At 69.3% G+C, this 56,805-nt stretch carries 50 protein-coding genes (2 of these 50 running past the window's edge); 24 read left to right on the forward strand and 26 right to left on the reverse strand.

Annotated features, from left to right (window positions below; translation table 11 throughout):
* The 3 genes in view from cobN to P7A99_RS09485 are tightly spaced (each overlapping or abutting the next) and all read left to right on the forward strand, a layout consistent with a single transcriptional unit that may run on beyond the window.
* On the forward strand, positions 1–582 hold the final stretch of the coding sequence (cobN, locus tag P7A99_RS09475; RefSeq protein WP_277793637.1) for a cobaltochelatase subunit CobN. It extends 3,321 nt beyond the left edge of the window; the window shows 582 of its 3,903 coding nt (coding positions 3,322–3,903); the start codon falls outside the window, past its left edge; it ends in the stop codon at positions 580–582.
* Positions 569–1,039, forward strand: coding sequence for a MotA/TolQ/ExbB proton channel family protein (locus P7A99_RS09480; RefSeq protein ID WP_277793638.1), 471 nt, complete (start codon positions 569–571; stop codon positions 1,037–1,039). Before cobN ends, P7A99_RS09480 begins: the two co-directional genes overlap by 14 nt.
* A complete protein-coding gene (locus tag P7A99_RS09485) occupies positions 1,039–1,344 on the forward strand; it encodes a DUF2149 domain-containing protein (RefSeq protein ID WP_277793639.1) in 306 nt (101 codons plus the stop codon). The genes P7A99_RS09480 and P7A99_RS09485 overlap by 1 nt, the downstream gene beginning before the upstream one ends.
* Position 1,345: 1 nt before the next feature.
* Here P7A99_RS09485 and P7A99_RS09490 read toward each other — a convergent pair whose 3' ends face one another.
* From P7A99_RS09490 to P7A99_RS09530, 9 genes are all read right to left on the reverse strand, one after another.
* Entirely contained in the window at positions 1,346–3,217 is a 1,872-nt protein-coding gene (locus tag P7A99_RS09490; protein ID WP_277793640.1) for an alpha/beta hydrolase family protein, read from the reverse strand.
* 44 nt (positions 3,218–3,261) lie between these two features.
* Positions 3,262–3,858 carry a hypothetical protein gene (locus P7A99_RS09495; RefSeq protein ID WP_277793641.1) on the reverse strand — a complete coding sequence of 199 codons (597 nt, stop codon included), beginning with the start codon at positions 3,856–3,858 and terminating at the stop codon, positions 3,262–3,264.
* Positions 3,859–4,054: 196 nt separating this feature from the next.
* Positions 4,055–6,160 (reverse strand): peptidase domain-containing ABC transporter, encoded by a 2,106-nt coding sequence (locus tag P7A99_RS09500; protein WP_277793642.1) that lies wholly within the window; start codon positions 6,158–6,160, stop codon positions 4,055–4,057.
* Positions 6,157–7,464 carry an HlyD family secretion protein gene (locus P7A99_RS09505; protein ID WP_277793643.1) on the reverse strand — a complete coding sequence of 436 codons (1,308 nt, stop codon included), beginning with the start codon at positions 7,462–7,464 and terminating at the stop codon, positions 6,157–6,159. The genes P7A99_RS09500 and P7A99_RS09505 overlap by 4 nt, the downstream gene beginning before the upstream one ends.
* 572 nt (positions 7,465–8,036) lie before the next feature.
* Complete coding sequence (locus P7A99_RS09510) at positions 8,037–9,476, reverse strand: TolC family protein (RefSeq protein WP_277793644.1); 1,440 nt, start codon at positions 9,474–9,476, stop codon at positions 8,037–8,039.
* Positions 9,476–10,540, reverse strand: coding sequence for an efflux RND transporter periplasmic adaptor subunit (locus tag P7A99_RS09515; protein WP_277793645.1), 1,065 nt, complete (start codon positions 10,538–10,540; stop codon positions 9,476–9,478). Before P7A99_RS09515 ends, P7A99_RS09510 begins: the two co-directional genes overlap by 1 nt.
* A complete protein-coding gene (locus P7A99_RS09520) occupies positions 10,524–12,221 on the reverse strand; it encodes an ABC transporter transmembrane domain-containing protein (RefSeq protein ID WP_277793646.1) in 1,698 nt (565 codons plus the stop codon). The genes P7A99_RS09515 and P7A99_RS09520 overlap by 17 nt, the downstream gene beginning before the upstream one ends.
* 247 nt (positions 12,222–12,468) lie before the next feature.
* Entirely contained in the window at positions 12,469–13,098 is a 630-nt protein-coding gene (locus P7A99_RS09525) for a pyridoxamine 5'-phosphate oxidase family protein (protein WP_277793647.1), read from the reverse strand.
* Positions 13,099–13,130: 32 nt separating this feature from the next.
* Entirely contained in the window at positions 13,131–13,562 is a 432-nt protein-coding gene (locus tag P7A99_RS09530) for an OsmC family protein (protein ID WP_277793648.1), read from the reverse strand.
* A 133-nt stretch (positions 13,563–13,695) separates the two neighbouring features.
* On the opposite strand from P7A99_RS09530, the gene P7A99_RS09535 reads away from it, so the two are divergent.
* Positions 13,696–14,178, forward strand: coding sequence for a hypothetical protein (locus P7A99_RS09535; protein ID WP_277793649.1), 483 nt, complete (start codon positions 13,696–13,698; stop codon positions 14,176–14,178).
* Between the two features lie 20 nt (positions 14,179–14,198).
* Here P7A99_RS09535 and P7A99_RS09540 read toward each other — a convergent pair whose 3' ends face one another.
* Entirely contained in the window at positions 14,199–15,098 is a 900-nt protein-coding gene (locus P7A99_RS09540; RefSeq protein WP_277793650.1) for an SDR family oxidoreductase, read from the reverse strand.
* A gap of 134 nt (positions 15,099–15,232) precedes the next feature.
* Between P7A99_RS09540 and P7A99_RS09545 the strand changes: the two genes are divergently transcribed.
* A complete protein-coding gene (locus P7A99_RS09545) occupies positions 15,233–15,412 on the forward strand; it encodes a DUF3008 family protein (protein WP_277793651.1) in 180 nt (59 codons plus the stop codon).
* 89 nt (positions 15,413–15,501) lie between these two features.
* Here the strand turns inward: P7A99_RS09545 and P7A99_RS09550 are convergent, their stop codons facing one another.
* Positions 15,502–16,038: a hemerythrin domain-containing protein gene (locus P7A99_RS09550; protein WP_277793652.1), complete on the reverse strand. Its 537-nt coding sequence runs from the start codon at positions 16,036–16,038 to the stop codon at positions 15,502–15,504.
* Positions 16,039–16,277: 239 nt separating this feature from the next.
* Between P7A99_RS09550 and P7A99_RS09555 the strand changes: the two genes are divergently transcribed.
* The 5 genes from P7A99_RS09555 to P7A99_RS09575 all read left to right on the forward strand — a co-directional run bounded on the left by P7A99_RS09555 (position 16,278) and on the right by P7A99_RS09575 (position 20,925).
* Entirely contained in the window at positions 16,278–16,568 is a 291-nt protein-coding gene (locus P7A99_RS09555) for a hypothetical protein (protein ID WP_277793653.1), read from the forward strand.
* Positions 16,569–16,633: 65 nt separating this feature from the next.
* A complete protein-coding gene (locus tag P7A99_RS09560; RefSeq protein WP_277793654.1) occupies positions 16,634–16,855 on the forward strand; it encodes a hypothetical protein in 222 nt (73 codons plus the stop codon).
* Positions 16,856–17,076: 221 nt separating this feature from the next.
* Positions 17,077–19,374 (forward strand): hybrid sensor histidine kinase/response regulator, encoded by a 2,298-nt coding sequence (locus P7A99_RS09565; RefSeq protein ID WP_277793655.1) that lies wholly within the window; start codon positions 17,077–17,079, stop codon positions 19,372–19,374.
* 171 nt (positions 19,375–19,545) lie between these two features.
* Complete coding sequence (locus P7A99_RS09570) at positions 19,546–20,154, forward strand: TMEM175 family protein (protein ID WP_277793656.1); 609 nt, start codon at positions 19,546–19,548, stop codon at positions 20,152–20,154.
* A gap of 30 nt (positions 20,155–20,184) precedes the next feature.
* Complete coding sequence (locus P7A99_RS09575; protein WP_277793657.1) at positions 20,185–20,925, forward strand: 3-oxoacyl-ACP reductase family protein; 741 nt, start codon at positions 20,185–20,187, stop codon at positions 20,923–20,925.
* Positions 20,926–20,991: 66 nt separating this feature from the next.
* Here the strand turns inward: P7A99_RS09575 and P7A99_RS09580 are convergent, their stop codons facing one another.
* Complete coding sequence (locus P7A99_RS09580; RefSeq protein WP_277793658.1) at positions 20,992–21,411, reverse strand: hypothetical protein; 420 nt, start codon at positions 21,409–21,411, stop codon at positions 20,992–20,994.
* Positions 21,412–21,559: 148 nt separating this feature from the next.
* A complete protein-coding gene (locus P7A99_RS09585; RefSeq protein ID WP_277793659.1) occupies positions 21,560–22,027 on the reverse strand; it encodes a carboxymuconolactone decarboxylase family protein in 468 nt (155 codons plus the stop codon).
* A gap of 386 nt (positions 22,028–22,413) precedes the next feature.
* Between P7A99_RS09585 and P7A99_RS09590 the strand changes: the two genes are divergently transcribed.
* Together P7A99_RS09590 and P7A99_RS09595 are read left to right on the forward strand one after the other, a co-directional pair.
* Positions 22,414–23,181, forward strand: a complete 768-nt coding sequence (locus tag P7A99_RS09590; protein WP_277793660.1) for an SDR family oxidoreductase — start codon at positions 22,414–22,416, stop codon at positions 23,179–23,181.
* A gap of 84 nt (positions 23,182–23,265) precedes the next feature.
* Positions 23,266–24,789 (forward strand): FAD-dependent oxidoreductase, encoded by a 1,524-nt coding sequence (locus P7A99_RS09595; protein ID WP_277793661.1) that lies wholly within the window; start codon positions 23,266–23,268, stop codon positions 24,787–24,789.
* Between the two features lie 59 nt (positions 24,790–24,848).
* Here the strand turns inward: P7A99_RS09595 and P7A99_RS09600 are convergent, their stop codons facing one another.
* From P7A99_RS09600 to P7A99_RS09630, 7 genes are all read right to left on the reverse strand, one after another.
* Positions 24,849–25,607 carry an SDR family oxidoreductase gene (locus P7A99_RS09600; RefSeq protein ID WP_277793662.1) on the reverse strand — a complete coding sequence of 253 codons (759 nt, stop codon included), beginning with the start codon at positions 25,605–25,607 and terminating at the stop codon, positions 24,849–24,851.
* 5 nt (positions 25,608–25,612) lie between these two features.
* The gene (locus P7A99_RS09605) at positions 25,613–26,398 is read right to left on the reverse strand and encodes an SDR family oxidoreductase (protein WP_277793663.1); all 786 of its coding nucleotides are present in this window, start codon (positions 26,396–26,398) and stop codon (positions 25,613–25,615) included.
* 121 nt (positions 26,399–26,519) lie between these two features.
* Positions 26,520–27,110 carry a glutathione S-transferase N-terminal domain-containing protein gene (locus tag P7A99_RS09610; RefSeq protein ID WP_277793664.1) on the reverse strand — a complete coding sequence of 197 codons (591 nt, stop codon included), beginning with the start codon at positions 27,108–27,110 and terminating at the stop codon, positions 26,520–26,522.
* A 132-nt stretch (positions 27,111–27,242) separates the two neighbouring features.
* A complete protein-coding gene (locus P7A99_RS09615; RefSeq protein WP_277793665.1) occupies positions 27,243–27,614 on the reverse strand; it encodes a response regulator transcription factor in 372 nt (123 codons plus the stop codon).
* An 83-nt stretch (positions 27,615–27,697) separates the two neighbouring features.
* Positions 27,698–28,453, reverse strand: a complete 756-nt coding sequence (locus P7A99_RS09620) for a response regulator transcription factor (RefSeq protein WP_277793666.1) — start codon at positions 28,451–28,453, stop codon at positions 27,698–27,700.
* Positions 28,446–29,063 carry an RrF2 family transcriptional regulator gene (locus tag P7A99_RS09625; protein WP_277793667.1) on the reverse strand — a complete coding sequence of 206 codons (618 nt, stop codon included), beginning with the start codon at positions 29,061–29,063 and terminating at the stop codon, positions 28,446–28,448. The genes P7A99_RS09620 and P7A99_RS09625 overlap by 8 nt, the downstream gene beginning before the upstream one ends.
* A 134-nt stretch (positions 29,064–29,197) precedes the next feature.
* Positions 29,198–29,605: a DUF427 domain-containing protein gene (locus tag P7A99_RS09630; RefSeq protein WP_277793668.1), complete on the reverse strand. Its 408-nt coding sequence runs from the start codon at positions 29,603–29,605 to the stop codon at positions 29,198–29,200.
* A gap of 440 nt (positions 29,606–30,045) precedes the next feature.
* Here P7A99_RS09630 and P7A99_RS09635 point away from each other — a divergent pair, with 440 nt between their 5' ends.
* Both P7A99_RS09635 and P7A99_RS09640 read left to right on the forward strand, forming a co-directional pair.
* On the forward strand, positions 30,046–31,059 hold the full coding sequence (locus P7A99_RS09635; protein WP_277793669.1) for an alpha/beta hydrolase: 1,014 nt from the start codon (positions 30,046–30,048) through the stop codon (positions 31,057–31,059).
* A 261-nt stretch (positions 31,060–31,320) separates the two neighbouring features.
* A complete protein-coding gene (locus tag P7A99_RS09640; protein ID WP_277793670.1) occupies positions 31,321–33,303 on the forward strand; it encodes an ATP-binding protein in 1,983 nt (660 codons plus the stop codon).
* Here the strand turns inward: P7A99_RS09640 and P7A99_RS09645 are convergent.
* On the reverse strand, positions 33,300–33,827 hold the full coding sequence (locus P7A99_RS09645; protein WP_277793671.1) for a helix-turn-helix domain-containing protein: 528 nt from the start codon (positions 33,825–33,827) through the stop codon (positions 33,300–33,302). The genes P7A99_RS09640 and P7A99_RS09645 overlap by 4 nt on opposite strands.
* Before the next feature lie 178 nt (positions 33,828–34,005).
* Positions 34,006–34,908 carry a LysR family transcriptional regulator gene (locus P7A99_RS09650; RefSeq protein ID WP_277793672.1) on the reverse strand — a complete coding sequence of 301 codons (903 nt, stop codon included), beginning with the start codon at positions 34,906–34,908 and terminating at the stop codon, positions 34,006–34,008.
* Between the two features lie 108 nt (positions 34,909–35,016).
* Here P7A99_RS09650 and P7A99_RS09655 point away from each other — a divergent pair, with 108 nt between their 5' ends.
* From P7A99_RS09655 to P7A99_RS09670, 4 genes are all read left to right on the forward strand, one after another.
* The gene (locus tag P7A99_RS09655) at positions 35,017–35,766 is read left to right on the forward strand and encodes an SDR family NAD(P)-dependent oxidoreductase (protein ID WP_277793673.1); all 750 of its coding nucleotides are present in this window, start codon (positions 35,017–35,019) and stop codon (positions 35,764–35,766) included.
* 29 nt (positions 35,767–35,795) lie between these two features.
* Entirely contained in the window at positions 35,796–36,260 is a 465-nt protein-coding gene (locus P7A99_RS09660; protein ID WP_277793674.1) for a hypothetical protein, read from the forward strand.
* 96 nt (positions 36,261–36,356) lie between these two features.
* Positions 36,357–37,145, forward strand: a complete 789-nt coding sequence (locus P7A99_RS09665; protein ID WP_277793675.1) for an alpha/beta fold hydrolase — start codon at positions 36,357–36,359, stop codon at positions 37,143–37,145.
* A gap of 68 nt (positions 37,146–37,213) precedes the next feature.
* Positions 37,214–38,104, forward strand: a complete 891-nt coding sequence (locus tag P7A99_RS09670; protein WP_277793676.1) for a hypothetical protein — start codon at positions 37,214–37,216, stop codon at positions 38,102–38,104.
* Here P7A99_RS09670 and P7A99_RS09675 read toward each other — a convergent pair.
* Both P7A99_RS09675 and P7A99_RS09680 read right to left on the reverse strand, forming a co-directional pair.
* Positions 38,101–38,736 carry a response regulator gene (locus P7A99_RS09675; protein ID WP_277793677.1) on the reverse strand — a complete coding sequence of 212 codons (636 nt, stop codon included), beginning with the start codon at positions 38,734–38,736 and terminating at the stop codon, positions 38,101–38,103. The genes P7A99_RS09670 and P7A99_RS09675 overlap by 4 nt on opposite strands.
* Positions 38,729–41,764, reverse strand: coding sequence for a sensor histidine kinase (locus P7A99_RS09680; RefSeq protein ID WP_277793678.1), 3,036 nt, complete (start codon positions 41,762–41,764; stop codon positions 38,729–38,731). Before P7A99_RS09680 ends, P7A99_RS09675 begins: the two co-directional genes overlap by 8 nt.
* A gap of 219 nt (positions 41,765–41,983) precedes the next feature.
* Here P7A99_RS09680 and P7A99_RS09685 point away from each other — a divergent pair, with 219 nt between their 5' ends.
* The 4 genes from P7A99_RS09685 (at position 41,984) to P7A99_RS09700 (ending at position 49,836) form a co-directional block, all read left to right on the forward strand.
* Complete coding sequence (locus P7A99_RS09685) at positions 41,984–42,997, forward strand: AraC family transcriptional regulator (protein ID WP_277793679.1); 1,014 nt, start codon at positions 41,984–41,986, stop codon at positions 42,995–42,997.
* Between the two features lie 249 nt (positions 42,998–43,246).
* On the forward strand, positions 43,247–47,884 hold the full coding sequence (locus P7A99_RS09690) for an autotransporter domain-containing protein (protein WP_277793680.1): 4,638 nt from the start codon (positions 43,247–43,249) through the stop codon (positions 47,882–47,884).
* A 181-nt stretch (positions 47,885–48,065) separates the two neighbouring features.
* Positions 48,066–49,097: a tRNA dihydrouridine(20/20a) synthase DusA gene (gene dusA, locus P7A99_RS09695; RefSeq protein ID WP_277793681.1), complete on the forward strand. Its 1,032-nt coding sequence runs from the start codon at positions 48,066–48,068 to the stop codon at positions 49,095–49,097.
* Between the two features lie 67 nt (positions 49,098–49,164).
* Positions 49,165–49,836, forward strand: coding sequence for a hypothetical protein (locus P7A99_RS09700; RefSeq protein WP_277793682.1), 672 nt, complete (start codon positions 49,165–49,167; stop codon positions 49,834–49,836).
* Between the two features lie 113 nt (positions 49,837–49,949).
* Here the strand turns inward: P7A99_RS09700 and ybaK are convergent, their stop codons facing one another.
* A complete protein-coding gene (gene ybaK / locus P7A99_RS09705) occupies positions 49,950–50,423 on the reverse strand; it encodes a Cys-tRNA(Pro) deacylase (protein WP_277793683.1) in 474 nt (157 codons plus the stop codon).
* A 91-nt stretch (positions 50,424–50,514) separates the two neighbouring features.
* Between ybaK and P7A99_RS09710 the strand changes: the two genes are divergently transcribed.
* Together P7A99_RS09710 and P7A99_RS09715 are read left to right on the forward strand one after the other, a co-directional pair.
* Complete coding sequence (locus P7A99_RS09710; protein ID WP_277793684.1) at positions 50,515–51,660, forward strand: pyridoxal phosphate-dependent aminotransferase; 1,146 nt, start codon at positions 50,515–50,517, stop codon at positions 51,658–51,660.
* A gap of 114 nt (positions 51,661–51,774) precedes the next feature.
* Positions 51,775–54,537: a Tat pathway signal sequence domain protein gene (locus P7A99_RS09715; RefSeq protein WP_277793685.1), complete on the forward strand. Its 2,763-nt coding sequence runs from the start codon at positions 51,775–51,777 to the stop codon at positions 54,535–54,537.
* A 1,140-nt stretch (positions 54,538–55,677) separates the two neighbouring features.
* Here P7A99_RS09715 and P7A99_RS09720 read toward each other — a convergent pair.
* Positions 55,678–56,805 carry the 3' portion of an ATP-binding protein gene (locus tag P7A99_RS09720; protein ID WP_277793686.1) on the reverse strand. The gene runs 933 nt beyond the window's last position, so the window shows 1,128 of its 2,061 coding nt (coding positions 934–2,061); the start codon falls outside the window, past its right edge; it ends in the stop codon at positions 55,678–55,680.

A 56,805-nucleotide genomic window follows, 5' to 3' on the forward strand; every position in this document is an offset into this window, starting at 1 on the left:
CTGGACATGGCCAACAACCTCTTCGGCTGGCAGGCCATGGACCGCTCGATGGTCCGCGCCGACCAGTGGCAGGCGATCCACGACACCTTCGTCATGGACCAGCGCCGGTTGGGCGTGAACGCCTGGTTCGAGGCCGACAATCCCACCGCCCAGGCCCAGGTGATCGAACGCATGGCCGAGGCCGTGCGCAAGGGCTACTGGCGCCCCGACGCCAAGACCCTGCGCGAAATGGCCCAGCGCTGGCGCGAGCTGAAGGGCACGGGCGCACAGACCGGCGCCGCCGAGACCGCCGCCGTGCTGGAGGCCGCCCTGCCGGGCTTCGGCCGCAGCGGCCGTGCGCCAGTCGCTGCCGCTCCATCGTCCTCAGCGGCTGGGGCCTCGCCCGCCGAGCCAGTGCAAGCCAAGGCCGAGCCGACGGTCCGCGGGCGCGTCCTCGAGAAGGTCGCACCACCTGCCAAGGCGCAGCCCCGTCCCGCGTCAGCCCTGCTTGGCCTGCTGGCTCTGCTCGCCTGCCTGGTGCTCGGCGCCGGCCGTCAATTCATCCAAGACCCTCGACTGGAGACCCGTCATGCAAACTCTTGAGGCCGGTCTCTTCGACCTCGCCCGTCTGTTCCTGATCCCGGCCCTCGTGCTGATCGTGCTGGCGCTGGCCTACGCCTTCGTCGCCCTGGGCGGCTTCCTGGTCGAGGCGGCCCAGCGGCGCGCCGGCCGCCACCGCTCGGCCCTGGCCGCGCACCATGCCCGCACGGGCGCGGCGACCGACGACCTGGAGCTCTGGATCATGAAGCGCCTGGAGTGGCTGCGGGTCACGGCCCGCAGCGCTCCTCTGATCGGACTGGTGGCCACCATGATCCCGATGGGGCCGGCGCTGCTGGCTCTGGGCGAGGGCGACGGCGCCTCGATCGGCAAGAACCTGGTGGTGGCCTTCTCGGGCGTGGTGCTCGCCCTGATCGCCGCCAGCATCGCCCACTTCGTGCTCACCGTCCGCCGCCGCTGGCTGCTGGAGGACCTGCGGGCTATCGAGCGGGGCGCGGCCTGATGCGCTTTCTGGAAGACGACGAGGCCGACGACCCGATCCTGTCGGTCGTCAATCTGATCGACCTGTTCGTGGTGGTGATCGCCATCCTGATGATCCTGATCGTCCGCAACCCCCTGAACCCCTTCAACGGCGAGAAGGTAGTGGTGGTGCGCAACCCCGGCGCGGCCGACATGAGCATGGTGGTCAAGGACGGCCGGGAGCTGACCCGCTACGAATCCAGCGGCGCGATCGGCGAGGGCAAGGGGACCAAGGCCGGGGTCACCTACCGCCTGCCGGACGGCAAGATGGTCTACGTGCCCGAATAGCCTAGTTCAGGGCCGCGTCCGTCGTGCAGATCGAAGGTTTCCGGGCCAGCGCGTCGTCGATCCAGGCCGACAGCAGCCGTTTGGCCTCAGCCTCTCGAGCGGGCGACCACGCGCCGACGGTGTGGCCGTCGTCCCGGGATGTCACCTGGGTGACGCAGCCGCCATGCGCGCGCATGGCGTCCACCCACCGCCGCGTGACGCCCGGATAGGCCTGGGCGTCCTTGCCGCCCGCGAAGCTGATGACCGGGATGGCCGAGGCGGTGGTGACGGGGGGAAGCCCCGAACTGCCCGTGCTGCAGCCGCCCTCGGTCTTCGGGCCATGGCCGAACAGGTGAATCGTGTGGCTTCGCGCGGGGTTCTGGCCGCGATCGCAGTCGTACGATCGCTGGGCGGGGGTAAGGTCGATGAGGCCGCTGTCGAGAACGACGAAGTCGAGGCCGGGGGCGCCCAGCTGCGCGGCCGCCGCGCCGGCCAGGCCGCCGGCGCTGACGCCGTACGCGCCGACGGCCGAGTAACCGCCGTCCCCGCGCGCCCGGGCCAGGGCCGTGACGAGGTCCTCGCGCAGGGATTCCGCCATCGGCGCCTTCAGCGCGTGGAAGAAGGGCTGTCCATATCCGGGCGAGCCGCGATAATCGACGTCGAGTACGTCCAGGCCCTGGTCAAGGAAGTAGCGCGTCCAGGCATGGGTGTTGCCCGTCATGTTCTCGACGGGACCGCCGTGGAGGGTGACGACCAGGGCGCGCGCGGGACGGCCGCTCGCGGCCCGCGAATAGAGCCGGGCCCGCAGGGCGCGCTCGCCCGAGCCCAGCAGCACCGGCCGGGAGACGGTCTCGTGGCGTGGCGTCGGTTCGCCTCCCGGCGTGGCGGCCGGGCGGGCCTCGCCGGTGATCAATGAGACCAGGAAGATCGCGTCGCCGCCGTCCACCGAGGTGAAGCCGACGGCGGCCATGTCCATCGACCGGGTCAGGGAAACATGGCGCAGTTCCAGGTTCGGCCTTGCCTGCCGCTGGTCGGCGACGAAGCGAGCCAGCCGTTCGGCGGGCGCCTCAGGGCCTCGCAGGCGAAAGACGCCGTCGGCCGTGTAGCCGATCGCCGCTCCCGTGCCGCCGGCAGGGTAGGCGACCTTCATCGGACCGGTCAGCCCTTCGGGCCAGTCGCTGGTCTCCACGCCCTTGCGGCCGATACGGACGATCTGGCCGCGCGGGCCGAGAACGCCTGAAGAGATCTCGACGGCGCCGGTGACGGTGTCCAGGCGCTGGTCGTATAGCGGCTTCTGGGCGGGCGCCTTCTCATAGACGGTGGCGGGAATGGTCCAGACCGGCCCGTTTGGAAGGCGAAGCTCACGGTCGGGGGAGAGGATCCGCCAGGCGGCGGCCACGCCGTCGGTCGACAGCTGCACATTGCCGTCGGTCAGGGGAGCGCCGAAATCGGCCTCGGCTTCGACCAAGGCCTGCTGGATGGCCTTGGGGGAGAGGCGCTGGTTGAACTCGGGGGTGATCACCTCGGGCAGCGACACGGACTGGCCCGCGCTGACCTGGTCGAGGGTCCAGCCCTCGTCGGTCCTGGTCAGGCGGCGCCAGGGCCCGGCGCCCAGCAGCGCGGCTCGCTCGTCCAGAGTCCAGGTGATGCTGCTCAGCCGGCTTGCGGACTTGAACTGATATGGGCGGCAGGCCGGGACGGACGAATGCGCCGGACAGGCCAGGTCGATCATCGACAGTTCGGCGCGGCTGGCCCCTTTGCCGCCCGGGTGATTGTCGCGTGCAACGGCGAGATAGCGGCCCTCGGGCGAGATCGAGAGCAGCGAGATCGGACCGGCCGACTTGTCGTCCGCCTGGGCGGCCCAGCCGGGCGCGACCGAAAAGGCGATCGCCATGATGGCGATCGCCCCCTTCGTCGCGAAATGTCGCGACGAACTCATCAGCCGTCCGACCGGCCGAGGTTCACGCGGCGGTCGTAGTCGCCGTCGAGATCGGTATCGAGGTAGGCATAGTAGTCGGCGTCGTCGTTGATCGTCAGTTCGATGTCGTTGTTTCCGTCGCCATCGAGATCGATCCCGCCGAGCGAGGACTGGTCGTCGCCGATCTCGTCGGTGTCGGCGATCTGCTGGCCGACCTCGGACAGCTCGTTGCCGTCAAGAGCCTCGCTCAGCTTCTCGCCGGCGTCCGAAGCCTCGCCGGGGGCGGATTGCGCCGTGAACATCTGGGCTTCCTGCAAGCCTTGGGCGGCCTTGTTCAGGTCGAGGTTCCCGGACAGTTCCTGGCCGCCGACGGTGACGGTGATCCGCAGGGAGCCGAGGTCCTCAGGCTCTTCGGATTCGTCCTCGGGGCCCACGCCGTCGTCGTAGCTGTCGTCGGGATCTTCGTAGTCGATGTCGCCGTCGTCATCGTCGCCGTCGTCCGACGGCGGGGTGACCACGACCTCTTCGACCTCGTTGTCCTCTTCTTCGCTTTCGTCGTCGCTGCCCGTGCCGCCGGCGATCAGCAAGAGTTCTTCGTCGAGCAATTCGCGCATCATCTATTCCATCTGGAAGTTGTGCGGACGATTCCGCTCGCTCTAACTGCGCAGATTCGAGAGTAGCTAGAAGTAGTGTTTTCGGTAAATATTCAATTGATTCACAAGTCCGCGTTTCATGTAAGCGAAATTGTCTCGCACCGAATGGTGCAAGATTGAATCTATACCTAGTAGTTGTGAGTGTTGGTGGTTTTTCTATCTATGCTGTTTCGTGCTGAGGCTTCTGGGTGTTGCGCTTGATCTCCTGCAGGTCGGTCGACAGGCGCAGGATGCGGTCGGCGGCCGCGATGGTTTCGGGGCGGTGGGCGACGATGATCCGGGTCATGCTCAGGGCCTTGAGCTCGGCGTTGATCGATCGCTCGCGCTTGAGGTCAAGGTGCGAGGTCGCCTCGTCGAGGATCAGCACCTGCGGCTCCTTGTAGAGCGCGCGGGCCAGCAGCACGCGCTGCTTCTGGCCGCCGGACAGGGAGGACCCCATGTCGCCGACCAGGGTCTCGGCGCGCATGGGCATGGCTCGGACCTCCTCCTCGATCGCCGCCAGGCCCAGGCACCGCCAGACCCGCTCCATGTCGATGTGCTCGTCGAAGAAGGCGACGTTCTCGGCGATCGATCCTGGCAGCAGGTCGTCGTCCTGCATCACCACGCCGAAGGCCTGGCGCACCGCCTTGGCGCCCCATGAGGACAGCGGCAGGCCGTCCAGGCGGACATCGCCGACGGTCGGCGGGTAGAGGCCGCAAAGGACTTTCAGCAGCGTCGACTTGCCCGCGCCCGACAGGCCGACGATCGCCACCATCTCGCCGGGCCTGATCTGGGCGTTCAGCCCCTTGAGCACCCAGGGATCCCGCGGACCGTAGCGGTACATCAGCCCGTCGATGTCCAGTCGGCCGCGCACCGGCGGCAGGCCGTCTGGCGCGCGATCCAGTCCCGGCTCCCGCGCTCGCAGCGCAATGTCGGCCAGGCGCTCGGTGTGCACGTCGAGCAGGCGCCAGTTGATCATCTGGTCGAAGAGGCTCGTCGCCCGCGCCATGAACTGGCTGCGATAGGCGATGAAGGCGTAGAGCGTCCCGACGGTGGTCTCGCCCGCTGTTACCGCGCGCACGCCCAGATAGATGATCAGTATGCCGCCCAGGGCCTCGAAGGCTCTCTGGGCGGTGGCGAACAGCGAGCTCGTCAGGGCGCTGTTCTGGCTCGCGCGGACGGAGTCGGCCAACTTGTTGGCCCAGTCGGCCTCGCGCTTGCTCTCGCCGCCCATCAGCTTGATGGTCTGCATGGCGCGCAGGGTCTCCAGGCGCTTGCCCTGTTCGGCGACCGACGCCAGAAGCGCCTCGGCCCCGAGCCGCCGGCTGAGCGGAAGGCCGCACAGACGCACGACGACGTAGACCAGCAGCCCGCCGCCCGTCACCGCCGCCAGCATCGGGGCGTAGAGGGTCATCAGCACCAGCGTGGTGAGCGCCAGCCCCCCGTCGATCACCGCGCCGACGAGGCCGCCGGAAATCAGCGCCTTGACCGGATCGAGCGCCTGGAAGCGGCTCTGCACGTCGGCCAGCTTGCGCCGCTGGAACCAGGGCAGGGGCAGGCGGATCATGTGGTGGAAGAGCCGCTGGCTCATGTCCCAGGCCAGCAGGGAGGAGACGCTCTGCAGCGCCACCGCTCGCAGCGCCTCGGCGCCGGCGTTGAACACGGCGAAGACGGCGAAGCCGATCGCCAGCCCCGACAGCAGCTCGATGTCGCCCTTGGCGGCCGCCTCGTCGATGGCGATCTGCATGTAGAACGGGCTGGCCAGCACATAGACCTGAAGCAGGATCGACAGGATCAGCACCTGGGCCATGCCGGCGCGGATGTCGCCGGTCCAGCGCATCAGGCTGAACAGGCGCAGCGACGAGCGCTTGGCGCGCTTCTGGAAGTTGGGGGCGGGGGCCAGTTCCAGCGCCACGCCCGTGAAGGCGCGGGCCGCTTCGGTCGTGGAGACGGTGCGGTGTCCGCGCGCCGGATCGAAGATCCTGACGCCCGAGCGCGTGACGCGTTCGAGGACCACGAAATGGTTGAGCCCCCAGTGGAGAATGGAGGGGCTCTTGAGGTCGGAAAGCTCTTCCAGCTCGCAGCGGATCGCGCGCGCCGACAGGCCGATGTCGTTGGCGATGTCGATCAGGCCGCGCGCGGTCATGCCGCGGGTCGACACCGAGTATCGCTGCCTGAGCCAGGTCAGGTCGATCTCGGAGCCGGCCATGGAGGCGGCCATGCCCAGGCAGGCCAGTCCGCATTCGGCGGCCTCGGTCTGGCGGTTGCGGACGGCGGCGCGGCTCATGCCTCGTTCCTCCGCCGGGCGGCCAGGAGCGGCTCGAGCAGCCATTCCAGGAACGAGCGCGATTCCAGGATCAGGTCGGCGCTGACGCGTCCGCCGGGCGCCAGGCGCCAGCTCTGGCCGTAGGCGCTGACCGTCTGCCGGTCGAGCGCCACGGTGATGCGATAGAGGCCCTCCTTGGTCTCGATCGGCACCGGCAGGTCGGCGGGATTGGTCGGTGCGTCGGCGCGCTTGAGGACGTGGCCGTGGCCGACGCCGAAGCGCTGGTAGGGAAAGGCTTCGTACATCAGGCGAACCCGGTCGCCGGGCTTGATGAAGCCGACGGCCTTGGACGGCGCCCACAGTTCGGCCTGCAGGTTCGCGCCGTCGGGAAGCATGATCGCCAGCGGCTGGGACGGGGAGGCGGCGGCGCCCAGCCTAGCCTGGAGGGCTGCGATCCGGCCGGCCTGAGGAGCGGTGACGACGATTTCCCGCTCGGCGGCGTATCCCGCCTGCTTTTCGCGCAGTTGGGCGTCGGCGCCGCGGAACTCGGCCTGGGCGAGCTGGGCCTCGGCCTCGATGCGGCGTTGTTGGGCGTCCAGAGCCTTCAGCGAGGTGTCGGCGGCGTCCAGCTCCTGCTCCAGCAGGATTTGGTCCTGATCGGCGTCGAGCCAGGCTTCTTCCTTCTGGCGCAACTGGAGTTCGGACACGAAGCCCTTGTCGCGCAGCGGTCGGGCCGCCTCGAAGGACGCCTGATTGAGGGCGACGCGACGCTTCTGGAGATCGATGTTGCGTTGCAGGCGAGCCCGCTGCGCCGTGAGGCCGGCGCGCTTGGCGCTGATCTCCTCCAGTTGCCGCTCGATTGCGACGCCGGATGCCTTCGCCCTGTCCTGAAGGGATCGGGCCTGCGCCATCGAGGCGTCCGACAGAATGGCCCCCAGGCGTTCGCCGCCCTCGATCAGCGGGTCGAGCGTCAGGGTGGCGATGGGCGCCCCCGCGGCGACCTTGTCACCCTCGGCGACATGCAGGCGACTGATCACCGCCGATCTCGGGGTCGTGACGCGAATGGCGCCCGCCCTCGGTTCCAGGACCCCGCTCACGGTCTCTTTGCGGGTGTAGGTGTTGGTGGCCAGAAAGGCGCCGACGACGATGAAGGTCAGGCTCAGAAAGCCCGTCAGAGTCCAGATGGTGAGCCGGTGCAGCCTCACGGGCGCGCCATAGGCGTCTTGCAGCGCGGCCAGCGCTTCGGGGCGGATCAGTGGTGAGTGCTGCGTGTGATCGACGTGCGCCTGGCCGGGCTGGTCGCGGGTGGCGGTGGGCTCGAGCATGGGGCTCAGCCCTCGTGTGCGAGCTGGATGGCGTGAGGCGGTCGCGTGCGGGCGGAGCCGGGGTGGAAAGGGCCTTCGATCGACACGCTTACGCAGCTCCACAAACACAATTTGAGCGAGAAGCAACCTCTTAAACAATGCCTGGCCGAGCTGGGCCGTGGTGGCAAGTGGAGATTTTATGAATTGGCGATCAGCTTGGAATCTCGGAATTGAAAATAGTAGTTTAATTCAATTATTTAATTCAAAATCGGCTGTGATTTAGATTGAATATTACAAAGTTATTTCAAATAGCGGAAAGTATGGCGCCTTTTTACTAGGCGTTGGCGTGGGCGCCTGAATATTTTCAGGGCGCTTATCGCGTGCCTGGCTTGCTTTCCACGTTCTCCCCTGGGCGCCGGCGCCCTGGACTGGCCACGCCCGCGCAAACGCGAAGGGGGCCTCCTGTGGCTGACGACGCAGGCTGCATTTTCCTCACCAACAATTTTCGGATGAGCGAAATTCAGGCGTCGCGCTGGAGCCTCTTCCTGCGGCCGTCGAAGGGGGAGGGAAGCGTCTCGAGTCTGGAAACGGCCTCAGTCCAGGCCCAGGGCGGCATGGTCCACGGTCGCCGCGGCGAGTTCGGCGCGGGCCAGGGCGATGCGGGCTTGAGCCTCGATCAGCCGGACGGCCGCGTCGGTCGCGGTTTCCTCGCGTTGGTTGACCAGGAAGAAGTCGCTGGAGCCCAGTTCGAACCGGCGTCGCTCGGCGCTCGCCAGGCGGTCGGCCAGGTCGCGCTCCTGCTCGGCGGCCCTGGCCAGGCGCTCGGCGGCGTAGAGAGCGATGCCGGTCCCCTCGACCTCGACGGCGATCTGGTCGCGCAGGAAGCGCCCCCGGGCCTGAAGGGCGTCGATCTCGGCGCGGGTTTCGTCGATCTTGCCCCGGGCCGCGCGGTTCTGAAGCGGGACCGAGAAGCGGAACCCGACGACCGCCTCGGTGGGCGTGCGGCTGGGGCCGCCCAGGCCTTCGGGTCCTATGTCCTTGCCGACTTCCATCCTCAGATCGAACCGGGGCTTCAGGTCGTTCTCGGCCTGGGCGAGGCGGGCCTGCGACTGGTCCACGCGCCTCAGCAGGCCTTGGAGGTCCGGCCGCGCGGCGGCTGGATCCGCGCCGGTGGCCGCCGTCCGGGGACCGGCGAGCGCGCCGGTGTCGGTTGGCAGCCGGCCCTCGTCCACAACGACCGGTTGGCCGCTGGCGTCGCGGTAATAGAGCGACAGGGTGTTGGCGGCCGCCTGCATGTCGCCTTCGGCGCGCACCACCAGGGCGCGGCGGCGCACCAGGTTCTGCTCGTTCTCGGTGAGCAGGATGTCGGGTTTGGCGCCCAACCGAACCTGGCGCTCGATGCCCTCGCGCCGGCTGTCGGCCAGGGCCAGGAGATCGCGATAGGCCTTCAGCCGGCGGCCGGCCGCGACCCAGTTCTGATAGGCGATGATTGCGCGCGTCTGCACGCCGATCGCCACGGCCTGGCGCTCGAAACGGGCGATGTCGATGTCCGAGGCGGCCAGCGTGCGACGCGTGCGGCGCTCGTCGACCAGCCGGTCGCGCAGCAGGGCGTAGAGCACGCCGATCTTGGCCTCGCCCAACTCGTTGGTGTGCGCCTGGTCCTCGTACACGGGGAAGTCGCCGCGCGAGACGCGATAGGCGCCGTAGACGTAGCCGCCGTTGTCGCCGAACGGCCGCGTGGCGCGCGCTTCCACCTGGGCGCCGTCATAGTAGCCGAGCGCGCGCGAGCGGCTTTCGACGGAGAACACCGTGTCGAAGGCGCCTTCCGCGGTCAGGGCGCGGCTTCTGGCTTGGCGCTCGCGCGCCAGCTGCTCGACGATCTGTGGCGAGGAGCGCGCCGAGGCCGCCAGCAGCTCGGCCAGGGTCAGGGGAGCGAGCGACCGCTCGGCCGGGACTGGCGCCGCCACGGCTTGGGCCAGCGCCTCGCCGGACAGCGAGCCGAGCAGAAGCAGGGTTAGGGAAAGCCGGAGCATCACTTGGCCTTGGCCGTATCCTTGTCGCCGCCTTTGGCCGGGGCGGCGGGAGCGCTGGCCGCCTGGCCGAAATCGAGCGGAAAGTCGTTGAGCTGGCGCCAGAGTTCGTAGCCGACCGACACCGTCTCGCCCTGCACCCAGCCGCGGACCTTGCCGCCCAGCCTTGCGAAACGCTGGTCAGGCCAGGGCGCCTTGCCGGGCGCCGGCTCGACGAGCACGCGGAACAGGCCGGAAGGCGCTGCGGTCGGGTCGATCGAGCGCACCTGCCCGTCGAACAGGCCCTGGGCCACCGCGGGCCAGCCGCTGAACTGGATCGCCGGCCAGCCCTCGAACTCCAGGCGCACCGCGCGCCCGGGCCGCACGAGGGGCACATCGCGGCCGTCGATGAACAGTTCGACCACCCGTTCGGTGCGTTCGGGCGCCACCACGGCCAGCACCGTGCCGGCCGACACCAGGCCGCCGCCGGCGGCGGCGTTGATGGTCTGGATGCGTCCGCTGCGGGGCGCGCTGACCATCTGGGCCGACTGCCGGTTCAGCTGAACGTCGATGCGGTTCAGCTTGGCGCGCGATTCCGCCAGCTTGGCGGCGGCCTCGGCCACCTTGATCTGGGCCTGCTCGAAGTCGCGGCGGGCGACCAGGCCCTCGGCCAGCAGCTGCCGCGAGCGGCCGACGTCGATGCTGGCCACCGCCTGGGCCTGGCGCACCGCGGCGATCTCGGCCTGCACCTGCGCGCGCTCTGCGGCGAGGCGCGTGAGAAGGTTCGGATCGAGGTCGGCGATACGGGCGATCGGATCGCCGGCTTCGACATGCTGGCCGTCCTGCACGTACCAGCGCTCGACCCGGCCCCCGACCAGCGCCGAGACGTCCTGCGCGCGGTCTCCGGGATCGGGCGCCGCCACCTGGCCTCTGCCCTGGGCGGTCTGCATCCAGGGCACGAAGAACAGGATGGCCAGCGAGACGAGGATGCCGGCCGCGACCATCCAGCCCAGGGCCGCGACCACGCGAGGCGGCCGCTGCTGCGCCAGCGTCTTGAAATGCGAAAGGTGTTCAGGACGGTAGGGCATGGGCTTCCCTACGGTGGGAGAGATGTTCCTGGAGCTCGGCGAGCGAGGCGAAGCGGCGCTGTTCGGTCATGCCAAGGTGCAGCCAGCCGTCGAGAACCATGTCCTCGGGACGCCCGGTGAACAGCAGTGTGGTGGCGCCGCGCGCCTTGAGCGCGTCCAGCGCGGCCGCCAGGGTGCGCGAGGGCAGCAGGTCATACAGCTGTCCCAGCACCAGAAGCTTGGGCTCGACCAGCAGGGCGTTGGCGAGCCGCAGCGCCATCATGGATCCCAGGCTGAGGGGGTGGCCGTTGGCGGCCAGCGGCGTGTCCAGCCCCTTGGGCAGCTGAGCCACGCGCTCCTGCAGGCCGACCACGGCCAGGGCGTCGAGCATCCGCGTCGCCGTGACGTCGCTGGCGGCCATCGCCAGATATTCCCGGATGGTGACTTCTGCGATGGTCGGCCGGTTGAGCACCAGCACCTGCGAGCGCAGCAGGTACATGTCGAGGGCGTCGAGGTCGGCGCCCCCGATCGAGACGAGGCCACGCTCGGGGTGGACGTGGCGCTTCAGCACCAGGGCCAGCTTGCGCTCGGCGCCGGGGTCGGCGGCGACCACCAGCTGTTCGCCCGCGGTCAGGGCGAAATCGAAGCGAGCGTCCTCAAGCTTGACGTCCATCAGCCGCAGGGCGCCGTCGCTCGGCGCGCCCGCGCCGCGGGCCGGAGGCTTCTCCTGCGGGATGGAGAACAGCAGCGACAGCTCCTCGGCGCTGGCCACCAGGTCGTAGAAGGTGTCGAGGTAGTAGCCCAGCTGAGAGACGCCGTAGAACACGCCCGAGAGGATCAGTTCGGCCGCCACCAGCTGGCCGATCGACAGCTCGCCGCGTAGGATCAGGTTGCCGCCGAGCATCAGCAGGGCGGCGCTGGCCAGGGCGTAGATCAGCAGGTAGCTCAGGGTCTGGGCGAAGCTCGAGCGGAAGTAGCGCTTGTGCGCGCCCACATAGGCGGCGGTCATCGCCTCGGACCGGTCCATGGCGAAGGCCAGGTGGCGGCTGGACTTGTAGAAGCCGTTCGAGCCGCCGACGCTTTCGAGCCAGCGCGCGGTGTTGTGCTTGGCGTGGCTGAGGGCCACGGCGCCGGTGATCGCACCTCGTCGCCAGATCAGCCAGACCAGCACGACCGCGACGACCAGCACGATGTTAAAGGCCAGGAAGAAGGGGTGGTAGAAGCTCGTCACCGTCAGCCCCACCATCCCCTGGAGCAGGATGGTGAAGGCCCCGATGACCAGGCCCGGCACCGCCTTCTGGACGACCGTGAGGTCGAAATAGCGATTGAACAGGTCGCCCCGGCTGGCGTCGCCGAAGAACGGGTTCTGGGCGTGCACGGCCCGGATGGTGATCTCGGCCACGACGCGCGAGAACACCCGGCGCTCGAAAGCGGCCATCAGGTAGACCCGCAGGGCGCTGAGGGCGGCCACGATCAGCAGCAGCGACAGCAGCACCCCTGACAGCGTCCACAGCGGCGCGGGCAGGGCGATGTTGGCCACGCTGTTGATCAGCAACTGCACCGAGATCGGCGTCGCCAGCGACATCAGGCCGATGGCCAGGGTGTAGAGGATGCCGAGCTTCACATAGGCGATGTCGGGACCGACGATCTCCGACAGCCACCTTGTCGCTTCCCTGAACCCGATACGTTCGCTCGTCGCCACGTCCGCCTCTGCTCGCTCCGATCCATGAGCGCCTCGTCCGTGCCGAGCAGCCGGGAAGGGGCCGTCGCAGCGTTGGAGACGAAGCATTCATGTCGAGGTGGGCGATACACCGGAGGCGCGTTCCGGATCCCATCAATGGCGTTACAAAGTGTGTACGCGCCAACCTTGAGTATTCGAGCGATGTGGCGCGATGCGTTCGACACGCGACGCTTGGCGGGTGAGTTTAACCGCTCGAATCGAGCGGAGCCTAACGTCCGTCCTGTTCGAGACGCTCGCGCAGGGCTTGGTTTTCTGCTTCCAGCGCGTCCAGCCTTTCGCGAAGCGGCTGGACCGCGCGGGAAATCTCGGCCTCGGTAAAGCGCGGCACGATATGCTGGGGGCAGTTCCAGTCGAAGGCCGCCAGCCGCAACCGAAAGATCCGCTCGGGCCTGCCCCGATAAGAGGGATCGGACACCTGGGCCAGCAGGGCCGGGTCGGCGTCCAGCGCCAGGCGTTCGGCATGGGCCAGGATCTTCAAACGGGCCCGGCGGGGATAGTCGACCAGGATCAGGGCGACGCGGTTGTTGGCGTCGAGGTTGCCGACGCTGATGTACTGGCGATTGCCGCGAAAGTCGGCGAAGGCCAGGGTCGTCTCGTCGATCACCTTCAGGAAGCCGGGCGGTCCGCCGCGATATTGCACGTAGGGCCAGCCGGTTTCCGACACGCTGGCCATGTAGAAGCTGTCGCGCTCGGCGATGAAGGCCTTTTCGTCCGCCGTGAACGCCTCCATTCGCCGATCGACCTGCCCGGGCGTCCACAGATGGTCGACGCCCATTTCGGCCTGTGCGGCGCTCACGCTCGCCGAGCCGGCGAGGTCCAGAAAGCTGTATCGGCTCACGAAAAGTCCCTCATCGCGCTGTGAGGCGAAGGCTATTCCACCAGAGCCGCGTCGAGCGTGATCTCGGCTTTCAGAAGCTTGGAGACCGGGCAGTTGGTCTTGGCGGCGTTCGCCAGCGTCTCGAAGGTGGCCTGGTCGGCGCCGGGAATCCTGGCCTTGAGGGTCAGGTGCGAGGCGGTGATCGCATAGCCGCCCTCGACCTGCTCGAGCGTGACCTTGGCCGAGGTGTCCATCTGGTCGGCTCTCAGACCAGCCTCGCCCAGCACCAACGACAGGGCCATGGTGAAGCAAGCTGAATGCGCCGCGGCGATCAGTTCCTCCGGATTGGAGCCGGGCTGGCCCTCGAAACGGCTGGAAAAGCCGTACGGATAGGCCTGCAGGGCGCCGCTTTCGGTCGAGATCGAGCCCTTGCCGTCCTTGATGCCGCCGCTCCAGGCGGCCGATCCGGTCCTGACGATCTTCATCGCGTTCTCCTTGCGTCTTGAAGTCCCGGCGACAGAGCCACCATAGGCGCCTCACGGCTTGAACGAAAACGGTGTCACGGCGTGCGAGGCTAGGCGTTCTGAACCTTGGGGCGGCCTGGCGTGTTCAGCCGACATGACCAACACAGCCCTCATCCCGTCCGCCCTCATCGGCGCCGTCGCCAGCGCCCGCTCGATGACGCCGATGGCCACCATCGCCGCGGCCCGCCTTGCAGGGCGCGGCACCCCCGGCAGGCTCGTCCTGCTCGATCATCCGCTGTTCAAGTTCGGCGCCCTGGCCATGGGGCTGGGCGAATTGCTGGGCGACAAGATGAAGACCGCGCCGGACCGGACGGTGTTCCTGGGCCTGCTGGCCCGGATCGCCAGCGCCGGCATCGCCGGAGCGGCCTTGGCGCCGCGCGGTCGCGAGAAGGCCGGCGCCGGCGTGGCGATCGCCACCGCCGTCCCACTGGCCTACCTGACCCTGGCCGGACGCAAGCGCGCGATGTCGAAGATCGGCCAGACGCAAAGCGGTCTCGTCGAGGACGCCCTGGTCGTGGCCGCGGGGGTGGCGACCATCGCCTTCTTCACCCACGGCCGCTGGGGCGATCGCGGCTGACCGCGACCGCCGCGCCGGCGTCAGGCGATGCCGGCGCCGCCCGTGACGCCATAAACCTCGCCGGTCGTGAAGCTGGCCTCCTGCGAGGCGAGCAGCACATAGACCGGCGCGATCTCGACCGGCTGGCCGGGCCGGCCGAACTGGCTGTGCTCGCCGAAGTGCTGGACCTTCTCCTGAGTCTGGCCGCCGCTCGGCTGCAGCACGGTCCAGAACGGGCCCGGCGCCACGGCGTTGACCCGCACGCCATCCTTGATCAGCTGCTTGGCCAGCGCCTTGGTGAAGGCGACGATGCCGGCCTTGGTGGTGGCGTAGTCAAGCAGGTTGTCGGACGGCTCGTAGGCCTGCACCGAGGCGGTGTTGATCACCGCCGCACCCGGCCGAAGGTGGGGGCGGGCCGCCTGGGTGATCCAGAACATGGCGTAGAGATTGGTCTTCAGGGTGTGGTCGAACTGCTCGCTGTCGATCGCGCCGATATCGGGCCGGCTCACTTGCTTGCCGGCGTTGTTGACCAGGATGTCCAGCCCGCCCAGGCCCTCGACCGCCGCGGCCACGAGCTCGCGACAGAAGGCCTCGTCCTTGATGTCGCCGGGCAGGGCGAGCGCCTTGCGGCCCTCGGCCTCGATCAGCGAGACCACTTCGCGCGCGTCGCTCTCCTCGCTGGGCAGATAGCCGATGGCGACGTCGGCGCCTTCGCGGGCATAGGCGATCGCCGCGGCGCGGCCGATGCCTGAGTCCGCGCCGGTGATCAGCGCCTTGCGGCCGGCGAGCTTGCCTGCGCCCCGATAGCTGTCCTCGCCGTGGTCGGGTTTGGGGTGCATCTTGGCGGCCAGCCCCGGGGCGGGCTGCGGCTGGGCCGGGAAGGGCGGCTTGGGGTACTGCTCGCGGGGGTCCTGCATGCGCAGGCGGTCGTCCTTGCTCATGTCCGTCTCCTGGGTGTGCGCATCAACGGGGCGATCGCGGGCGGTGTTCCGCCGGGAAGGGCCCGGCCTGCGGCCGCGAGAACCTTGGCGGGATGGGCGGGCGTTGAAGCAGGGTCAGCCAGATGGAGACCGTCATGCCCGCCAAGTCCGCCGCCCAGCAGAAAGCCGCCGGAGCCGCCCTGTCGGCCAAGCGCGGAGACACGCCCAAGAGCAAGCTCAAGGGCGCGTCCAAGTCGATGCTGTCGATGAGCGAAAAGCAGCTTGAAGAGTTTGCCCACACCAAGCGCAAGGGCAAGCCCGAGCACGTCCGCTGACCTGTTTGGAGCTGCTGGTCCGCCCCGCGACGGCCTCGTCTGCGCGAAAAGGCCGTCGCTGCTGAAGGGCCTGAGGCGCCGAGCTGACCCTAGTGAGAAGCCTGCCTGGAGAGTTCGGCCATCAGCTCTTCCTTGCGGGCGGCCATGCGCTCGCCCATCGCTTCGAGATCCTCGTCGCCTTTCTTGGCCTGAGCGAAGAAGCCGCCCGGCTGCTCTTCTTCCTTGACGTGGTGCTTGATGTATTCGCCCAGCACCTTGACCTTGGCGTCGTAGAACTCCTCGCCCGGCTTCATCGCCTCGATCTCGGCGATCAGCTTCTTGGCGCCGTCGTGCTCGACATAGGCCTCGTCGATCAGGTCGTCCTCCACCTCGCCGCGGCTTTCGGGATAGAGCACCTCTTCCTCGATCTGGGTGTGGACTTTCAGCGCGAGCGCGATCTTGTCGAAGAGGGCCTGCTTTTCGCGGTCGCTTTCCAGCTGCTCGTATTCGTCGAACATGGCCTCGACCTCGCGGTGGTCGGCCTTGAGCAAGCGGATCGCCAGGGGATCGCGGCGGCCGGTGCGGCGCGTGCGGCGCGACTTGGCGGTCTTCGAGGCGGATTTCGAGGCGGTCTTGGTGGTGGGCATGTCGGCGCTCCGGTTGGCGTTGCTTGCGGCTTCAAGTCGGTGCGCCGCTCGCCGGTTCCCATGGCCGCGCTAGTTGAGAGATGATCTCATGGCTTGGTCGGCGGGGTCGAGTTATTTGCGCTAAATCAGTAGCTTAAGGGGAGGTCTTGGTCGGGTTTACGACACAGGAACGCTCCTGGCGTCGACTGCATTGGGGATGGGCCGGGGCATCCGGCGATCAAGCACTCAGGGAGACGGCCATGGGCGAGAACGCCAATAACGACCGCATGCAGCAGCAGCCCAACGACGCCCAGCGCCAGCAAGCGGGCCAGCAGAACCAACAGGGCGAGACGCGCCAGCCGCAGCAGCAACAGAACGATCCGCAGCAGGCCCAGCCGGACCAGCAGAACCAGCAGGCCGACCGCGAGCGTCGTCCGGGCGAGCGGCAGGAAGGGCTCGACATCGAAGGCGAGGGTGACGGCCTGGCAGGCGGCGTCGACACCGGCGCAATCCAGCCGGGGCGCACCGGTCAGGGCGACGTCGAGCGCTGAGCGCACATCAAGGCCGGCCTTCGGGTCGGCCTTTCTCTTGGTTCATTCATGGCTGGAGAGTTGTCGTGAGCAGTCGGCTCGAGATTTCGCGCTTCGAAGGCGGCTGGGCCGTGAAGCTGTGGGACACCGGCGAGGTCCTGTTCTTCACCTCGGGCCGGCAGGCCCGGCGCGAGGCCGACCGGCTGGCGGCCCAAGCCCGCGGCGAGGTGCGGATAGAGGTCCATGATCTTGGCCGGGAACTGAGGTCGGAGTGGGCGAGCGCATCGGCCCTGGCGTCCGGCCGTTAGTCCCATTTCGTAGCTCCGGCTCCGCGGAGCCTTTCCGACGTAGCTGCGTTGTTGCCCGGCGGGGAAAGCAACAAGCGATGTCGATAAAGCCAGTCAGCGCCCGAGAAAGAATATTTCCAGGCGACAGCGAAATGGCGCGCCTGATGCGCGCAAAGGACTGGTCGGGGCATCCCCTCGGTGAACCGGAAACCTGGCCGACGGGGCTGACGACGCCCTTGGCCATGATGCTCACCTCCCGGTTCGAGATGTGGCTGGGCTGGGGCGACGATCTCTGCTTCTTCTACAACGACGCCTACATTCCCACCCTCGGGGCCAAGCATCCATGGGCGCTGGGCGAGCCGTTCCGCGAGGTCTGGAAGGAAGTCTACGCCGACGTCGAGGACCAGGTCCGCTCGGTGATGGTCGAGGGCGTGGCCACTTGGAACAAGGCCTTGCAACTGCTGCTGGAGCGCAATGGCTATCCCGAGGAGACCTACCACACCTTCTCCTACAGTCCGCTTCGGGATGGCGAGGCCATTCGCGGCCTGATGTGCATCGTCACGGAAGAGACCGAACGCGTGATCAGCGAGCGCCGCCTCGACACCGTCCGGCGCCTGGGCGAATGCCTGATCGGGACGATGAGCCAGGAGGCCGTTCTGCAGGGTGTCTGCGACGCCCTGGCCGCCAACACCGAGGACTTTCCGTTCGCCCTGGCCTATGTCCACGATGCGCTGGGCGGCCTGGTCGGCTGTTCGGCCACCGATGAGGGCCGCGGCCTGCTGCGCATGACCTGGCCGCTGGCCGGGGGGAGCGACGGCAGCCAGGACTTCCCCCTGGACGAAGAGGTCGACTATCCCACCGGCGGCTGGGCTATTCCGCCGAGGCGAGCGCTGATCCTGCCCATTCCAGCCGCCCACGGCGGTGCGTCCGCCACCCTGGTTCTCGGCCTCAACCCCCATCGAAAGGGCGACGACGGCCTGAACGACCTGGCCAACCTGGTCGCGGACCGCTCAGCGGGCGCCTTCGCCCAGGCCCACAGCGTCGAGACCGAACGGCGGCGGTCGGACCGGATCTGGACCAACTCGCGCGACCTGATGGTCGTCGTCGACGGGGAGGGGGTCTTCCAGTCCGTCAGCCCGGCCTGGACCCGCATCCTGGGTCATCCCGTCGAGGCCGTGGTCGGCCGGCGCGTCGAGACGTTCGTGCTCAAGGAGGACCTTGAGGTGACCCGCCTGGCCCTGTCGGGCGTGCTCACCGGCGAGCAGGTCACGGGGTTCGAGAACCGCTACGAGACGGCCGACGGCGGCCACCGTTGGATATCCTGGAACACCGCCTTCGAGGATGGCCTCGTCTATGGCTACGGACGTGACGTCACTGAGGAAAAGCTCCAGGCGCTTCAGCTCAAGCAGGCCGAGGACGCCTTGCGCCAGGCCCAGAAGATGGAGGCCATCGGCCAGCTTACGGGCGGGGTGGCGCACGACTTCAACAACCTGCTGACCGTCATCCGCTCGTCGGCCGATCTCTTGCGGACGCGCGAGCTCGGGCCGGAGCGTCGTCGCCGCTACGTCGATGCGATCTCCGACACCGCCGACCGGGCGGCCAAGCTGACCAGCCAGCTCCTGTCCTTTTCGCGGCGGCAGGCGCTGAAGCCCGAGTGCTTCAACGTCGTCTCCAAGGTCGAGGCGCTGGGCGACATCCTGCGTTCGGTGCTGGGCGCCCGTGTCCACCTGGACATCGACGTGGCCTGCCATGACTGCGCGGTCGAAGCCGACGCCAACCAGTTCGAGACGGCGCTTATCAACCTGGCGGTCAATGCCCGCGACGCCATGGACGGCGAAGGCGCCCTGACGATCCGCATCGACGCGGCCACGGTCATACCGGCCATCCGGGGACATGCGCAGGGCTCGGGGGATTTCGTGACGGTCGCCGTGATCGACCAGGGCGCGGGCATCGCCGCCGCCGACCTGGCCAAGATCTTCGAACCCTTCTTCACGACCAAGGAGATCGGTCGCGGGACGGGGCTGGGCCTCAGCCAGGTCTACGGCTTCGCCAAGCAGTCGGGCGGCGACGTGGCCGTGGCGAGCGCGCCTGGCGAGGGGGCGGCGTTCACCCTCTATCTGCCGCGCACGCACGCCAGCGCCCTGGCGCCGGAGCCGCCTATGGCGTTCTCGCGCATGCGCCACCACGGCCGGATCCTGGTGGTCGAGGACAACGCCGCGATCGGCGAGTTCGCCACCCAGCTCCTGCGCGACCTGGGCTATCAGACCGAGCTGGCCACCAATGCGGCCGACGCGCTGGCCCGGCTGGACCGCGACGGTCCTTTCGACCTGCTGTTCAGCGACGTGGTCATGCCCGGCGTCGGCGGCGTGGAACTGGCGCGGACAGTGAGGAAGCGCTGGCCGGACCTGCCGGTCGTCCTGACCAGCGGATACAGCCACGTCCTGGCGACCGACGCGCGCCACGGGTTTCCGCTGCTTCACAAGCCCTACTCGGTCGAGGACCTGTCCCACATTCTTCGCCAGACCAGCGCGGTCGCCTGAGCCGCGCCGGCTCGGGCGCCTGGGCCTTCGTCCAAGCGCCCAGCGACCAAAGTCTAGGCCGAGGCCTACGCTTGTGCGGATGGGCCGGGCGAGGGGCGTCGAGCTATTGCCTGGGGCGTCGTCCAGTGCTCGTCCCGAGCGTCCGGACGCGCATTTCCGCGAGGCCCCGGCATGGCGACACAGATTTCCAAAACCCGCCTGGAAGCGTTCAGCGACGGCGTGATCGCGATCATCATCACCATCATGGTGCTGGAGCTGCAGCCGCCGAAGGGGGGCGACCTGGCCGCGCTGGCGCCGCTGCTGCCGACCTTTCTCGGCTACGCGCTGAGCTTCACCTATGTCGGCATCTACTGGAACAACCACCATCACCTGCTGCGCGCCGCCGGCGGCATCAGCGGCTCGGTGATGTGGGCCAACCTGCACCTGCTGTTCTGGCTGTCGATGATCCCCTTCGCCACGGCCTGGATGGAACAGAGCCACTTTGGCCGCGCGCCGGTGATGATCTACGGCGTGCTGCTTCTGGTCACCGGCGCGGCCTTCCGCGTCCTGGGCTCGCGCCTGGCGCGCCACGAGGGCCGCGGGTCACCCCTGGCCGCCGCCCTGGGCGGCGACTGGAAGACCAATCTTTCGATCGCCGGATACGCCGCCGGGGTGCTGGTCGCCCTCGTCTCGCCCGCGGCGTCGCTGGTCTTCTACGTGGCCGTCGCCGCGCTGTGGCTGCTGCCTGATCGACGCGTCGTCCACCTGGCCGACGGTCGCCACCACGCCGCCGAGAACTGAGCGGCGGCGCTTCCAGAAACGAGGATCGAGATGGATTTCGAAGGCGAACACCAGGGCAAGGTCGCCCTGGTGCTGGGCGGCTCGCGCGGTATAGGCGCGGCCATCGTCGAGCGACTGGCCATGGACGGAGCCAAGGTGGCCTTCACCTACTTCGCCTCGCCGGATCAGGCGCAGGCCCTTGCCGCGCGGCTGAGCGGCCAGAGCTGCGAGGTCGTCGCCATCCAGGCCGACAGCGGCGACGCCGCCCAGGTCGAGGCGGCGATCGACGAGACGCTGGCGCGCTATGGGCGGCTGGACATCCTGGTGGCCAGCACCGGCGTGCTGCACCGCGGCGCGATCGAGCAGATCTCGCTCGAGGAATTCGACCGGGTTATGGCGGTCAATGTCCGCGGCGCCTTCGCGGCCGTGCGCCATGCCGCGCCGCGCATGAGCGACGGCGGGCGGATCGTCACCATCGGCAGCAACATCGTCGCCCGTGTCGGCTTCACGGGCGCGACGCTCTACACCATGGCCAAGGCGGCGATCGCGGCCCTGGTCAAGGGCGCGGCGCTGGACCTCGCCGCGCGGGGGATCACGGTCAACAACATCCAGCCCGGACCGACCACCACCGACATGACCTCGGCCCACGTCGAGATGATCCTGCCGCTGATCCCGCTGGGCCGCATGGGGCGGCCCGCCGAAGTGGCGGGTCTGGTCTCGTACCTGGCGCGCGACGAGGCTGGTTTCATCACCGGCGCCAGCCTGACGATCGACGGCGGCGTCTCGGTCTAGCGACGACGAAAAGAACCGGCTGGGGCGATCGTCCCAGCCGGTTCGCAACCATTTCTAACTGTCGGGTCAGCGCCCCAGGATCAGGGCTGCCCTGTGGTTGCTGCGGGCGGCCCACAGGGTCACGACCCAGCCCAGGATCGCCGGCAGGGTGACCGCCGGGAAGTCGCGCGGGATCACCGAGACCGAGCAGATCCCCACCGCCACTTCCCAGAAGTGGAACAGGGCGTGACCCGACAGCCAGATGGTCGGGGCGGCCCACAGGAACAGGCGCAGTTCCGGCCGCTTCGCGCCGCACAGGAAGCTGGCGCCGATCAGCATGAAGATCAGGCCGATGTCGCGGATGAAGTGCTGGTTGTAGGGCCCGGTCGTGGTCACGCCCGGGACGGCGAAGTACCAGTTCTCGGGCGATATCAGCATGAACAGGCCGTTGGCGACGGCGAGCGCGCCCAGGACCACGGCCAGGCCGACGATGATGGATTTCGTCATGGGGGATCCTCCAAGGGAAAACAGAAAGCCACGCCCCGGCCCGCTGGGGGAGCCGGGGCGTGACGGAAGGCAGCCCGACGTCGCGGGGTAGCAGGGACTGGCCGCCTTCCGGCGTCGAACAAGCGGGGGAGAGAGTTCGACGCGTCCCTTAGGCCGCCGAGGCGGCCGGCTGCACGGCGTGGCCGGTGCGCGCGGCCACCTGGAGGCGGTTCCACGAGTTGATCTGGCCGATCAGCAGCGACAGGGCGGCGATCTCGGCGTCGCTGAACTGAGCCTTGACCAGGGCGTAGTCGGCGTCCGGGGCGCGGGTCGTGGCGATGAAGGTCAGGGACTCGGTCCAGGCCAGGGCGGCGCGCTCACGGTCGGTGTAGAGCGGGGACTCGCGCCAGGCGTCGAGCATCTGGATGCGTAGGTCGGTCTCGCCGTGCTGGCGGGCGTCCTGCACGTGCATGTAGATGCAGAAGGCGCAGCCGTTGATCTGCGAGGCGCGCAGGCGGACGAGCTCGGCGAGGCTGTGCTCGAGGCTGGTCGCGTTGATGGCGGCCTCGACGGCCAGCATGGCCTTGGTCACTTCGGGAACAAGCTGGAACGGGGCGAAGCGGGGCGGGGTGGTCATCGTCGTTTCCTCTGTGACGGTGAAGACGACGCCGTTGTGCCGGGCGGGCCGGGATGTGAGCCATCATCCGGGAAGGGCGCGGCCCTAGCGCCTTGGTCTAGGGCGCTTCGCCGCCGGCCGGCGCGCCCGAAACACGGCAAGCTGTCTCCGGGACAGGGGGCGATCGCCTGGCGGCCGGGCCGTGTACGCCTTTGGTCGAGGTCCGACTGGTCCAGCGTATCGATCAGGGGCGCGAGGCTGCGACCTTCGCCCTGCCGGACCAGTCCTTGGTCCATGCGCCCGGCGCGGCCGTACGCCGTCGCCGCCCTGGTCGCATACTCTCGTACCGATAGCGCGCGCGGGCGCTTCTCCTAGGCTGCGGCGGCTGTCTTTGGAGGAGAAGCAAGATGAAGATCGTCGTCATCGGCGGGACGGGCCTGATCGGCTCGAACGTCGTCGCCAAACTGACCCGCCTGGGCCACCAGGCCGTCGCGGCCGCGCCCAACACCGGCGTCAACACCGTCACGGGCGAAGGCCTGGCCGAAGCGCTGGACGGCGCCGAGATCGTCATCGACGTGGCCAATTCGCCGGTCTTCGAGACCGGTCCGGCCCTGGAGTTCTTCCTGGCCTCGGGCGGCAATCTGCTGGCCGCGGCGGCCAAGGCGGGGGTCAAGCACCATGTCGCCCTGTCGGTGGTGGGCACCGAGCGCCTGCAGGACAGCGGCTACTTCCGCGCCAAGATCGTGCAGGAAGCCCTGATCCGCGCCTCGCCGATCCCGTTCACCGTCCTGCGCTCGACCCAGTTCTTCCCGTTCGTGGCCGGCATCGTCCAGGCCGGAACCGTGGGCGACGAGGTTCACGTCTCGCCCGCGCCGGTGCAGCCGATCTCGGCCTTCGACGTCGCCGAGGTGCTGACCGACGTGGCCCTGGCCGAGCCGGTGAACGGCCTGCTGGAAGTGGCCGGTCCGGAGGCCTTCGGGCTCGACAAGTTCGTGGCCCGCTACCTCCAGGCCAAGGGCGACGCCCGCAAGATCGTCAGCGATCCCAAGGCGCTCTACTTCGGTGTCGAGCTGGACGAGCGCTCGCTGGTTCCGGGCGCCAATCCGATCCTGGGTTCGGCCACCTTCGAGGACTGGCTGAAGACCAGCGTCCCGGCGCCTGCGCCGGCCGCCTGATCCATTCGCCCCGCCATGACGGCGCCGGACGCAGCCCTTCGCGTCCGGCGCCGTTTTACGTTCAGCCGCCTGCAGGAGGCCGCCATGAGCCAGTCCGACACAGATGTTTCCCGTCCCGACCTTTCCCTTGGCGTGACGGTCGAGGAAATTCCCGAGCACGGCGTGATGGCCGGCCGGGTCGGCGACCAGCCGGTGATCCTGGCCCGGGTCGACGGCGAGATCGTCGCCCTCGACGGCGCCTGCACCCACTACAGCGGTCCGCTGCACGAAGGGCTACGGGTGGGCGGGACCATCAACTGCCCGCTGCATCACGCCTGCTTCGACCTGCGCACGGGCGCGGCCCTGAAGGCGCCGGCCCTGGCGCCGCTCGATCGCTGGAAGGTGGAGATCGAGGACGAGCGGATCTTCGTCCGCGAGAAGCTGCCCAAGTCCGCGCCGAGCCTGGCGCCGGGGCGCGACGCGTCGGGCGATCCGGAGGCGATCGTCATCGTCGGCGGCGGCGCGGCGGGCTTCGCGGCCGCCCAGCGGCTTCGCGACCTGGGCTTCGCCGGCGACCTGACGCTGGTCAGCGCCGACCGCGACGCGCCCTATGATCGGCCCAACGTCTCCAAGGACTACCTGTCGGGCGACGCCGATCCGTCCTGGATGCCGCTGAAGAGCGAGGGCTTCTACCGCAAACGCGCCATCGCATTGCGGCTGGATACCCGCGTGGAGGCGATCGACACGGCCGAGCGGCGGGTGACGCTGCAGGGCGGCGAGACCCTCGGCTACGACCGGCTGCTGCTGGCCACCGGCGCCGAGCCCAACCGTCCGCCGGGACCGGACTTCGCCCGCGACAACGTCCACGTGCTGCGCAGCCTGGCCGACGCCGATCGCCTGATCGCCGCCCTCGGCTCGGCCCGCAGGGCGGTGGTGGTCGGCTCCAGCTTCATCGGCCTGGAGGCCGCCGCCGCGCTGCGGATCCGTGGGCTCGAGGTGAACGTCGTCGGTCCCGACGCCACGCCGCTGGAGGCCAAGCTGGGTCCCGAACTGGGCGCCATGATCAAGGCCGTGCACGACGAGCGCGGGGTCGTCTTCCATCTCGGCCGCAAGGTGCAGGGCTTTGACGGCGCGCGCCTGACCCTCGACGACGGTTCCACGATCGAGACCGACCTGGTGGTGCTGGGCATAGGTGTGCGGCCGCGCCTGGAGCTGGCGCAGGCGGCCGGCCTGATCGTCGATCGCGGCGTGGTGGTCGACGAGGCCCTGCGCACCAGCGATCCGCATGTCTTCGCCGCCGGCGATATCGCCCGCTATCCCGGGTTCGGCGATGAGCTCGTCAGGGTCGAGCACTGGGTGGCGGCCGAGCGTCAGGGGCAGACCGCGGCGGCGGCCATGCTGGGCCTGCCACCGGAGCACGAGCCGCCTTACTTCTGGAGCGCGCACTACGATCTGACCATCCGCTATGTCGGCCATGCCGAGCGCTGGGACAGGATCGAGGTGATCGGCTCGACCGCCGACCATGACGCCGAGGTTCGCTATATCGATGGAGAGCGCCTGGTCGCCGTGGCGACGGTGAACCGCGACATGGCCGCATTGCAGGCCGCACAGGTTCTCGCCGGCGACTGATCTACGGGGCGAAAAGGACTCGCGCGCCCAGGGGATCCAGGCGCGCGAGCCGTCCGATCTCAGGCCGCGGCGGTGGAGGCGCGGCGCAGCCAGAGATCGAACTCGGTATGGCCGAAGCGCGGCGTGCCGCCCGACAGCAGGGTTTCGTCGCTGAGCGGCGTTCCGAAATAGAGCGCCTGCGGATCGGCGATCACGGCGCGGCCGTCGCGGCGCGAGGCCATGTAGCGCTGCACCAGATCGTCCAGCCGGTACGGATCGGGGCCGGCCACCTCGATGGTTCCATTGGCCGGCGAGCGCTCGACCAGGTCGGCCAGGGCGCCGGCGACGTCGTCGGCGGCGATGAACTGCACGCGCGCCGGGTTGAGACGCACCGTCTCGCCGTCGAGGCCGTCATCGATGATGGCGCCCAGGAACTCGAAGAACTGCGTGGAGCGCAGGATCGAGAACGGCACGGCGGCGGCCTGGACCAGCTTTTCCTGGGCCAGCTTGGCGCGGAAGTAGCCGCTGCCTTGCAGCCGCTCGCAGCCGACGATCGACAGCGCCAGATGGTGGCGGACGCCCTCGGCCGAGGCGGCCGACAGCAGGTTGCGGCTGGAGGCCTCGAAGAAGGCCATGGCCGTCGCCTCGTCGAACGCCGGGGCGTTCAGCACGTCCACGACGACCTCGGCCCCGACCATGATCTCGTCCAGCCCCTGGCCGGTGACGACGTCGACGCCCGAGGCGCGCGAGGCGATCCTGACCTCGTGGTTGCGGCGGCGCAAGGCGTCCACCAGCCGGGAGCCGACCACGCCGGTTCCCCCTGCGACTACGACCTTCATGACGTTCACCCTTGCTTGCGGCGGTTGTTGTTGGCGGGGACAGGCGCTTGCAGGCTGGCGCGCAGCCAGTCGTGGAACCGGGTAGGGGCCAGGCGCGGAAAGCCGTCCGGCAGCAGCGAGGCCTCGTCGAGGCGGGCGCCGAAATAGGGAACGTCGTCGTCGACGGTGACGCGGCGGGGGTCCTCGTAGGCGGTCAGCACCTCGCTCGCCAGTTCGTGCAGGCGGAAGCGCTCGGGGCCGGCGACCTCGACCGTGCCGTTCAGCGGATCGCTCAGGGCGATGTCGGCCAGGGTCTCGGCCACGTCCTCGGCTGCGATCGGCTGCACGCGGGCGGACGAGAGCGCAACCTCGCGGGCTGAGCCGTCCTGGACGACGCCGCTGATGAACTCGAAGAACTGGGTAGAGCGCAGGATGCTGAAGGGCAGGCCCGAATCCTTGAGCAGGTCTTCCTGGCGCTTCTTGGCTCGGAAGTAGCCGCTGGCCTGCAGGCGGTCGGTCCCGACGATCGACAGGGCGACGTGATGGCGGACGCCCGCGGCCTTGCCGGCGGCCAGGATGTTGCGGCCGGCCGTCTCGAAGAAGGCCATGGCCGCATCGCCGTCCAGCGACGGCGACTGGGTGACGTCGACCACGACGCTCGCGCCGTCGAAGGCCGCCTCCAGGCCCTGGCCGGTCACCGCATTCACGCCGAAGGAGGGCGAGGCCTCCAGGACGCGATAGTCATCCTGGCGCAGGTTGTAGACGAGCTTTTCCCCGATCCGTCCGCTGCCGCCAACCACCACGATCTTCATCTTCGAGCCTCCGCTTGCGGCCCGAAGGCCTGGACGGAAAAGCTAGAAGGCGGGGCGGGATGGGGTCGATTGGGGGAAAGGGCGGGGGCGACCTATACGGCCGTACAGGTCGCCCCCGATCTCAGACCTCGAGGCCTTCGCTGGCCAGGGCGGCGGCGACGGCCGGACGGGCCTTCATGCGCTCGAAATAGGCCGCCAGCGTCGCGGGCAGGACCACGCCATTGGGCCTGGCCCAGGTCATGATCACGAACAGGTAGGGGTCTGCCACGGTGAGCTCGGGGCCGAGCAGGTAGGTCTCGCTAAGGCTGGCGGCCAGATATTCCAGGCGCAGGCTCGCCAGGGCCCGGGCCTTCTCCTTGGCTTCCTCGGTGACGTCGGGGACGAAGAAGGTGTGGAAGCTCTTGTGCACCTCGGTCGAGATGTAGGCCAGGGCTTCCAGCAGGCGGAACCAGCCCAGTGGTCCTTCGGGGCGCAGCTTCGGCGACTGCTCGGCGATCCACGACAGGATGGCGATGTTCTCGGTGATCATCTCGCCGCTGTCGAGCACCAGGGCCGGCACATAGCCCTTGGGGTTGATGGCCGCGTAGTCGGCGCCGGTTTCGGTCGTGCGGGTGTGCAGGTCCACGCGCTCGAACTCGCAGGGGATGCCGGCCTCGGCCAGGGCGATGCGGTCGGCGAGGCTGCATGCCCCGATGGCGTAGTAGAGTTTCATGGAACGGGTCTTCCGTGCGGGAGTGTCTGAGAGGGCACGCTAGGACACGGGCCGGTCCCGGGCGATTGGGGCGGGAGGCGGGGACGACCTGTTCCAAGGTATGGCGCGGCGGGGTCTTCGGCGGCCGTCGCGTCAGCAGCGGCCCAGGGCGGCGGCAAGGTGGCGCAGCAGCACCTGGTCCCTGATCGGCTTGATCAGATAGGCCACAGCGCCCGAGGCCAGGCAGCGCGAGCGGGTGAGCGCATCGGGATTGGCCGAGATGATGATGACCGGCAGGCCGGGATCGATGCACCGCATCTGCTGTTGCAGCGCCAGCCCGCTCTTGCCCGGCAGGTTGAGGTCGGTGACGAGGCAGATGAAGCGGCCCGGCATGTAGTCCGACAGGAAGCCGTCGGCGTCGGCGAAGGTCATGCAATCGTAGCCCGAGACCTCGAGGAGCTCGGCCAGCGCCTGACGCAGCGCCTCGTCGTCGTCGATGATCGCGAAAACAGGCGCGGTGGACAAACTGTGGCCCTTACTCGGCGAACGGCGATAGCGTCTCTTATCCATCGTCCCGATCCGGGGTCGGTCCTACCTATCCAAAAGGCTTATCCCGGAAGTTCATCCCGCAGGTGCTCGGGCAGGGACTGCCAGGCGCGGACCAGATGGGTGACGAAGGGCGCGCGCATCTTCTTCATCACGCTGCTGCGATGAAGCTTCACGGTCACTTCGGTGATGCCGAGGTCGTAGGCGATCTGCTTGTTGAGCGCGCCCTGGACCACGGCGCCCATGACCTGCCGCTCGCGCGGGGTGAGGGTCAGGAACAGCCCGGCGTTCTCGCGGGCGGTCCGGGCGTCGCCGCGCTTGGCGAGATCGGCGGCTATGGCCTTGTTGACCGCGTCGAGCAGGGTCTGGTCGCGGGCCGGCTTGGTCAGGAACTCGACGGCGCCGGCCTTCATGGCCTGCACGGTCATCGGGATGTCGCCGTGGCCGGTGAGGAAGATGATCGAGGTGAGGATGCCGTTGGCGGCCAGGTGGCTCTGGAAGTCGAGCCCGCTGAGGCCCGGCATGCGCACGTCCAGGATCATGCAGCCTGGGCGGTGCAGGACGTCGGCGTCGAGCAGTTCGCGGGTTGAGGCGAAGCAGATCGACTCTATGCCCACCGACTCCAGCAGTTCGCAGATCGACAGCCGTACGGCGTCGTCGTCGTCGACCACGATCACCAGCGGGACGAGGTCGCCTGTCCGGACCTCGGCGCTTGCCAGGCTGCGCGGTTCGCCCGCCGCCATGATGCGCGAAGCCGGCGACCAGGCGTTGGCGATGCGTGCGCCGCGGTCCGGCGCGTATGAGACGAGCTCAGTCATCGGAAGACCTCCTGCGCGTTCCGGCCCTGATGGCCGAGATCCGTGATTGCTCTCTGCTTGCAGTCCGCGCGCCCAGCCAGCAGTCCACCTCGGGGGCGAAGTCCGGCGGGGCGGGAATGTTGTCGACGACATCGCGCAGGCTGGTGCGGGCCAGTTCGTCGCGCATGCTCTTCTCGGCGCGCAACATGATGGCGTGGATGCCGCAGACGCGGCGGATGGCCCAGCGCGGGACCGCCTCCTCGAACAGCGCGCAGTTGCGGCGCACCTCGCGGCAGGTGATCAGCGACTTACGGCCCTCGATCGCGTCGGCGACGTCGAGCATCGAGATGGTCTCGGCTGGGCGCGCCAGGCGATAGCCGCCGTTGATGCCGTTGCTGGAGGCGACGATCCCGGCCTTCTCCAGCCTGGGCATGATCTTGGCGATCATGGCGGGAGACACGCCCTGCAGTTCGGCCAGGTCGCGGCTGCTGACCGGGGCGTCGCGGTCCACCAGCCAGGTCAGGCAATGCATGCCGTACTCGACGGCGGCGCCATAGAGCGCGCCGCCGTCACGGGACGGTGAGGGCGTCTTTCTAGCTGGCTTTTCAGCGTGCGGCTGGAGACTGTTCATCGTAACGCGACCTTGGTTGGTCCGCGTTATCACGCTGCTCCTCCGGTGCGTGCAACGGCTAACCCGTACACGCACCCTTCAGAGGGGAGGGCGCTCCCCCCGCCCGGGCGGGCCTCGTACCCGGACTGGGCTTCCTAGTCGTCGTATCCGGCTTCGAGGGCCGCTTCGGTATCGGCGGCCGAGCGGCCGTCGACCTGGAATTCGACGTGTGCGGCCAGGAAGGCGATGCGGCCCGACAGCGAGTCGAAGGCCGCCTTGGGCGCCTCGTAGCTCCAGGCCACGTTGTCGACGATGTGCTGGTCGCGATAGATCGTGAAGTAGCGCGCCTCGCCCTTGTGCGGGTTGTGGGTGACCTTGTCGGTCTGGCGCAGGAAGATCATGAACACGTCTCGGCGCGGGAAGTAGTAGACCGGCGGCCGCCCTGTTTCGCGGACCGTGACGACGTCGTCGCTGTCGGCGATGTCGTGGCCTTCGAAGAGGGCGCGTACGCGCCGCTTCTCCCGCGTCACCGTGTAGATCTGGTCTGTTTCCCCCGTGGTCATGGCGGTCGCCTTTCCTCGTTCTGGGTGGAAGGGTCGAGCCGGACAGGTGGGGTGCTCGCCTACCGCTTCGTTGGTCGCAGGATGAAATCGGAAAAAATCCTGCGTTCACCATCCCTGTCGCGTCCGATTGACACGGCTCACGCTCATTGGGGCGGGGATCTGGCGGCGGTTGTAGCTATCCGCTGGACGCGCCGGTCCGCGCCCTGCGGACGACGACCGGCGCGAGAGGCTCGGAGAAGGACCAGTGCGACCGATGCCAAGGGATAGGTGCGGCGGCTTCCGGGCGAGGTCCGCCGGCCCGGGGGCGAGGCGCGAGGAGCCTTTGGAGAACAGGCTTTCAGACTGCAAAGCCGAGCGCCGAGCGCCAAGCCGGACGATCAGGGCCGGACTAGTCGATCTGGAACGCGAAACGCCTTCGCGGACCATCCAGAGGCAAAGCCATGTCCAAGACCACCACCGTCGCCGCCGCGGCGCTCGCCGCGACCGCGCTGTCGGGCGCCGCCGCCGCCCAGCCGATCCTCGATCCCGCCGCCCAGGCCTTCGTGGACTCCCTGGCGGGAGGCAAACCGATCTACACCATGACCCCGACCGAGGCGCGCGGCGCGCTGTCGGGCGCCCAGGCGATCCCGGTCGCCAAGCTTCCCGCCCGCATCGAGGACAAGGTGTTTCCGGTCGGTCCGACCGGGTCCGTCCGTGTTCGGATCGTCCGCCCCGAGGGCGTCAAGGGCAAGCTGCCCGTGGTCCTGCACATCCACGGCGGCGGCTGGGTGCTGGGCGGGGTCGACACCCATGACCGCCTGACCCGCGAGATCGCCGTCGGCGCCAAGGCCGCGGTGCTGTTCGTCGATTACGACCGCTCGCCCGAGGCGCGCTATCCCGTGGCCGTCGAGCAGGCCTACGCCGCCCTGCAGTACTTCATCGAGCACGCCGACCAGTTCGAGGTGGACGCCTCGCGCCTGGCCATCGTCGGCGACAGCGTCGGCGGCAACATGTCGGCCGCGCTCACCCTGATGTCCAAGGCCCGCAAGGGCCCGAAGTTCGACCTGCAGGTGCTGCTCTATCCGGTGACCGACGCCAATTTCGAGACGGGCTCCTACACCACCTTCGCCGAAGGGCCGTGGCTGACCCGCAAGGCCATGCAGTGGTTCTGGGACGCCTACGCCCCGGACGCGGCCAGCCGCAAGCAGCCGACCGTCGCGCCGCTCCAGGCCTCGGTCGAGGAACTGAAGGGCCTTCCCGAGGCGGTCGTGATCGTCGACGAGAACGACGTGCTGCGCGACGAAGGCGAGGCTTACGCCCGCAAGCTCTTGCAGGCCGGGGTGCGGGTGACCTCCACGCGCTACAACGGCACGATCCATGACTTCATGATGCTGAACGCCGTCGCCGAAACCCCGGCGACCCGGGCCGCCGTTCTGCAGGCCAACACGGCGCTCTACAAGGCGCTGCACAAGTAGGGACGGACGGCGCGGCGGACGGCCTGGAACCGTCCGCCGCGTGGATCCGCACCGCCTCGAGTCGGCTGCGCTCGCGATCGCCGGCAAGGAACGACGCGGATTGGGGGCGCATGGCGCCCCCGTCCGTGTGAGGGCGGCGGACGACGGGAGCGCTACCCTGGCCTCCATGATGAGGTCTCCCGCACGCCCTGCCGTCCAATCCCGCGGGCCGTTCCCGCCGGTCACGCGCCAGGGCGAGCGCGTCTCCGAAGGAGGGCGGCGATGAGCACGGTCTTCCGCAGCCTGGCCCGCAGCGAGCGGGGCGATCTCGTCGACCTCGCGTCCGAGGCGGTGGTGGTCTGCGATCCGTCGGGCGTGGTGCGATACTGGAACCCTGCGGCCGAGGCTCTTTACGGCTGGCCGGCCATGGCGATGGTGGGGCTGGGACTTTCGGACCTGGCGGCCGATCCGCTGATGCACGACGAGGAATGGGCGCTGCTGCTGCTGGAAGGCGCCTGGGAAGGGGCGGTCCGGCGGCGAGGGGCGATCGGGCCGGCGGTGGTGGCCAGCGGCCGCCGCACGGTGCGTCGCAATCCGGACGGGTCTCCCCGCGACGTCGTCGAATACAGCCAGCCCCTGGCCGTGCAGGCCGAAGAGACGCCGTTCGAGGCCCGCGCCGGCCACCAGCGGGCCTCGGCCGCCTGCTGGGAGCTGGATGTTTCCACCGCCGCGACGACCGAAACGGGCGCCGTCCTGCTCGAGGCGTGCCGGATCATCGACGCCAACACCCGGGCCGTTCGCCTGTTCGGCGCGGCGATCGGCCGAGAGCACATGGCCGGGCGCGCCCTGGTCGACTTCTGGCCGGCCGAGAGCCGCGAGAGCCTCGCCGAGCTGCTGGGCGCGGCCTTGCGGCAGCCTTCGGTGTCGCCCCTGGCTCGCGCCCTCGGCCCGCATGGCCTGCTGGCCGGCGCCACGGCCACCGCCTGGCGTTCGGCCGAGTCCGCGCGGTCGGACGTGCTGTTCCTGATGGTCAACGCCGCCGTCTGCGATGAGCGCACCGCCTGGGAACTGCAGGCCAGCGAGGACCGCTATCGCAAGCTGATCCACTTCTCGCCGACGCCGCTCTGGCATGTCGACGCCCGGCGCTCGGGCGACGAACTGCATCGCCTGCGCGCCGAGGGGATCACCGACATCATGGCCTATCTCGACGCCAATCCGGCGCTGGTGGAGCTGGCCAAGGACATCGTCGTCGTCACCGACGTCAACCAGGCCGCGGTGTCGCTGTTCGGGGCGCGCAACCCGGCCGAGCTGCTGCAATCGGTCCGCTACCTGTTCTCGGCCACGCCGGACATGGCCAAGCGGGTGATGAAGGCCCACTTCGAGGGGGCGCGGAACTATGTCGAGCAGGCCAAGATGGCCACCTTCGACGGCCGCATGCTCGACGTGGTGTTCAGCGTCACCTATCCGACGCCGCCCGAGTACATGGACACCACCTTCATCACCATCGAGGACATCACCGAGCGACTGCGAACCGAGGCCGAGCTGCGGCGCCTGCAATCGAACTTCGCCCACGCCGCGCGTGTATCGACCTTGGGGGAACTGGCGACCTCGATCGCCCACGAGGTCAATCAGCCGCTGTCGGCCATCCTGACCAACGCCGAGACCAGCCTGCGCTGGCTGGGCCAGCCGCGTCCCAATCTCGGCAAGGTCCGCACCCTGACCGAGCGCATCGCCGTCAGCGCCAGCCGGGCCAGCGAGATCATCCAGCGCATACGCGCCATGGCGATTAAGCGCGAGCCGCAGCCGGGGCAGCTGGACCTGTCGAAGATCATCGACGAGGCCCTGACCATCGTCCGGCACGACGTGGAGACCAAGGCGATCGCCTTGATCCTGATGGTCGAGCCGGGCTTGCCGGTCGTGGACGGCGACCGGGTCCAGCTGCAGCAGGTGCTGGTCAACCTGCTTGTCAACAGCATCCAGGCCATCGAGAACAGCGGCGGCAACCTGCGGGAAATCCGCCTGGGCGCTGTCAGGGCGGGGCGCGGGGTGGTGATCTGGGTTCACGACAGCGGGCCCGGGATCGCCGAGCAGCACCTGGCCAGCATCTTCGACGGCTTCTTCACCACCAAGGAAACCGGCATGGGCATGGGGCTGGCCATCTGCCAGTCGATCATCGCCGAGCATGGCGGAGAGATCTCGGCGGCCAACCACGACGAGGGCGGGGCGATCTTCCGGATCACCCTGCCGTTCGGGCGCGGCGCCTAGGCGTCCTGGCTCGCGGCCTGCCGCAACTGCCTGTGGGCCCTGCGCCAGGCGTTGGGCGGCGCGCCGTACTCGCGGTGGAACAGGCGCGTCAGGTGGGGCTGGTCGGTCAGGCCGCAGGCCAGGGCGACCTGGCTGATCGGCGCTTCGGTGTTGACCAGCAGCATGCGCGCCCGCTCCAGGCGCAAGGTCATCACATAGCGTGAGAAGCACTGCCGGAAGCTCTTCTTGAAGGCCCGTGAGAAGTGGCTGCGGCTCACCCGCACCATCGCGGCCAGGTCGTCCAGGCGCAGCTGGGTCTCCAGGTTCTGGGTGATGTGGGTTTCCAGCCGCTTGCTCTGCCAGGGCGCGAAGCCGCCGCTGTGGACCAGCGGCGTGGGCGCCCCGCCCACCAACTGGATGGCCCGCGCGAGCTTGGCGCGGATCTCCGACTGCTCCGGGGTCAGCTCGTCGAGCGCGGCGACCAGCAGGCCGGCGACCAGGCGATAAGAACCGCCGCTGGTGGTGAAGTTGGCCGCTGGCTCCATGGTGCGATTTCCGTCTCTGCATCCGTCTCGCCGAACCCGTGATCCCGTTGGTGGGCAAGCGGGCCGGCAGCGTTGAACGGAAGGGTACGGATGGCGAGGACGACGATCGATCCGGGCGTTGGGCAGGGCCGACCTATACCGGTGGGTAGGGTCGGACGGTAAGCGGCGTGTCCCAGGCTCAGGAAGGGTTGCGCGCCATGGCCGCCAGCTGTTCGGCGACGAAGTCGGAGAACAGTCGCGCGCGCAGGGGCTGGAAGCGGCCGAAGGCGTGCAGCATCCGCAGCGGCACCACGGGCAGGGGCGCTTGGGGCATGACGACCTCCAGCCGGCCCGCGCGGATGTCCTCGTCGACAGTCCAGCGCAGCAGCTGGGCGATACCGACGCCATTCACCGCCGCCGCCCTCAGGGCGAAGCCGGAATCGCAGTCCAGCACGCCTTCCGGCGACAGCGTCGCGCCGTCTGCGAAGCGGATGGGGAAGGGGCGTCCGCCCAGGCGGTAACCGACGTGGCGGGCGGCCGCCAGTTCGGCCAGGGTCTGGGGGCGTCCGTGGCGATCGAGATGTTCGGGCGAGGCCACCAGGGCCAGCGGCGCGGCGCCTAGCGAACGCACGACGAGGTCGCTCTCCTCCACCTGGCCGGCGCGCAGGGCCAGGTCGTAGCCCTCGCGGATCAGGTCGACATGGCGGTCGCTCATGTCGAGTTCGAGCTTCACGCCCGGATGCCTGGGCATGAACACCCGGGTCAGCGGATCCAGCAGCAGGCGGCCAAGGTCGGTGGGCATCGACACCCGCAGGCGTCCGGTCGCGGCGGCGGCGGTCTGCACGACGTCCTGCGCCTCGCCGAGGGCGCGCAGCAGCGGCATGACCCGCTCGAAATAGGCCGCGCCCTCGGGGGTGAGGGTCAGGGTGCGGGTCGAGCGCGCGAACAGTTGCACGCCCAGCCGGGCCTCCAGCCGCGCGACGCTCTTGGACACTGACGAAGGCGTGGCCCCGGCCTTGCGGGCGGCTGCGCTGAACGAGCCGGTCTCCACCGCATCGATGAAGGCCGACAGCCCGGCGGCGTTTTCGAGAGGATTGTTCATTTTGTCCATAATGGCACAAAAGATGTTCTGTTCTGCGTTCTTATAAGAATTTCGCTCACGTCTATCTAGGTGTCCGAACGCGAACAGACGCGATCGGAGCAAAGCGAAATGGACACTCTCAAGGACAAGGTCGCCGTGATCACCGGCGGCGCCAGCGGCATCGGCCTGGCTTCGGCCAAGCTGTTCGCCGAGCAGGGCGCGAACGTGATCGTCACGGGCCGAAGGCCCGACGCAGTGAAGGCGGCCGTCGCTGAAATCGGCCCGCGCGCCTTCGGCGTCGTCGGCGACGTCGCTGACCCTGCCCACCACGAAGCGGTGGCCGATGTGGTGCGCGAGCGCTTCGGCGGCCTCGACGTCTACATGGCCAATGCCGGGATCAACACGATCACGCCGTCGCCGCTGGTCTCGGAGGCCGAATACGACGCCCAGTTCGCGGTCAACACCCGCGGCGTCTTCTTCGGCGTGCAGAAGGTCGAGCCGCTGCTGCGCGACGGCGGGGCGATCATCCTCACTGGCTCCATCGCCGCGGGCAAGGCGCTGGACGGGCATGCCGCCTACGCCGGTTCCAAGGCGGCCCTGGGCGCCTTCGCGCGGGTCTGGGCCGTCGAGCTGCGCGAGCGCCGTATCCGCGTGAACCTGCTCAGCCCGGGCCCGACCGACACCGCCATTCTCGAAAAGCTGGGCGTGCCTGCCGAGCAGCGACCGGCCTTCGAGGCCGGCATGGCCGCCCGCATTCCGCTCGGCCGCATGGCCCGTCCCGACGAGACGGCCAAGGCCGCGCTGTTCCTGGCCTCCGACGCCAGCAGCTTCATCACCGGCATCGACCTGAAGGTCGACGGCGGCATGACCCTGCTGTGAGCAGGCCCTCTCAATCAGGAAAGAACATCATGACCAAGCAAATCTACGACCCCGCCATCATCGACTTCGTGCTGCGTGTGATCCGCCTGGGCAGCGCCTACGACATGGAGGGCATGGAGGCGCTCTATACCGCCGATCAGTCGCTGCTGTTCCTCGACGACGAAGGAAAGGTGGTGCGAAGCAGCCGCGCCGACATGCTCGCCGAGTTCCGGGGGCGGCGCGACGACGGCGAGGCCTCGCTGTCGACCGAGCACCGCTTCCTGCACGTGGAGCAGCAGGGCGATCACGCCACGGTTCTGCTCTATCGCCGCATGAGCCCGGTGACGCGCCCGGCGCTCTATGAGCTTCGGCTGCGCAAGGAGGCGGACGGCTGGATGGTGGCCGGCGAGACCGTTCTGCCCTGGCCCGACCTGGCTCATGCCGGGGATTTCCTGCCGCCCCGCGCGCTGGCCCGGGCGCCGCAGGCCGCGCAGGCGGGCGATCCTAGACCTTAGCACAAGGAGAGCAGGCCCATCCGCGAGATAGGCCTGCTCCCGACCGCCGGCCCATCCTGTTGCGCGAGGGCCCTTCCGCCCATCACGGAGATATCGATGCGCAAGTCCATCCGAGCCCTGTCGCTCGCCGCCGCCATGGCGCTGTCCGGCGCGGCCTCCGCCCACGCGGCCGACGCCGCCGGGGCCAAGCCCACCATCGTGCTGGTTCATGGGGCCTTCGCCGACGCCTCGGGCTGGAATGGCGTGGTCGGCAAGCTGTCCCGCGACGGCTACACCGTGATCGCGGCGGCCAACCCTCTGCGGGGGCTGAGCTCGGATGCGGCGTCGGTGTCGGCGCTGGTCGACTCCATCCCGGGTCCTGTCGTGCTGGTCGGCCATTCCTACGGCGGCGAGGTCATCACCGAGGCGGCCGTCGGCAAGGCGCACGTCTCGGCGCTGGTCTATGTCGCGGCCTTCCTGCCGGACGTGGGGGAGTCGGCTCTCACCCTGTCGGCCAAGTTCCCCGGCGCCACGCTGGGAGAGACCCTGACCTCGGTTCGCCTGCCGGACGGGGGCGAGGACTTCTACATCCAGCCGGCCAAGTTCCACGGCCAGTTCGCCGCCGACGTGCCGCCGGCGACCGCGGCGCTGATGGCCGCGACCCAGCGCCCGGTGACCAAGGCCGCCCTGGCCGAACCGGCCACCGCCGCGACCTGGAAGCAGCTCCCGTCCTACGTCGTCTATGGCACGGCCGACCGCAACATCCCGGCACAGACTGAGCGGTTCATGGCCGAACGCGCCAAGGCGCGAAAGACCGTCGCCATCGAGGGCGGGTCGCACGCCCTGATGGTCTCGCACCCCGACAAGGTCGCCGCCCTGATCGAGGAAGCCGCTTCGGCGCGATGAGGTCGAGCCCGTCCGTCGCCGAGCTTTGGGGGCGGACGGGGTCTTTTAGGATGACGCCGGAGATTTCGATGAGCAGCCCAGGTCCGATCCGGATTCTCTTGCAGACGACGATCCCGACCAACGACGACGACTGGTCCATCGCAAGGTTCAGCGCCCTGCGCGAACTGCTGGCTGGCGCTGTCGATGACGAGGGGCGGGCGCTTTATGCCGTCGAGGCCCGTGACCGACAGGCTGCGGCAGCGCCCGATCCCGTGCTCTCGCGGATTCAGTACGGCGATTTCGACCAGCTTTGGCTGTTCGCCGTCGATGTCGGCGACGGGCTCACCGAGGAGGATTGCGTCGCCGTCTCGCGCTTCCGCGAGACCGGCGGCGGCCTGATGATCGCCCGTGACCACATGGATCTCGGCTCGTCCGTCTGCACCCTGGGCGGGGTGGGCGCGGCGCATTGCTTTCACAGCCGCAACCTCGAGCCCGACGCCGCGCGCCATGTGCGCGATGACGAGGAAACCCAAGCCATCTCCTGGCCGAACTATCGCTCGGGCGCGAACGGCGATTACCAGGAGATCGTGGCGATCGGGCCGGTGCATCCCATTCTGCGCGATCCGACCTCGCCGACGGGCGTGCTGCGCTACCTGCCGGCCCATCCGCACGAGGGCGCCGTCATCGCGCCGGAAGGCGCCGACGCCCGGGTTATCGCCGCGGGCGCGAGCCGGACGACAGGCCGGGCCTTCAATCTCGCCGTCGCCTTCGAGCGCGGTCGCGCGGCGGGAGCCGCCGTCGCCCAGAGCACCTTCCATCACTTCGCCGACTACAACTGGGACCTGGCGGCGGGCTGTCCGAGCTTCGTGTCGGAGACGCCCGGCGACGGCATGGCCCGCGAACCCCGCGCCCTGGCCGATACTCACCGCTACGTGCTGAACCTGGCGGCTTGGCTCGGAAGGCGAGGGCTGACCGACTAGAGCTCTATGATGCCCCGGCGGGCGGCGACCGTCACCGCATGGGTGCGGTCGGAGACGTTGAGCTTGGTGAAGATGGTTTTCAGGTAGCCCTTCACCGTTTCCTCCGAGATTCCCAGTTCCCGCGCGATCTGCTTGTTGGCCTTGCCGATGGCGACCAGTTGCAGGACGGCGACCTCGCGCTCGCTGAGGCCATCGTCGAGCACGTGCATGGCGATCTCGTCGGCGATGCTGCGGTGCAGGTAGCGCCGGCCCTGCTTGACGGCGTGAATGGCGTCCAGCATCTCGGTGCGCAGGCTGCTCTTGAGCAGATAGCCCAATGCGCCGGCCCGCAGGGCGCGCACCGCCTGCACGTCGCCGTCATAGGTGGTCAGCACCACGATGCGTGCATCCGGGTGCTCGTCGCGTATGGCCTTTATCGCCTCCACCCCGCCCATGCCCGGCATCTGCAGGTCCATCAGCGTCACGTCCGGCTGCAGGTCGCGGAACTGGACGATGGCCTCCACCCCGTCCCGGGCCTCGCCGACGACCACCATGTCGGCCCTGTCCTCCAGGATCGCGGCGACGCCTTCGCGCAGGATGGGGTGGTCGTCGACCACGAGGATGCGGATGGGACGCGAACTCGACTCAGCCAACCTGGCTTCTCCTGAAACGACGAAGGATATCGGACAGCCATGTCCACGATTGGGCCTGGGCGACGTAGGCCAGGCGAGCCGGCAGGCGCAGGCTGATCTCCGCGCCGCCGGACGGCCGATTGTCGATCGACAGCACGCCGCCGATCCGCTGGGTTCGCTCGCGCATGCCCATCAGGCCGAAGTGCCCCGACTTGTGGCCCCGGGCGATGACGTCGGGGGGAAGGCCCACGCCGTCGTCGCGGATCCGGACGCTGAGTTGGTGGCCGGCGAAGTCGATCGCGATCTCTACCGACCTGGCGCGGGCATGGCGGGCGATGTTGAACAGCGCCTCGCCCGCGATCCGGCCGATCTCGCCGGCGACCAGCGGATGCACCGGGCGGGGAGCGCCCTCGGTCGACACCTTCACCAGCACCGAAGGGTCGAAGCAGGCGACGCCCGCCCGCTCTTCCAGGATCGCCGCCAGGTCGCCGGCATGCTCGGCCGTGCGCAGGTCGCGGACCCGGTTGCGGCCGTCGATGATCACGTCGTCGGCCCGCTTCAGCGCGGATTCCATCAGGTCGCGCGACGGTTCGTCCGGCGGCATCTTGTTGGCGATCGACTGGAAGCGCAGCACCAGCCCCTGCACGCTCTGGAGCAGGGTGTCGTGCAGTTCGCGCGCGATCCGCTCGCGCTCGCTCAAGCGCGCCTCGTGTCCCACATGGATGCGTTGCGCCACCTGGGCCACACGCAGGCGATAGAGCAGCCACAGCAGCGCCGCGCCCAGGAGCAGGCAGGCGGCGAGGAACCAGCGCGACTGGAGGAAGGTCGGGGGGATCTCGAAGGTGATCGCCGCGCCCGTGCGGTTCCAGACGCCCTCGCTGCTGGCCGCGATGACGTGGAAGCGGTACTTGCCGGGCTTGAGGTTGGTGTAGAACGCCTGTCGGCGCGCACCGGGATCCACCCACTCCTCGTCCAGGCCCTCCAGCCTGTAGCGGACGCTGGCCTGCCGGGGATCGGCGAAGCTGAGCACTGCATAGTCGATCTCGATGCTCGAGGCGCCCGCCTTGAGGCTCAGGGCGGTCGGGTCGCGATGGAGGCGTCCGCCGGATGTCACCGATTTGATCGCCACGCCCGGAGGCAGGCCGTCGCGGGCGATGCGCCGGGGGTCCATCCACAGGACGCCAGTCTCCGTCGCCACCCAGAGCCGCCCATCGCCGCCTTGGACGAGCGAGCGCTGGCTGTGCGAGTGCGGGCGGCTGGTCAGGCCGTCGCCAAAGCCCAGCGACAGGCTCGCGGGCGCGAGGACGTGCGTGGCGAAGGCTCGTTCCAGATCGGAGGCCGAGAGCCGGACGAGGGCCCGGGGATAGGCCAGCCAGGTGTCGCCTTCCGGCGTCTGTACGAGGCCGCTGATCCGCCCGCGCAGGGGGCCGCGATCGGGAACGACCGTCTGCGTCCGATCCTCGCCGAAGCGGGCCAGGCCGAACGCGCCGGCGGCGATGATGTCACCGCGCGAGGCGGGAAGCAGCGTCACGGCCGTGGCGTCGCGTCCGAGGTCCAGCGCCTGGAAGCGGGGTTGCGGCTGATCCAGCCACGCCAGCCGGCGTAGGTCCCACTGCACGACGAGCCGTCCCTGGCTGTCCCGGACCATGGTCGTCGGACGAAAGCCGTCGCCCAGCGTCGGGGGAAACATCACCCGCCATTGTCCTTGGCGGTAGCGCAGCAGGCCCCCGGCCGCGGCGGAGATCCAGAAGTCGCCCTGGGCGTCGAAGGCGCAATCGTAGATGATGCTGTCGGTATCGGGACGAACCAGGGTTCTCGTCGGCCGGCCGGACTTCCAGACGACGATGCGATCGGCGAAGGCGATCCAGATGGCGCCGTCGGGCGCCTCGCACAGGCTCTGCGGCTCGCGGATCCCGCCGAGAACGCGCTTGGGGACGCCGCCCGGGGCGGCCCGGTAGAGCGCGTCGGCCTGGCCGATGAAGACCGCGCCGTCCGAGGCGGCCAGCAGCTTGTCGCCGAAGGCCGCCGGATTGGTGAGCGCGGGCTCCGACCTCAGCGTCGCCGGGCGCAGCTTGTCCAGGCCCTTTTCCGAGCCGACCCAGATGTTGCCTTCCCGATCCTCGAAGACCTGGCTGGTCAGGTCCGAGGACAGACCGTCGCGCCCACGAAGCGACTCGATGAGGCGCGGACCGCCGTGCGAAGCGGCTGCCGCTCTCTGCAGGCCGCGATAGCGGGTGGCGAGCCACAGGTTGCCCGCGCGATCGAAGAAGGGAGCGCCGCGGATCTGGGCGTCGTCGGTGGGGTAGGGGGTCTGGACCGGCGGTGGTCCATGTCCGCCCGGGCCGGTGATGGGATAGCTGCCACGTCGTTCGGAGAGCCAGATCCGGCCTTGCGGGTCCTGGGACAGCATGCCGTTGGCGCGCGGGGTGCGGCGCACGATCTCGAACCGTTCGGCGCCGGGCGCCAGGCGTGCGACGGAGTTGCTGAGCGAAACCCAGACGCCGCCGTCGGCCGCCACCAGCAGGCTCAAAGCGTCGTCGCGCGGCAGGCCGTCGTCGGCGTCGAACGACCGCCAGCGTCCATCGCGCAGCCGCAGCAGTTCGGCGTCGAACACGGCGGTCAGCGCCCAGATCGCACCGTCCTTTCCTTCGGCCATCGCCACGACCCGGTCGGGAGCGATGGGCGTGGGCAGGACCTTCAGCGCGCCGTCGCGATAGACTGCGAAGCGGCGCGATCGGGTGAAGCTGGTCCAGATGGTCCCGTCGCGGGTCGCAAGCACCGCGCTGGGCTGGTCGTGCCGTTCGTCGCCGCTCTCGGCGTCGATCCGCTCGAAGACGACGCCGTCGAAGCGAAACAGGCCCGTGCCCGTCGCCAGCCAGAGAAAGCCGTCGCGGCCCTGGGCCATCGCCACGATCGGCGCGGGCGCCTCGCCTTCCTCGGTCCATCTCTGATGAGTGTAGTGGATGATGCGGCGTGTCGGTTCGGCCGCGACCGAGGCCGTCGTCTGCAGCAGCATCGCCGCGAAAAGGACGGCCTTGATCAATCGCACAGGTGAGTTCCGCCGCTTTCCAGACTCCGAGTCTGGAGCTGACCGCATTTGCCGCCCGAAAAGATGCGGGTGGCAAGCCCCGGTTGGGGGGAGCGAGGGGCCCTTGGTTGGACCGGTCAGGCAAGGGGGTGATCGAGAACGGCCGTGGATCATCGACTCCGGTTGTCCTTTGCCGGGTCTTGGCCTACCGGTTGGCGATTGTCGCAAAGGCGACACAGCTTGCGACCTCTCCGCATCAAGATGACGCCCGACCCGTCCAGCCCGCCTTCCGCCTCCAGCGCCTTCGCCAGGTTCACCGACCCCGAGACGATGGCGCTGGCGATCGGCGACATCAATTCGGGAGCAAAGCCTCTTCCGCTGGAACGGACGAACGGGCGCTTCGACGGCATGCTGGCGCGGGCCAGCTTCGGCGGGCTGAACCTGGGGATGGGACGCTTCGCCCAGGGCATCGCCCAGACGGCAGCCATTCCCGGCGTCCACACCTTCATGTTCGCCACAGAGCCGGGGATCATGCGGCGCGTCTCGGGGCGCAAACTTTTCGGTCGGCACATCTTTCACTTCCGGCCCAACGAGCGGACGGTCACCGGCTCTCCGCCCGGCATGCCGTGGGCGTTCGGCATCGTGACGATGCCGTTCGATCGACTGACGACGCACGCCCCCAACATGATGGGCGCCGGCCTTGGGGCGGGGCTGGACGAGGATCGCATGTTCGTCTCGCCGCCAGCGGCGATGAACGAACTGATCGGGCTGATGAGCGACATTTCAGGCGTGATCCAGAACACGCCCGAGATCCTCGCCGAGCCCCAGCCGTCCAAGGCCCTGGCGGGCGCGGTCGTCGACAGGTTGATGGCCTGCCTCTCGCAGGGGCTGGTCAAGCCCGACAGGGCCGCCCTGGGGCGTCATCGCCAGATCGTCGCCCGTTTCGAGCGCGCCTTGGAGGAGCGACCCGAGGAAATGCTGTCGCTGGGCGATATCTGCAGGGTCGTGGGCGCAGCGGAGCGAACGCTCAACCTGGCCTGCCAGGAGTTCCTGGGGGAAAGCGCGGTGCGCTATGCGCGCAATCGCCGGCTGGATCTAGTTCATGCCCGGCTGCGGGCTTCCGATCCCGCCGCCACCCTGGTGACCAATGTCGCCATGGACCACGGCTTCTGGGAACTGGGCCGCTTCGCCCAGGCTTACCGCCTTCGTTTCGGCGAGCGTCCTTCGGACACCTTGCGGCGCAGCCCGCACTGATCCTTCAGTCCTAAGCGCTGCTGTTCATGCCGGGATCGCATAGGCCGGCGCACGTTCCGCTGGCAGGGACGGATCGATACGCGTCCTGCGGACCATCGATGCGGCGCGCCTGAGGGCGTCGCCGTCGATCCCGCTCGCGCGTGCGTTTTCGGGGATCGGGCCTGACCCGGGCGAGCGCGTCTAACGACGCGATCTGACGTCCCTGCAGCTCAAGATCGGCCCGGCAAGACGGGCCCAGCAGGTGTCCAGGTGCGGCAGTCGTTCAACAAGGTTCGAGCGTTCAACAACACGCGGGTCATCCGCAGCTCGATCTCGCTCACGGTGTTGGCGCTGGCGGTCGGCCTCGGCGCCCCGATGGTCCAGGCCCGGCAGATCACCCAGGGCGGCGGCGCTGGCGCCGGCTATAGTCCCCATACACCTCAAGGCGGTATTGCGGGCGGCGGCGGCGGGGCCTCCGGCGCTGGGAGCTACGGCGGGTCTGCGGCTGGCACGCCGACCGGCTCGGCGGAGGCCGGCGCCGGCGGCGCCGGAGGGCAGCCAGGGGCGCTGAACGACCTCTCGGCCGGCGGCGGCGGCGCGGCTGGCGCCGGCGCGGGCGGCGACGGCGGCCTGGGCTGGCAGCTCGCCACGACCGGAACCACCTCTCTGGCCGTCGACTACATCGCGACGGACGGCGCCAATGGCGGCGCGAGCGCTGCGGGCGGCGGCGGCGGCGGCGGTCTGGTGCTGACGGGCGCGAACGTGCAGCTGTCAACCGCGGGCTATGACGTCACGGGCGGTGACGGCGGCGCGGGCAGCGGCGGTGTCGGCGGCGGCGGTGGCGGCGGTGGCGGCGGCGCTGGACTGGTGCTGCTGAACGGCGGCTCGGTGACCGTGAACGGCGGCGCGGGCGGTTCGGCCAGCGCCATCACGGGCGGCACGGGCAGTTCGTTCGGCAACGGCGGCGCGGGCCTGTTCCTCTACAGCGGCGGCGCGTTGAACGTCGTCAGCGGCACGATCACGGGCGGGGCAGGGGGCACCTTCGCCAGCTGGGCAGGGGCCGGGGCCGCCGGCGTGCTGAGCAACCTGGGAACCATCACCAATGCGGGCACGATCACGGGCGGCGAGGGCGGCTACGGCTATTCGAACGGCGGCGCGGCCGGCATCGGCGTGATCGCCTGGGGCGGCAGCATCGAGAACAGCGCGACCGGCCTCATCGCCGGCGGCGTCGGCGGGCGCGGCAACGGCGGTTCCGGCAGCAACTATTCCGGCGCGGGCGGTGCGGGCATCGTCTTCACGGGCGGCCAGCCGGGGCTGCTGGTCAATGCCGGAACGATCCAGGGCGGGGCGGGCGGCCCTGCCTCCAACGCGATCCGGCGGGGCGCCGGCGGCCGGGGCGTGGTCGGCGCCAGCACGGGCTCCACCACCATCATCAATTCAGGCACGATCATCGGCGGCGTCAGCGTAAACTTCCAGCGCGCCTACGCGATCGAGCTGTTCGGCAGCGACAACCGCCTGGAGCTTCACGCCGGCTCGTGGATCCGTGACGTCACGGCGGTGACCGGCGGCGGCTCCAACAACGTGCTGGCCCTGGGCGGCGCTGACGACGACACGTTCGACGCCATGCATATCGGGTCGGACGGGTCCGTTGACGGCTACGGCTACATGGGCTTCGACACCTTCGAGAAGCTGGGCGCCAGCACCTGGACCCTCACGGGGACGGGCAACCAGACTTGGTCGGTGCGCGAAGGCGTGCTGAAGGGCGACAGCAACAGCCTGGCCGGCGACGTGGTCTTTGTCGGCGGCGCTGGCAGCCGGGGCGTCGTCTTCGACCAGGCGTTCGACGGAGTATATGCCGGGCGGATCTCCAGCGGCGGCACGGTGACCAAGGCCGGCGCGGGTACTCTGACCCTGAGCGGCGAGATCGCATCGGACTGGACGATCTCGGGCGGCGGGGTGATCGCCGGGGCGCGTACGCTGGGCGGAGACGCAACGATCGCCGCCGGCGCGTTCCTGACCCTCGACCAGGTCAGCGACGCGACCTACGGCCACGTGCTTTCCGGCGCCGGCGAGTTCCGGAAGGCCGGCTCGGGAAAACTGATCCTGACCGGAGATTCCTCGGGTTTCACCGGCTCGACCACGGTCGGGTCCGGAACCCTGTCGGTCAACGGCTCCCTGAGCGGTTCGACGTTCACCGTCGCCTCCGGCGCGACCCTGGCCGGCTCGGGGACGGTGGGCGCCGTCACGGTCCAGAGCGGCGGCCGCCTGGCCCCCGGCAATTCGGTCGGATCCCTGTCGATCGACGGCGACCTGACCCTCGCGTCGGGCGCCAGCCTCGACATCGAACTGGGCGCGTCGGGGGCGTCATCGGCCTCGTCCGGCGTCAGCGACCGGGTAGTCGTCAGCGGCGACCTGGCGCTGAATGGCGTGGTCAATCTGTCGCAGAGCGCGGCCTTGGCCGACGGCCTCGTCGGCGTGGGCTACTATCGCCTGATCACCTATGGCGGGACCTTGACGGCCAGCACGGCCGTGATCGGCGCCACGCCGTCGCAGGCCGGCCTGGGCTACGAGCTGCAGACGGGCGGCGGTCGGGTCGACCTGTTCGTCAGCAACGCCTTCATCGTCGGCGACGACACCCTGCAGCACTGGCAGGGCGGCGACGGCGTCTGGAGCGCCGCGGCCACGCAATGGCTGAACCAGGGCGGCAACGCCCCGACGAACTGGGCGGGCAAGCATGCGATCTTCAAGGACGCCGCGGGCTTCGCAGGCGGGCTGATCACGATGCGGGACGCACAGAGCTTCCAGGGCCTGCAGTTCGTCGACGAAGGCTACGAGCTGACGGGAGCCGGCCAGCTGGTCACCGTTTCCACCGGCAGCGAGATCCGTGTGCTGTCCGACGAGGCGAGGATCGGAGCCGCGATTACGGGCGCGGGCGGGGTGATCAAGACCGAAGCCGGCACGCTGATCCTGACAGGCGCCAACAGCTATGCCGGCGGCACCTCGATCCAGGCGGGCACGCTGCAGATCGGCGACGGCGGCGCTTCGGGTTCGATCGTCGGCGACGTCGTCAACAAGGGCGTGCTGGCCTTCGACCGGTCGGATTCCGCCACCTTCGGCGGCCTGGTCTCCGGTTCGGGCGCCGTGCGCATCCTGGGCGGGGGCGTGACGCTCACCGCGAACAACACCTATGCCGGCGGCACGGCCATCGCCTCGGGCGCGCTGCTGAAACTGGGCGCCGGCGGCGCGACGGGCTCGATCGCCGGCGACGTCGTCGCCAACGGCGCACTGGTCTTCGACCGCTCCGACAGCCTGACCTTCGGCGGAACGATCAGCGGCGCCGGACGCCTTCGCCAGGTCGGCGCGGGCAGGACGCAACTGACCGGCGGCTCCGCCGGCTTCACCGGCGCCACCACGGTCGAGCAAGGTACGCTGGTCGTGAACGGCCAATTGGGCGGAACGCTGGACGTCTGGGCCGGTGCTCGTCTCCAGGGCGTCGGCACGGTGGGGACCACGGTGGTGTCGGGCACGATCGCGCCGGGCAATTCGATCGGCACGCTGAACGTCGCCGGCGGCGTCACCTTCAAGACCGGTTCGGTCTTCGAGGTCGAGGCGAACGCGGCGGGACAGGCCGACAGGATCGTCGCGTCTGGCGTCGCCACGATCCAGGGCGGCGCCGTCAGGGTGCTGGCGGGCGCGGGAACCTACAGGCCCGAGACCAGCTATGTGATCCTGCACGCCGACGGCGGCCTGGCGGCCGGGAGCAGGTTCGACGGCGTCACCTCGAACCTGGCCTTCCTTGACCCCTCGCTCAGCTATGACGCCTCCAACGTCTATCTGCGCCTGCGCCGCAACGACATCAGCTTCGCGGACATCGGCGCGACCCCGAACCAGGCCGCGGTGGGGGGCGGCGCCGAAGCCCTGGGCTGGAACAGCCCGGTCTTCGTCGCCGTGGTCAACCTTTCGGCTGATCAGGCGCGCGACGCCTTCGACCAACTGGCCGGTTCCGACTATGCAGGCCTGCGCGGTTCGCTGATCCAGGACAGCCGCTTCGTGCGCGACGCCATCCTGGGGCGCGGCGACCTAGCCGGCGCCGAGGGACGCTCGGCTTGGGGGCAGGCCTTCGGCGGCTGGGGCTCCATGAAGGGCGACGGCAACGCCCAGAGCTACGACCGCGACATCCAAGGGCTGTTGACCGGCTACGACGGCTCATTGGGCCGGGACATCCGCGCCGGCGTCGCCGTGGGCTACAGCGGCGGAGACTTGAAGACCACGCGCGCCACGCACGACGTCGAGACCTACCATCTCGGCGGCTATGTCCTGGCCGAGCGTGGCGGGCTGTCGTTCCAGCTCGGCGGCGCCTATGCATGGCATGACGTAAAGGCCTCGCGCCGGGTTGCGTTCGGAACGTTCGGCGAGGCCTTGTCCAGCGACTATTCGGCCCGCACCTATCAGGCGTTCGGTGAAGTCGCGGTGAAGCGCGAACTGGCGGGCGCGACGGTGCAGCCGTTCGCCGGCCTGGCCTATGTGGCCCTGAGCGACGCCGATGTCAGCGAGCAGGGCGGCGGCGCCGTGCTGCATGGCGGTGGCGATCAGCACCTGACCTATGGTTCGATCGGCGTGCGGCTGAAGAGCGACCTGAGCACCGGCGAGCTTGGCTTGCGCCTCACCGGTTCGGTCGCCCTGCGCCACGCGTTCGGCGATCGCGCGCCGACCATCGACCTGGCCTTTTCCGGCGCGTCGCCGTTCCGGGTCGCCGGCGCGCCGATCGACAAGGACAGCCTCGCCGTCAATCTGGGCATGGAAGCCGACCTCGCCCGATCCGTGGTGCTGGGCGTGACCTATTCGGGAGATTACGGCGACCGCGCGACCGACCACGGCGCTCGCGCCCAGCTCAGCTGGAGGTTCTGACCGCCGCCGCCGGCCGGGCGAGGCGGCGGCGCCCGCAACATCGAGGTCGATCGCGGCGGTGAAATTGCGTATGGCTTGAGCGGCCTTCGGCGGGCGTGGGCCCTGCAAGGGGCAGGCGTCGCGCCGAAGCGTGCGGAACGCGTCCCTGGACGCGTTCCAGAGCTTTGAAGTCAGTCGAAAAATGAAGCCATTTCAGCCGCATAGATTCTCCGTAGCTCCCATGATGGATTGGAGCGACCGCCACTGTCGCTCGCTGCACCGCGTGCTCTCGTCGCGGGCGCTGCTGTATTCGGAGATGGTCACCACCGGCGCGGTGCTGCACGGCGATCGTGAGAAGCTGCTGGGCTACGCGCCCGATCAGCATCCGGTGGCGCTGCAACTGGGGGGCTCGGAGCCCGCCGACCTGGCCGCCGCCGCGCGGATCGGCGAGGACTACGGCTACGACGAGATCAATCTGAACGTCGGCTGCCCGTCCGACCGCGTGCAGAGCGGCCGGTTCGGCGCCTGCCTGATGCGCGAACCCGACCTGGTGGCGGAATGCATGGCCGCCATGTCCGCCGCCGTGAAGGTTCCGGTGACGGTCAAGTGCCGCATCGGGGTCGACGACCAGGATCCGGAGGAGGCGCTGTTCACCCTGGTGGACAAGTGCGTCGCCGCCGGCGTTTCGACCTTCATCGTCCATGCCCGCAAGGCCTGGCTGCAGGGCCTGTCGCCGAAGGAAAACCGCGACGTCCCGCCGCTGGACTATCCGCTGGTCTATCGGCTCAAGCGCGAGCGACCGGACCTGACCATCTCGATCAACGGCGGCGTGCCCAGCGTCGATGCAGCGCTGGAGCACCTGCAGCATGTCGACGGCGTCATGCTGGGCCGCGCGGCCTATCACGAGGCGGGCCTGCTGGGCGCGGTCGATCGCCGGGTGTTCGGCCTGGACGTTCCCGATGTGACGCCCTTCGAGGCCGTCGAGCGCTATCGCCCCTATATCGAGGCCAGCCTGGCCGAGGGCTGGCGTCTGGCGGGCATCACCCGTCACATGCTGGGCCTGTTCCACGGCCTGCCGGGCGCGCGCGCCTGGCGCCGCATCCTTACCGTAGAGGGCGTGGGCGAGGGGGCCGGCATCGAGGTCGTCGACAAGGCCCTGGAGGCCGTCCGCCGCGCCGTCGAGGAGCGCGAGGCCCGTGGCGCCCAGAGCGCAGTCGAAGCCGCCGAAGGCTGAGCATTAGGAACTCTTGCGGCGTCTTGCGGGTTTGCCGCCCGATAAAGACTTCAAGGGACTTCCTGAAATGAAGATGCGGATTTTCGCGGCGACGGCGGGCGTGGCCCTGCTGGCGGCCGCCGGCGCCCACGCCCAGGAGGGCGGCGACTTCGCCGTCGGCGCCAATGTCGGCACGCCCGGCCTGGGCCTGGAAGCGCAGTATCGGCTCAATGACAGCCTGGTCGTGCGCGGCGGCGGCGACTGGCTGGACTTCGACCACGACGAGACCTACGGCGACATCGCCTACAAGGGCAAGATCAAGTCCAAGACCGGCGGCGTCTTCCTCGACTGGCACCCGATGCAGGGCGGCTTCTTCGTCTCGGGCGGCAGCTATTTCGGCAAGCGCAAGCTGAACCTAGCCGGCACGCCCACCCGCGACACCCAGATCGGCGGCGTCACCTTCACCCCCGCCCAGATCGGCACCATCACCGGCGACGTCGAGCTGTCGGACGCCCAGCCGTTCGTCGGTCTGGGCTGGGACAACACCTTCACCGGCGATGGCGCCTGGGGCTTCCGCGCCCTGGCCGGCGTGTCGTTCAGCGACAGCCCGAAGGTTGATCTCACCGCCTCGGGCGGCACGCTGTCGAACGACCCGACCTTCCAGCAGCGCCTGCGCGAGGAAGAGGCCGAGGTCCGCGACGACGCCAAGGACTTCAAGTACTTCCCGGTCGCCCAGGTTGGCGTGACCTACCGGTTCTAGATCGTGCGTGTTCCTCGTCCTTCGACAGGCTCAGGATGAGGAACAGGGTGAAGGCCGTTCATTCGAAAACCTCACCCTGAGCTTGTCGAAGGGCGGGGTTTTCGCGAACGGTCTCAGGCCACCAGCGCCGCGCGGATCGCTCCGGCCGCCGCCTGCGCGTCGGCCGGGGCCAGCAGCACCTGCAAGCCGCGCTGGCCGCCGTTGATGTAGACGCGGTCCAGCACGAAGGCCTCGTCCTCGATGGCGGTCGGGACCTTCTTGCGCTGGCCGAACGGGCTGACCCCGCCCACCTTGAAGCCGGTCAGGCGCTCGGCGTCGGCCGGCTTCATCATGGCCGCCGCCTTGCCGCCGAAGGCCGCCGCCAGCTTCTTCATGCTGACCTCGCGGTCGGACGGCACGATCACGCAGACCGGCTTGCCGTCGACCTGGGCCATCAGGGTCTTGAGCACCTGGCCGGGCTCCACGCCCAGGGCCTCGGCGGCCTGCAGCCCCACGCGCTCGGCATTGGGGTCGTAGTCGTAGGTCGCCACCTCGAAGGCGACGCCGGCCTTGCTGAGCGCCAGGGTGGCGGGCGTGCTCTTGGACATGGAAGCTCCCTTCGACTGCGCGGCGGTTGATGGCGCAAAGCCCAGAACAGGTCTAGCAGTCGCTCGCAGTTTTCCGACGGACCGCCTCACGATGACCCGCGCCGAGATCCAGCCCTTCCACGCCATCGGCATCAGCCGCCTGGCGCACCAGCTGAAGGGGGAGGGCGCGCAGGTCATCCACATGGAGTTCGGCCAGCCCTCGACCGGCGCGCCCGCGCCCGCCATCGCCCGCGCCCATCAGGTGCTCGACAGCGACGGCATGGGCTATTGGGAAAGCCCGGCGCTGAAGGCCCGCATCGCCCGCCACTATCAGGAGACCTACGGCGTCGCCCTCGAGGCCGAGCAGGTGATCCTGACCTGCGGCGCCTCGCCGGCCCTGGTGCTGGCGCTGTCGAGCGCCTTCACGCCCGGCGACCGCATCGCCCTGGCGAGGCCCGGCTACGTCGCCTATCGCAACAGCCTCAAGGCCCTGCATCTGACGCCGGTCGAGATCGCCTGCGGGCCCGAGAGCCGCTACCAACTGACCGCCCAGGCCCTGGCCGCCCTCGACCCGGCCCCGGCCGGCGTGATCATCGCCAGCCCCGCCAATCCCACCGGCACGATCATCCCGCCCGAAGAGCTCAAGGCCATCGCGGAGGTCTGCCGCGAGCGCGGGATCCGCATCGTCTCCGACGAGATCTATCACGGCCTCTCTTATGTCGGCCCGACGCACTCGATGCTGGAGTTCGAGCCGAGCGCCCTGATCGTCAACAGCTTCTCCAAGTACTTCAGCATGGTCGGCTGGCGGCTGGGCTGGCTGGTCGCGCCGGCCGATCTCGTCAGCCGCGCCCGCGCCTTCGTCGGCAACCTGTTCCTGACCGCGCCGTCGCTCAGCCAGCACGCCGGCCTTGCCGCCATGGACGCCCGCGACGAGCTGGAAGGCCATGTCGCCGTCTATCGCGCCAACCGCCAGCTGCTGCTCGACGCCCTGCCGTCGCTGGGCCTGACCGCCATCGCCCCGCCCGACGGCGCCTTCTACATCTGGGCCGATATCGGCCACCTCACGGACGACAGCCTGGCCTTCTGCGAGCGGCTGCTGCGCGAGACCGGCGTGGCCACCGCACCCGGCCTGGACTTCGATCCGGTCGAGGGCCGCCACTTCATCCGCTTCAGTTTCGCGGTCTCGACACAAGAGGTGCGTGAAGCGCTCGAACGCATTCAACCGTGGTTTGCAGCTCAGGTGCAAAATTCCAGATAATGCGTTGACTATCCATTATGTGAGAATAAAGCTGCGCCCGTTCCGGTGATGAAAGGGTGGCGACGGCTGCTCGCGCGGCGTCTCGACCGCCCCGGTTCGGGAGGGCGCACCGCCATGGATCCTTTCAACCGCCGCGATTTCCTGCGCAGCGCCGCCCTGGCCGGCGCCGTCGCCCCGCTCGCCGTTCAAGCCGCCCACGCCGCGCCGAAAGCGCCCGCCAATCTCGACGCCGAGGGCGTGCGCTGGCTGGACGGCGCGGCGCCCGCCGCCCACGAGGGCCAGACCTTCGGCCTGCCCTGGCCGCGCGGCGCGCAGAAGGCCAAGGCCACCTTCGCCATCACGAGCGCCAATGGTGAAGCTGTGCCGGTCCAGACCTGGCCGCTGGCCTACTGGCCCGACGGTTCGCTGAAGTGGACCGGTCACGCCATTCCCGCCGACGCCGGCCGCGCCGAGACCCTCAAGATCGTCGCCGGCAAGCCGGCCGCGCCCGCCGCCGCCGTTTCTGTGCGCGAAACCGCCGATGCGGTCGAGATCGTCAGCGGCGAGCAGTCCTGGACGATCCCGCGCAAGGGCGCCGACATCATCGCCCGCGCTGCCGTCGCCGGCCGAGAGACCGTCCGCAACGTGCGCCTCGTGGCCCTGACCCAGGACAAGCCCGACTTCGAAAGCGGCCCGGTCACCGAGACCCGCTTCGAGGGGCAGATCGAAAGCCTCGTCGTCGAGCAGAAGGGACCGGTGCGCGCGGTCGTGAAGCTGGAAGGCAAGCACCGGGGCGCTGGCCGCGCCTGGCTGCCCTTCACCCTGCGCCTCTACGTCTATGCCGGCGGCCGTTCGCTGCGGATCATGCACAGCTTCGTCTTCGACGGCGACGAGAACCGCGACTTCATCCGGGGCCTGGGCCTCGTCGGCCAGGCGCCGATGACCGACCCGCTCTATGACCGCCACGTCCGCTTCGCCGGCGAGAACGACGGCGTCTGGGGCGAGGGGGTCCGTCCGCTGACCGGCCTGCGCCGCGATCCGGGCAAGGCCTGGCGCGACGCCCAGGTCGCCGGCCAGAAGACGCCGGGACTGGAGGGCATGGCCCCCACCGTCTCCAAGCGCCTCGACCTGATCCCGGCCTGGGGCGACTTCACGCTCAGCCAGCCCAATTCCGACGGCTTCTCGATCAGGAAGCGCACCAGGCCGGGCCACGGCTGGATCGACGCCATCACCAGCGGCCGGGCCACGGGCCTGGGCTATATCGGCGGCGCCAGCGGCGGCGTGGCCTTCGCCATGACCGACTTCTGGAAGCGTTGCCCGACGCGCCTGGATATCCGTAACGCCCACACCGAGACGGCCGAGTTTACCGTCTGGCTGTGGTCGCCCGACGCCCCGGCCATGGACCTGCGCTTCTATCACGACGGCATGGGCATGAACGATCACCCGGCCGAGCGCGAAGGCCTGGAGATCACCTACGAGGACTACGAAAAGAACTGGGGCCGCCCGCTCGGCATCGCCCGCACCAACGAGATCACGCTCTGGGCTTTGCCCTCGACGCCGTCGCGCCCCGACTTCGCGGCCATGGCCGGCCGCCTGCGGCAGACCCCGCGCCTGGTCGCCACGCCCGCCCGCCTGAAGGCGGCGCAGGTGTTCGGCGACTGGAGCCTGGTCGACCGCTCCACCCCGACCCGCCGCGCGCTTGAAGACCAGAACGACGGCCTGCTGGCCTTCTACATGCTCGATGTCGAGCAGCACCGCTGGTACGGTTTCTGGAACCACGGCGACGTCATGCACACCTATGACAGTGACCGTCACGTCTGGCGCTACGACATCGGCGGCTTCGCCTGGGCCAATTCCGAGCTGTCACCGGACCTGTGGCTGTGGCTGTCGTTCGTGCGCTCGGGCCGCGCCGACGTCTTCCGCCTGGCCGAGGCCATGACCCGGCATACCGGGGAAGTCGATGTCTGCCATATCGGCCCGTACCGGGGCCTGGGCACCCGCCACGGCGTCCAGCACTGGGCCGACAGCTCCAAGCAGCCGCGCGTCTCCAACGCCGCCTACCGCCGCTACTACTACTACCTGACCGCCGACGAGCGGGTGGGCGACCTGATGCACGCCCTGATCGACTCCGACGAGAGCCTGACCCGCGTCGACATCGGCCGCAAGCTGCCGGGCGCCCAGCCCTCGCGTCCGCCGGGCGTGGTCGACATGGGCTTCGGCACCAGCTGGAGCGCCATCGCTGCGGCCTGGCTCACCGAGTGGGAGCGCACGGGGAACAAGCACTGGCGCGACCGCATCGTGGCCGGCATGGACACCATCGCAGCCATGCCCAAGCAGTGGTTCGCCGGCGGCACGGACTTCGACCTGAAGACCGGCAAGTTCCTGGGCAAGGGCGACACCGTCAGTGTCTCGCACCTCAACGCCGTGTTCGGCGCCGTCGAGGTGCATTCCGAGCTGTTCCAGCTGATCGACAACCCGCGCTATCGCGACGCCTGGCTCGACTACTGCCAGTTCTACAACGCCCCCGACGCCGAGTTCCGGGCCAAGACCGGCGCGCCGGCCAAGGGCCGCAACCTCAAGGAAGGCCATTCGCGCCTGACCGCCTACGCCGCCTTCCACCGCAAGGATCCTGCCCTGGCCCAGCGGGCCTGGCGCGAATACTTCAGCGGCGACGCGGGCCTCGGCGTCGGCACGATCGCCACCAAGCGCCGCGTCGATGGCCCCGCCGTCATCGAGCCGATGGAGGAGATCCCGCGCATCTCCACAAACGCGTCCTCGCAATGGGGCCTGGCCACGATCCAGAACCTCGCCCTGATCGGCGACGCCCTGGAAGAAGCCCGCGCCAACCTGCCCGCCGCCGGCAAGCGCGGCCAGGACCTGGGCAAGGACACGTTCTAGGAAGGCAAGATCCTCCCCCTCTGGGGGAGGTGGCCGAGAGGGCCGGAGGGGGAGGTTGCGGCTGAGGCTTGAGGCCACCCCCACCAGCCAACAACACACGCCTCCCTCGCCCCTGTGGCGAGGGCCCATGCCGGCCGCTGCTCAGATAGCGGCCGAACGCGAAAGGTCTGAGCAGGCTGAACGATGGATCCTCGCCACAAGGGCGAGGAAGGCGTGAATTTGTGGCGAAGGGGATAGACGCAGCTCCATCCACGGCGAGTTCGCCAAAGAACCCAGCCAATCCAACCCCTTGCAACTTTCTCATCCAATTCAATCAGACGCGCCGAAACCCGCCGCATAATCAATGCCGTCCCCGCCATGGGGAGGGCTCTTGGTACCGGCCCAAGCGTGGCGAGGACCGCATCGAGCGGGGCCGCTGGCCTCGTCGTGGGAAGGGCGGGTTTGCAGGAGCGCTCAGAAGGCGCAAATGGGCCGCCAAGCCGTTCCATGACGAGGCGAGCGGGTCGACAGGGCCGGGATCGTTCAAACCGGCCTAACAGGATCAGCCGAGGCTCGCGCCGGATTACCGCGGAGCTATTGGTCCTGCCCGTCCGAGGGACAGCCGGATCCAGGGTTGAAACAGCACCCGCGCCTTCGGCCCTTCGGAATAACGATGCGGCGGAGCGGTCGACGAAGCCGAAACGCTAAACAAACACACGGTCCCCGGGCTCCGCCCGGCCGCTCCGCGCCTCCCCGAACTAACGCGTGCGAACGCGGGAGACTGCGAACCCGCGCCCAACCTCAAGGAACCTCCCCCTGTGGGGGAGGCGATCGCGTCAGCGATCGGTGGGGGGAGTGATGACGAAACCGGCCCACGCCTCGAAAGCTGAAACCGTCCCCCCACCGGCCTTCGGCCGCCTCCCCCGCGGGGGGGAGGTTCGTCGCCAAAGACCCTCCCCCTGAAGGGGGAGGTGGCCCGGAGGGCCGGAGGGGGAAGTGTCTGATGAGGTCGAGGTGCCCCCAAAGCCAGCAACACCTTCCCCCTCAGTCGGCGGAGTTTATCCTCGGGCCGGCCTTTGGCCGTACCCCGGGGGCCGACAGCTCCCCCTTCAGGGGGAGCATCTTGGACGAAGGGCCGGAGGGGGCGGGGCGGCCCAGTCGCTACTCCGCCGCCTCCAGCATCGGCGGCGGTTCGCGGGTTCCGCCGCGCTGGGCGGCCAGAGGCAGTCGCACCTGGGCCATCAGGCCCTCGCCGGTGTTGGACAGGCGGATCTCGCCGCCATGGGCGCGGACGGTGGTGCGCGAGGTGGCCAGGCCAAGGCCCACCCCCTGTTTGGTCGAGGTGCGGGCCGCCACGCTGCGGTAGAACGGCGTGAACACCCGGCCCAGCTCGTCCTCGCTCATGCCCGGGCCCCGGTCGCGGATCTCGGTCACGGCCTCGTCGCCGTCGACATAGAGGCGCACCCGGGCGCTGTCGCCGTACTTCACCGCGTTGTCGACGAGGTTGGTGAACACCCGTTGCAGGCCCAGGACGTCGATCTCGACCTGCGGCGCGGCCCCGGTCTCCAGCACCACGTCGCCGCCGGTGATCTCGGCGTCGTCGACCACGCATTCGACCAGCGAGCGCAGGTCGACGTGCTGGCGGGCGCCGGCCTCGGCGTTCTCGCGCATGAAGGCCAGCACCGAATTGATCATCGCCTCCATCTGGTCGATGTCCTGGCCGATCTCGCGGCGCAGAGCGGGCGAGGCGCGCTCCAGGCGGAAGCGCATGCGGGTGAGCGGCGTGCGCAGGTCGTGCGAGATGGCCCCGATCATCGCCGTGCGGTCGTTGATGAACCGGGTCAGGCGGGCCTGCATCTGGTTGAAAGCCCGCGCGGCGCGGCCGATCTCGGCCGGACCGTTGGCGGCCAGCACCGGCGAGGACGGGTCGCGGCCCAGGGCCTCGGCGGCGTCGGCGAAGCCGGCCAGCGGCGCCACCAGCCGGCGGGCGAACAGGTAGCCGACCGGGCCGACGATGGCGAACGAGACCAGGAACCACAGCAGCACGCGGCGCTGCCAGCTGTTGGGGAAGCCCTCGGGCTTGGGTTGCAGGGTCACCCAGCGGCCGTCTGCGATGCGCACGGCGGCAACGAAGTCGCCCTCGATATAGGGCGCCGGCGCCAGGCCGAAGAGGCCGCGGGCGGCCGGGGCGGGCAGGGCGCGGCCCTGCGGCTGGGGCTTGGCCTGCGCGACGACCGGCTTGGGCGCGGCCGGTGTCGCCAGGCGCGGCGCGGCGGACACGGTCTCGAC

It is taken from the genome of Caulobacter endophyticus, assembly GCF_029543245.1.
GTDB lineage: Bacteria > Pseudomonadota > Alphaproteobacteria > Caulobacterales > Caulobacteraceae > Caulobacter > Caulobacter endophyticus_A.

Coding starts and splice junctions, on each gene's coding strand:
- P7A99_RS09480 (WP_277793638.1), top strand. CDS start 569: ATGCAAACTCTTGAGGCCGGTCTCTTCGACCTCGCCCGTCTGTTCCTG.
- P7A99_RS09485 (WP_277793639.1), top strand. CDS start 1,039: ATGCGCTTTCTGGAAGACGACGAGGCCGACGACCCGATCCTGTCGGTC.
- P7A99_RS09490 (WP_277793640.1), bottom strand. CDS start 3,217: ATGGCGATCGCCTTTTCGGTCGCGCCCGGCTGGGCCGCCCAGGCGGAC.
- P7A99_RS09495 (WP_277793641.1), bottom strand. CDS start 3,858: ATGATGCGCGAATTGCTCGACGAAGAACTCTTGCTGATCGCCGGCGGC.
- P7A99_RS09500 (WP_277793642.1), bottom strand. CDS start 6,160: ATGAGCCGCGCCGCCGTCCGCAACCGCCAGACCGAGGCCGCCGAATGC.
- P7A99_RS09505 (WP_277793643.1), bottom strand. CDS start 7,464: ATGCTCGAGCCCACCGCCACCCGCGACCAGCCCGGCCAGGCGCACGTC.
- P7A99_RS09510 (WP_277793644.1), bottom strand. CDS start 9,476: ATGCTCCGGCTTTCCCTAACCCTGCTTCTGCTCGGCTCGCTGTCCGGC.
- P7A99_RS09515 (WP_277793645.1), bottom strand. CDS start 10,540: ATGCCCTACCGTCCTGAACACCTTTCGCATTTCAAGACGCTGGCGCAG.
- P7A99_RS09530 (WP_277793648.1), bottom strand. CDS start 13,562: ATGAAGATCGTCAGGACCGGATCGGCCGCCTGGAGCGGCGGCATCAAG.
- P7A99_RS09535 (WP_277793649.1), top strand. CDS start 13,696: ATGACCAACACAGCCCTCATCCCGTCCGCCCTCATCGGCGCCGTCGCC.
- P7A99_RS09540 (WP_277793650.1), bottom strand. CDS start 15,098: ATGAGCAAGGACGACCGCCTGCGCATGCAGGACCCCCGCGAGCAGTAC.
- P7A99_RS09545 (WP_277793651.1), top strand. CDS start 15,233: ATGCCCGCCAAGTCCGCCGCCCAGCAGAAAGCCGCCGGAGCCGCCCTG.
- P7A99_RS09550 (WP_277793652.1), bottom strand. CDS start 16,038: ATGCCCACCACCAAGACCGCCTCGAAATCCGCCTCGAAGACCGCCAAG.
- P7A99_RS09555 (WP_277793653.1), top strand. CDS start 16,278: ATGGGCGAGAACGCCAATAACGACCGCATGCAGCAGCAGCCCAACGAC.
- P7A99_RS09565 (WP_277793655.1), top strand. CDS start 17,077: ATGATGCTCACCTCCCGGTTCGAGATGTGGCTGGGCTGGGGCGACGAT.
- P7A99_RS09570 (WP_277793656.1), top strand. CDS start 19,546: ATGGCGACACAGATTTCCAAAACCCGCCTGGAAGCGTTCAGCGACGGC.
- P7A99_RS09575 (WP_277793657.1), top strand. CDS start 20,185: ATGGATTTCGAAGGCGAACACCAGGGCAAGGTCGCCCTGGTGCTGGGC.
- P7A99_RS09580 (WP_277793658.1), bottom strand. CDS start 21,411: ATGACGAAATCCATCATCGTCGGCCTGGCCGTGGTCCTGGGCGCGCTC.
- P7A99_RS09585 (WP_277793659.1), bottom strand. CDS start 22,027: ATGACCACCCCGCCCCGCTTCGCCCCGTTCCAGCTTGTTCCCGAAGTG.
- P7A99_RS09590 (WP_277793660.1), top strand. CDS start 22,414: ATGAAGATCGTCGTCATCGGCGGGACGGGCCTGATCGGCTCGAACGTC.
- P7A99_RS09595 (WP_277793661.1), top strand. CDS start 23,266: ATGAGCCAGTCCGACACAGATGTTTCCCGTCCCGACCTTTCCCTTGGC.
- P7A99_RS09600 (WP_277793662.1), bottom strand. CDS start 25,607: ATGAAGGTCGTAGTCGCAGGGGGAACCGGCGTGGTCGGCTCCCGGCTG.
- P7A99_RS09605 (WP_277793663.1), bottom strand. CDS start 26,398: ATGAAGATCGTGGTGGTTGGCGGCAGCGGACGGATCGGGGAAAAGCTC.
- P7A99_RS09610 (WP_277793664.1), bottom strand. CDS start 27,110: ATGAAACTCTACTACGCCATCGGGGCATGCAGCCTCGCCGACCGCATC.
- P7A99_RS09620 (WP_277793666.1), bottom strand. CDS start 28,453: ATGACTGAGCTCGTCTCATACGCGCCGGACCGCGGCGCACGCATCGCC.
- P7A99_RS09625 (WP_277793667.1), bottom strand. CDS start 29,063: ATGAACAGTCTCCAGCCGCACGCTGAAAAGCCAGCTAGAAAGACGCCC.
- P7A99_RS09630 (WP_277793668.1), bottom strand. CDS start 29,605: ATGACCACGGGGGAAACAGACCAGATCTACACGGTGACGCGGGAGAAG.
- P7A99_RS09635 (WP_277793669.1), top strand. CDS start 30,046: ATGTCCAAGACCACCACCGTCGCCGCCGCGGCGCTCGCCGCGACCGCG.
- P7A99_RS09640 (WP_277793670.1), top strand. CDS start 31,321: ATGAGCACGGTCTTCCGCAGCCTGGCCCGCAGCGAGCGGGGCGATCTC.
- P7A99_RS09645 (WP_277793671.1), bottom strand. CDS start 33,827: ATGGAGCCAGCGGCCAACTTCACCACCAGCGGCGGTTCTTATCGCCTG.
- P7A99_RS09650 (WP_277793672.1), bottom strand. CDS start 34,908: ATGAACAATCCTCTCGAAAACGCCGCCGGGCTGTCGGCCTTCATCGAT.
- P7A99_RS09655 (WP_277793673.1), top strand. CDS start 35,017: ATGGACACTCTCAAGGACAAGGTCGCCGTGATCACCGGCGGCGCCAGC.
- P7A99_RS09660 (WP_277793674.1), top strand. CDS start 35,796: ATGACCAAGCAAATCTACGACCCCGCCATCATCGACTTCGTGCTGCGT.
- P7A99_RS09665 (WP_277793675.1), top strand. CDS start 36,357: ATGCGCAAGTCCATCCGAGCCCTGTCGCTCGCCGCCGCCATGGCGCTG.
- P7A99_RS09670 (WP_277793676.1), top strand. CDS start 37,214: ATGAGCAGCCCAGGTCCGATCCGGATTCTCTTGCAGACGACGATCCCG.
- dusA (WP_277793681.1), top strand. CDS start 48,066: ATGAAGCCATTTCAGCCGCATAGATTCTCCGTAGCTCCCATGATGGAT.
- P7A99_RS09700 (WP_277793682.1), top strand. CDS start 49,165: ATGAAGATGCGGATTTTCGCGGCGACGGCGGGCGTGGCCCTGCTGGCG.
- ybaK (WP_277793683.1), bottom strand. CDS start 50,423: ATGTCCAAGAGCACGCCCGCCACCCTGGCGCTCAGCAAGGCCGGCGTC.
- P7A99_RS09710 (WP_277793684.1), top strand. CDS start 50,515: ATGACCCGCGCCGAGATCCAGCCCTTCCACGCCATCGGCATCAGCCGC.
- P7A99_RS09715 (WP_277793685.1), top strand. CDS start 51,775: ATGGATCCTTTCAACCGCCGCGATTTCCTGCGCAGCGCCGCCCTGGCC.